Source organism: Streptomyces sp. NPDC012835 (genome assembly GCF_042900885.1).
Classification (GTDB): Bacteria; Actinomycetota; Actinomycetes; order Streptomycetales; family Streptomycetaceae; genus Streptomyces.
Genome location: NZ_JBIBBW010000006.1, coordinates 113,990 through 167,974, shown reverse-complemented (window position 1 = coordinate 167,974; position 53,985 = coordinate 113,990). Strand labels below are relative to the sequence as shown.

General features: G+C 70.8%; 56 protein-coding genes, 2 pseudogenes and 1 riboswitch (2 of these 59 only partly in view). Of the genes and pseudogenes, 33 read left to right on the top strand and 25 right to left on the bottom strand.

All coding sequences use genetic code 11. The features are described 5' to 3' along the window. On the top strand, window positions 1–227 hold the final stretch of the coding sequence (locus tag ACFY6S_RS24280) for an amino acid ABC transporter permease (protein ID WP_388815116.1). Its footprint begins 712 nt before the window's first position; 227 of the gene's 939 nt are visible here — the last part of the coding sequence; its start codon lies off the left edge, out of view; the stop codon is at window positions 225–227. Continuing rightward, window positions 224–985 carry an amino acid ABC transporter ATP-binding protein gene (locus ACFY6S_RS24275; protein ID WP_388815118.1) on the top strand — a complete coding sequence of 254 codons (762 nt, stop codon included), beginning with the start codon at window positions 224–226 and terminating at the stop codon, window positions 983–985. The genes ACFY6S_RS24280 and ACFY6S_RS24275 overlap by 4 nt, the downstream gene beginning before the upstream one ends. A gap of 131 nt (window positions 986–1,116) precedes the next feature. Here ACFY6S_RS24275 and ACFY6S_RS24270 read toward each other — a convergent pair whose 3' ends face one another. Then, window positions 1,117–1,932, bottom strand: coding sequence for a class I SAM-dependent methyltransferase (locus ACFY6S_RS24270; protein ID WP_388815120.1), 816 nt, complete (start codon window positions 1,930–1,932; stop codon window positions 1,117–1,119). A gap of 91 nt (window positions 1,933–2,023) precedes the next feature. Here ACFY6S_RS24270 and ACFY6S_RS24265 point away from each other — a divergent pair, with 91 nt between their 5' ends. Then, complete coding sequence (locus ACFY6S_RS24265; protein WP_388815122.1) at window positions 2,024–2,653, top strand: CGNR zinc finger domain-containing protein; 630 nt, start codon at window positions 2,024–2,026, stop codon at window positions 2,651–2,653. Here ACFY6S_RS24265 and sodX read toward each other — a convergent pair. Further along, window positions 2,557–2,973: a nickel-type superoxide dismutase maturation protease gene (gene sodX, locus ACFY6S_RS24260; RefSeq protein ID WP_388815124.1), complete on the bottom strand. Its 417-nt coding sequence runs from the start codon at window positions 2,971–2,973 to the stop codon at window positions 2,557–2,559. The genes ACFY6S_RS24265 and sodX overlap by 97 nt on opposite strands. A gap of 150 nt (window positions 2,974–3,123) precedes the next feature. Between sodX and sodN the strand changes: the two genes are divergently transcribed. Continuing rightward, entirely contained in the window at window positions 3,124–3,519 is a 396-nt protein-coding gene (sodN, locus tag ACFY6S_RS24255; RefSeq protein ID WP_329063580.1) for a superoxide dismutase, Ni, read from the top strand. Here the strand turns inward: sodN and ACFY6S_RS24250 are convergent. Then, entirely contained in the window at window positions 3,471–4,016 is a 546-nt protein-coding gene (locus ACFY6S_RS24250) for a tyrosine-type recombinase/integrase (protein ID WP_388815127.1), read from the bottom strand. The genes sodN and ACFY6S_RS24250 overlap by 49 nt on opposite strands. A 103-nt stretch (window positions 4,017–4,119) precedes the next feature. Here ACFY6S_RS24250 and ACFY6S_RS24245 point away from each other — a divergent pair. After that, window positions 4,120–4,356: pseudogene (locus ACFY6S_RS24245) on the top strand (hypothetical protein); the annotation flags it as partial. 564 nt (window positions 4,357–4,920) lie between these two features. Then, a complete protein-coding gene (locus tag ACFY6S_RS24240; RefSeq protein WP_387560135.1) occupies window positions 4,921–5,460 on the top strand; it encodes an NUDIX hydrolase in 540 nt (179 codons plus the stop codon). 3 nt (window positions 5,461–5,463) lie between these two features. On the opposite strand, the gene ACFY6S_RS24235 is transcribed toward ACFY6S_RS24240, so the two are convergent. Continuing rightward, window positions 5,464–6,051, bottom strand: coding sequence for a hypothetical protein (locus tag ACFY6S_RS24235; RefSeq protein WP_388815129.1), 588 nt, complete (start codon window positions 6,049–6,051; stop codon window positions 5,464–5,466). Window positions 6,052–6,821: 770 nt separating this feature from the next. On the opposite strand from ACFY6S_RS24235, the gene ACFY6S_RS24230 reads away from it, so the two are divergent. The 3 genes from ACFY6S_RS24230 (at window position 6,822) to ACFY6S_RS24220 (ending at window position 8,632) form a co-directional block, all read left to right on the top strand. Further along, entirely contained in the window at window positions 6,822–7,457 is a 636-nt protein-coding gene (locus tag ACFY6S_RS24230) for an HAD family hydrolase (protein ID WP_388815131.1), read from the top strand. Between the two features lie 84 nt (window positions 7,458–7,541). Continuing rightward, window positions 7,542–8,081: a helix-turn-helix domain-containing protein gene (locus ACFY6S_RS24225; RefSeq protein ID WP_388815133.1), complete on the top strand. Its 540-nt coding sequence runs from the start codon at window positions 7,542–7,544 to the stop codon at window positions 8,079–8,081. Next, window positions 8,039–8,632, top strand: a complete 594-nt coding sequence (locus tag ACFY6S_RS24220) for a hypothetical protein (protein ID WP_388815135.1) — start codon at window positions 8,039–8,041, stop codon at window positions 8,630–8,632. Before ACFY6S_RS24225 ends, ACFY6S_RS24220 begins: the two co-directional genes overlap by 43 nt. Window positions 8,633–9,206: 574 nt before the next feature. Here ACFY6S_RS24220 and ACFY6S_RS24215 read toward each other — a convergent pair. The 3 genes from ACFY6S_RS24215 to ACFY6S_RS24205 all read right to left on the bottom strand — a co-directional run bounded on the left by ACFY6S_RS24215 (window position 9,207) and on the right by ACFY6S_RS24205 (window position 11,893). Then, complete coding sequence (locus ACFY6S_RS24215) at window positions 9,207–9,977, bottom strand: metallophosphoesterase family protein (RefSeq protein ID WP_388815137.1); 771 nt, start codon at window positions 9,975–9,977, stop codon at window positions 9,207–9,209. A gap of 134 nt (window positions 9,978–10,111) precedes the next feature. After that, window positions 10,112–10,519, bottom strand: coding sequence for a RidA family protein (locus ACFY6S_RS24210; RefSeq protein ID WP_388815139.1), 408 nt, complete (start codon window positions 10,517–10,519; stop codon window positions 10,112–10,114). Window positions 10,520–10,804: 285 nt separating this feature from the next. Next, window positions 10,805–11,893, bottom strand: a complete 1,089-nt coding sequence (locus ACFY6S_RS24205) for a LysR family transcriptional regulator (protein WP_388815141.1) — start codon at window positions 11,891–11,893, stop codon at window positions 10,805–10,807. A 207-nt stretch (window positions 11,894–12,100) separates the two neighbouring features. On the opposite strand from ACFY6S_RS24205, the gene snpA reads away from it, so the two are divergent. Together snpA and ACFY6S_RS24195 are read left to right on the top strand one after the other, a co-directional pair. Beyond that, window positions 12,101–12,772 (top strand): snapalysin, encoded by a 672-nt coding sequence (snpA, locus tag ACFY6S_RS24200; protein WP_388815143.1) that lies wholly within the window; start codon window positions 12,101–12,103, stop codon window positions 12,770–12,772. 276 nt (window positions 12,773–13,048) lie between these two features. Continuing rightward, entirely contained in the window at window positions 13,049–13,732 is a 684-nt protein-coding gene (locus ACFY6S_RS24195; protein WP_388815145.1) for a hypothetical protein, read from the top strand. Between the two features lie 100 nt (window positions 13,733–13,832). Here ACFY6S_RS24195 and ACFY6S_RS24190 read toward each other — a convergent pair whose 3' ends face one another. From ACFY6S_RS24190 to ACFY6S_RS24175, 4 genes are all read right to left on the bottom strand, one after another. Then, window positions 13,833–14,279, bottom strand: coding sequence for a DUF6304 family protein (locus tag ACFY6S_RS24190; RefSeq protein ID WP_388815147.1), 447 nt, complete (start codon window positions 14,277–14,279; stop codon window positions 13,833–13,835). A gap of 129 nt (window positions 14,280–14,408) precedes the next feature. Then, complete coding sequence (locus ACFY6S_RS24185) at window positions 14,409–14,753, bottom strand: hypothetical protein (RefSeq protein ID WP_388815149.1); 345 nt, start codon at window positions 14,751–14,753, stop codon at window positions 14,409–14,411. A 165-nt stretch (window positions 14,754–14,918) separates the two neighbouring features. Then, window positions 14,919–15,965 (bottom strand): family 2 encapsulin nanocompartment cargo protein polyprenyl transferase, encoded by a 1,047-nt coding sequence (locus ACFY6S_RS24180; protein WP_388817861.1) that lies wholly within the window; start codon window positions 15,963–15,965, stop codon window positions 14,919–14,921. A gap of 88 nt (window positions 15,966–16,053) precedes the next feature. Continuing rightward, a complete protein-coding gene (locus ACFY6S_RS24175) occupies window positions 16,054–17,460 on the bottom strand; it encodes a family 2B encapsulin nanocompartment shell protein (RefSeq protein ID WP_388815151.1) in 1,407 nt (468 codons plus the stop codon). Window positions 17,461–17,696: 236 nt separating this feature from the next. Here ACFY6S_RS24175 and ACFY6S_RS24170 point away from each other — a divergent pair, with 236 nt between their 5' ends. Beyond that, window positions 17,697–18,287 (top strand): N-acetylmuramoyl-L-alanine amidase, encoded by a 591-nt coding sequence (locus ACFY6S_RS24170; RefSeq protein ID WP_388815153.1) that lies wholly within the window; start codon window positions 17,697–17,699, stop codon window positions 18,285–18,287. Between the two features lie 200 nt (window positions 18,288–18,487). Next, window positions 18,488–19,417: a 1-aminocyclopropane-1-carboxylate deaminase/D-cysteine desulfhydrase gene (locus ACFY6S_RS24165; RefSeq protein ID WP_388815155.1), complete on the top strand. Its 930-nt coding sequence runs from the start codon at window positions 18,488–18,490 to the stop codon at window positions 19,415–19,417. 30 nt (window positions 19,418–19,447) lie between these two features. Here ACFY6S_RS24165 and ACFY6S_RS24160 read toward each other — a convergent pair whose 3' ends face one another. Beyond that, window positions 19,448–21,049, bottom strand: a complete 1,602-nt coding sequence (locus tag ACFY6S_RS24160) for a Na+/H+ antiporter (RefSeq protein WP_388815157.1) — start codon at window positions 21,047–21,049, stop codon at window positions 19,448–19,450. 70 nt (window positions 21,050–21,119) lie between these two features. Between ACFY6S_RS24160 and ACFY6S_RS24155 the strand changes: the two genes are divergently transcribed. The 3 genes from ACFY6S_RS24155 (at window position 21,120) to ACFY6S_RS24145 (ending at window position 23,020) form a co-directional block, all read left to right on the top strand. Next, window positions 21,120–21,380: a UBP-type zinc finger domain-containing protein gene (locus ACFY6S_RS24155; protein WP_388815159.1), complete on the top strand. Its 261-nt coding sequence runs from the start codon at window positions 21,120–21,122 to the stop codon at window positions 21,378–21,380. Window positions 21,381–21,623: 243 nt separating this feature from the next. Further along, window positions 21,624–22,037: an anti-sigma regulatory factor gene (locus tag ACFY6S_RS24150; protein WP_114622250.1), complete on the top strand. Its 414-nt coding sequence runs from the start codon at window positions 21,624–21,626 to the stop codon at window positions 22,035–22,037. A gap of 35 nt (window positions 22,038–22,072) precedes the next feature. Then, on the top strand, window positions 22,073–23,020 hold the full coding sequence (locus ACFY6S_RS24145; RefSeq protein ID WP_388817864.1) for an RNA polymerase sigma factor SigF: 948 nt from the start codon (window positions 22,073–22,075) through the stop codon (window positions 23,018–23,020). A 158-nt stretch (window positions 23,021–23,178) separates the two neighbouring features. Here the strand turns inward: ACFY6S_RS24145 and ACFY6S_RS24140 are convergent, their stop codons facing one another. Continuing rightward, window positions 23,179–23,622, bottom strand: a complete 444-nt coding sequence (locus ACFY6S_RS24140) for a hypothetical protein (RefSeq protein ID WP_388817867.1) — start codon at window positions 23,620–23,622, stop codon at window positions 23,179–23,181. Window positions 23,623–23,784: 162 nt separating this feature from the next. On the opposite strand from ACFY6S_RS24140, the gene ACFY6S_RS24135 reads away from it, so the two are divergent. Together ACFY6S_RS24135 and ACFY6S_RS24130 are read left to right on the top strand one after the other, a co-directional pair. Beyond that, window positions 23,785–24,753: a diacylglycerol/lipid kinase family protein gene (locus ACFY6S_RS24135; RefSeq protein WP_388815161.1), complete on the top strand. Its 969-nt coding sequence runs from the start codon at window positions 23,785–23,787 to the stop codon at window positions 24,751–24,753. 318 nt (window positions 24,754–25,071) lie between these two features. After that, window positions 25,072–25,329, top strand: coding sequence for a WhiB family transcriptional regulator (locus tag ACFY6S_RS24130; RefSeq protein WP_004937597.1), 258 nt, complete (start codon window positions 25,072–25,074; stop codon window positions 25,327–25,329). Between the two features lie 249 nt (window positions 25,330–25,578). Here ACFY6S_RS24130 and ACFY6S_RS24125 read toward each other — a convergent pair whose 3' ends face one another. Both ACFY6S_RS24125 and ACFY6S_RS24120 read right to left on the bottom strand, forming a co-directional pair. Then, on the bottom strand, window positions 25,579–27,063 hold the full coding sequence (locus tag ACFY6S_RS24125; RefSeq protein WP_388817870.1) for a sensor histidine kinase: 1,485 nt from the start codon (window positions 27,061–27,063) through the stop codon (window positions 25,579–25,581). 340 nt (window positions 27,064–27,403) lie between these two features. Continuing rightward, a complete protein-coding gene (locus ACFY6S_RS24120; RefSeq protein WP_388815163.1) occupies window positions 27,404–28,495 on the bottom strand; it encodes an SIS domain-containing protein in 1,092 nt (363 codons plus the stop codon). Window positions 28,496–28,694: 199 nt separating this feature from the next. Between ACFY6S_RS24120 and nagB the strand changes: the two genes are divergently transcribed. Beyond that, window positions 28,695–29,477 carry a glucosamine-6-phosphate deaminase gene (nagB, locus tag ACFY6S_RS24115; protein ID WP_388815165.1) on the top strand — a complete coding sequence of 261 codons (783 nt, stop codon included), beginning with the start codon at window positions 28,695–28,697 and terminating at the stop codon, window positions 29,475–29,477. 72 nt (window positions 29,478–29,549) lie between these two features. Here nagB and ACFY6S_RS24110 read toward each other — a convergent pair whose 3' ends face one another. From ACFY6S_RS24110 to ACFY6S_RS24095, 4 genes are all read right to left on the bottom strand, one after another. Beyond that, complete coding sequence (locus ACFY6S_RS24110; protein ID WP_388815167.1) at window positions 29,550–31,079, bottom strand: glycoside hydrolase family 3 protein; 1,530 nt, start codon at window positions 31,077–31,079, stop codon at window positions 29,550–29,552. Window positions 31,080–31,086: 7 nt separating this feature from the next. Further along, window positions 31,087–31,944, bottom strand: coding sequence for a carbohydrate ABC transporter permease (locus tag ACFY6S_RS24105; protein ID WP_388815169.1), 858 nt, complete (start codon window positions 31,942–31,944; stop codon window positions 31,087–31,089). Next, complete coding sequence (locus ACFY6S_RS24100) at window positions 31,941–32,948, bottom strand: carbohydrate ABC transporter permease (protein WP_388815171.1); 1,008 nt, start codon at window positions 32,946–32,948, stop codon at window positions 31,941–31,943. The genes ACFY6S_RS24105 and ACFY6S_RS24100 overlap by 4 nt, the downstream gene beginning before the upstream one ends. A 162-nt stretch (window positions 32,949–33,110) precedes the next feature. After that, entirely contained in the window at window positions 33,111–34,409 is a 1,299-nt protein-coding gene (locus ACFY6S_RS24095; protein ID WP_388815173.1) for an extracellular solute-binding protein, read from the bottom strand. Between the two features lie 301 nt (window positions 34,410–34,710). Between ACFY6S_RS24095 and ACFY6S_RS24090 the strand changes: the two genes are divergently transcribed. The 5 genes from ACFY6S_RS24090 to ACFY6S_RS24070 all read left to right on the top strand — a co-directional run bounded on the left by ACFY6S_RS24090 (window position 34,711) and on the right by ACFY6S_RS24070 (window position 41,944). Further along, a complete protein-coding gene (locus tag ACFY6S_RS24090; RefSeq protein ID WP_388817872.1) occupies window positions 34,711–35,475 on the top strand; it encodes a GntR family transcriptional regulator in 765 nt (254 codons plus the stop codon). A 135-nt stretch (window positions 35,476–35,610) separates the two neighbouring features. Next, window positions 35,611–37,821, top strand: a complete 2,211-nt coding sequence (locus tag ACFY6S_RS24085; RefSeq protein ID WP_388815175.1) for a carbon starvation CstA family protein — start codon at window positions 35,611–35,613, stop codon at window positions 37,819–37,821. After that, window positions 37,818–38,036 carry a YbdD/YjiX family protein gene (locus ACFY6S_RS24080; RefSeq protein ID WP_388815177.1) on the top strand — a complete coding sequence of 73 codons (219 nt, stop codon included), beginning with the start codon at window positions 37,818–37,820 and terminating at the stop codon, window positions 38,034–38,036. The genes ACFY6S_RS24085 and ACFY6S_RS24080 overlap by 4 nt, the downstream gene beginning before the upstream one ends. A gap of 140 nt (window positions 38,037–38,176) precedes the next feature. Beyond that, window positions 38,177–38,321, top strand: a riboswitch (cobalamin riboswitch). 156 nt (window positions 38,322–38,477) lie between these two features. Beyond that, on the top strand, window positions 38,478–40,889 hold the full coding sequence (locus ACFY6S_RS24075) for a ribonucleoside-diphosphate reductase subunit alpha (protein WP_388815179.1): 2,412 nt from the start codon (window positions 38,478–38,480) through the stop codon (window positions 40,887–40,889). Next, on the top strand, window positions 40,889–41,944 hold the full coding sequence (locus ACFY6S_RS24070) for a ribonucleotide-diphosphate reductase subunit beta (RefSeq protein ID WP_388815181.1): 1,056 nt from the start codon (window positions 40,889–40,891) through the stop codon (window positions 41,942–41,944). Before ACFY6S_RS24075 ends, ACFY6S_RS24070 begins: the two co-directional genes overlap by 1 nt. Before the next feature lie 72 nt (window positions 41,945–42,016). Here the strand turns inward: ACFY6S_RS24070 and ACFY6S_RS24065 are convergent, their stop codons facing one another. Then, window positions 42,017–42,514, bottom strand: a complete 498-nt coding sequence (locus ACFY6S_RS24065; RefSeq protein WP_388815183.1) for an ATP-binding protein — start codon at window positions 42,512–42,514, stop codon at window positions 42,017–42,019. Between the two features lie 176 nt (window positions 42,515–42,690). Between ACFY6S_RS24065 and ACFY6S_RS24060 the strand changes: the two genes are divergently transcribed. Continuing rightward, on the top strand, window positions 42,691–43,530 hold the full coding sequence (locus tag ACFY6S_RS24060; RefSeq protein WP_388815185.1) for a Scr1 family TA system antitoxin-like transcriptional regulator: 840 nt from the start codon (window positions 42,691–42,693) through the stop codon (window positions 43,528–43,530). After that, window positions 43,527–43,787 (top strand): DUF397 domain-containing protein, encoded by a 261-nt coding sequence (locus ACFY6S_RS24055; protein WP_388815187.1) that lies wholly within the window; start codon window positions 43,527–43,529, stop codon window positions 43,785–43,787. The genes ACFY6S_RS24060 and ACFY6S_RS24055 overlap by 4 nt, the downstream gene beginning before the upstream one ends. A 121-nt stretch (window positions 43,788–43,908) precedes the next feature. On the opposite strand, the gene ACFY6S_RS24050 is transcribed toward ACFY6S_RS24055, so the two are convergent. Continuing rightward, window positions 43,909–44,976: an alkene reductase gene (locus ACFY6S_RS24050; RefSeq protein WP_388815189.1), complete on the bottom strand. Its 1,068-nt coding sequence runs from the start codon at window positions 44,974–44,976 to the stop codon at window positions 43,909–43,911. A 292-nt stretch (window positions 44,977–45,268) separates the two neighbouring features. Here ACFY6S_RS24050 and ACFY6S_RS24045 point away from each other — a divergent pair, with 292 nt between their 5' ends. Further along, window positions 45,269–45,841, top strand: coding sequence for a helix-turn-helix domain-containing protein (locus ACFY6S_RS24045; protein WP_388815191.1), 573 nt, complete (start codon window positions 45,269–45,271; stop codon window positions 45,839–45,841). 236 nt (window positions 45,842–46,077) lie between these two features. On the opposite strand, the gene ACFY6S_RS24040 is transcribed toward ACFY6S_RS24045, so the two are convergent. Beyond that, window positions 46,078–46,431 (bottom strand): PRC-barrel domain-containing protein, encoded by a 354-nt coding sequence (locus ACFY6S_RS24040; RefSeq protein ID WP_388815193.1) that lies wholly within the window; start codon window positions 46,429–46,431, stop codon window positions 46,078–46,080. Window positions 46,432–46,743: 312 nt separating this feature from the next. Further along, complete coding sequence (locus tag ACFY6S_RS24035; protein ID WP_388815195.1) at window positions 46,744–46,914, bottom strand: hydrophobic protein; 171 nt, start codon at window positions 46,912–46,914, stop codon at window positions 46,744–46,746. Window positions 46,915–47,101: 187 nt separating this feature from the next. On the opposite strand from ACFY6S_RS24035, the gene ACFY6S_RS24030 reads away from it, so the two are divergent. Together ACFY6S_RS24030 and ACFY6S_RS24025 are read left to right on the top strand one after the other, a co-directional pair. Continuing rightward, window positions 47,102–47,278, top strand: a complete 177-nt coding sequence (locus ACFY6S_RS24030) for a CsbD family protein (protein ID WP_388815197.1) — start codon at window positions 47,102–47,104, stop codon at window positions 47,276–47,278. A 186-nt stretch (window positions 47,279–47,464) separates the two neighbouring features. Beyond that, window positions 47,465–47,740: pseudogene (locus ACFY6S_RS24025) on the top strand (DUF2809 domain-containing protein); the annotation flags it as partial. Between the two features lie 22 nt (window positions 47,741–47,762). Here the strand turns inward: ACFY6S_RS24025 and ACFY6S_RS24020 are convergent. Beyond that, complete coding sequence (locus ACFY6S_RS24020) at window positions 47,763–47,975, bottom strand: hypothetical protein (RefSeq protein WP_388818088.1); 213 nt, start codon at window positions 47,973–47,975, stop codon at window positions 47,763–47,765. An 81-nt stretch (window positions 47,976–48,056) separates the two neighbouring features. Between ACFY6S_RS24020 and ACFY6S_RS24015 the strand changes: the two genes are divergently transcribed. After that, window positions 48,057–49,022, top strand: a complete 966-nt coding sequence (locus tag ACFY6S_RS24015; protein ID WP_388815199.1) for a helix-turn-helix domain-containing protein — start codon at window positions 48,057–48,059, stop codon at window positions 49,020–49,022. A gap of 39 nt (window positions 49,023–49,061) precedes the next feature. Here ACFY6S_RS24015 and ACFY6S_RS24010 read toward each other — a convergent pair whose 3' ends face one another. Next, window positions 49,062–50,540: a hypothetical protein gene (locus tag ACFY6S_RS24010; RefSeq protein ID WP_388815201.1), complete on the bottom strand. Its 1,479-nt coding sequence runs from the start codon at window positions 50,538–50,540 to the stop codon at window positions 49,062–49,064. A gap of 128 nt (window positions 50,541–50,668) precedes the next feature. Here ACFY6S_RS24010 and ACFY6S_RS24005 point away from each other — a divergent pair, with 128 nt between their 5' ends. The 3 genes in view from ACFY6S_RS24005 to ACFY6S_RS23995 are tightly spaced (at most 57 nt apart) and all read left to right on the top strand, a layout consistent with a single transcriptional unit that may run on beyond the window. Continuing rightward, window positions 50,669–51,349 (top strand): response regulator transcription factor, encoded by a 681-nt coding sequence (locus ACFY6S_RS24005; protein WP_388815203.1) that lies wholly within the window; start codon window positions 50,669–50,671, stop codon window positions 51,347–51,349. Beyond that, window positions 51,336–52,892: a sensor histidine kinase gene (locus tag ACFY6S_RS24000; protein WP_388815205.1), complete on the top strand. Its 1,557-nt coding sequence runs from the start codon at window positions 51,336–51,338 to the stop codon at window positions 52,890–52,892. Before ACFY6S_RS24005 ends, ACFY6S_RS24000 begins: the two co-directional genes overlap by 14 nt. Window positions 52,893–52,949: 57 nt before the next feature. Next, a protein-coding gene (locus tag ACFY6S_RS23995; RefSeq protein ID WP_388815207.1) for a transglycosylase domain-containing protein crosses the window boundary here: on the top strand, window positions 52,950–53,985 show its 5' end (the start). The gene runs 1,112 nt beyond the window's last position; the window shows 1,036 of its 2,148 coding nt (coding positions 1–1,036); the start codon lies at window positions 52,950–52,952; its stop codon lies off the right edge, out of view.

Below are 53,985 nucleotides of genomic sequence, written 5' to 3'. Positions count from 1 at the left end.
TGCTGCGGTACGCCCAGGACATCGGGCAGTCCTCCGGCGCCCCGGTGGAGATGCTCTTCCTCGCGGCCGCCTGGTACCTGGTCATGACCTCGGTGCTCTCGGTCGGCCAGTACTACCTGGAGCGGCATTACGCGCGCGGTTCCAGCCGGAGTCTCCCGCAGACCCCGCTCCAGCGTGTCCGCGCGAATCTGCTGTCCCTCGGCCGGCCCAAGGGAGGCATGGCATGACCGCGATGGTGAAGGCCGAGGGCGTCCACAAGTCCTTCGGCGCCGCCCACATCCTCAAGGGCATCGACCTGGAGGTTGCGCCGCGTGAGGTGTTCTGCCTGATCGGCCCGTCCGGCTCCGGCAAGTCGACCTTCCTGCGCTGCATCAACCACCTGGAGAAGATCAACTCCGGCCGGCTCTCGGTCGACGGCGAGCTGGTCGGCTACCGGCAGCGGGGCGACAAGCTGTACGAGCTGAAGGACAGCGAGGTCGCCAGGAAGCGCCGGGACATCGGCATGGTCTTCCAGCGCTTCAACCTCTTTCCGCACATGACGGCGATCGAGAACGTCATGGAGGCGCCGGTCCAGGTGCGCGGCGAGGCCAAGGCCGTGGCCAGGGCCCGCGCCGAACGGCTGCTGGACCGGGTGGGGCTGGCCGACAAGGCCGGCAACTACCCCTCGCAGCTCTCCGGCGGCCAGCAGCAGCGCGTGGCCATCGCCCGCGCGCTGGCGATGGAGCCGAAGCTGATGCTCTTCGACGAGCCGACCTCGGCGCTCGACCCGGAGCTGGTGGGCGATGTGCTGGACGTGATGCGCGGTCTGGCCGAGGAAGGCATGACCATGATCGTCGTCACCCACGAGATGGGCTTCGCACGCGAGGTCGGCGACGCGCTGGTCTTCATGGACGACGGCGTGGTGGTCGAGTCGGGCCATCCCCGGGACGTGCTGACCGACCCGCAGCACGACCGTACGAAGTCGTTCCTGTCCAAGGTGCTGTGACCGCGGGTCCCGCCAGGGGCCTCGCGACGGGGCGGCGCCCCGCCACGGGGCCCACGGAAGACTCGGTGGGCGGCGGTACGGTCCCGGCCGTACCGCCGCCCCTCCGCACCTTCCCCCGCCCCTGGCAGCGCCTACTTCAGGGCGAGGACGAGCGAGTCGGAGGGCGAGGACCAGACGCTCCGCGCCTCCGCGAAACCGGCCGCGCGCAGCGCCCGTACATGCCAGTCCAGGGACGGCGTGTCGCCCTCGGCGTGCTCGCCGTAGATCCTGAACCGCTCGGCGGCCGGTCCGGCGAGCACCGGGTCCTTGCCCACCAGCTCCCACCATCCGGCCCAGTCGACGGCGCCCGCCGCCTTGGCGCGGTCCATGGCCGCGTGCCGGTGGGCCCGTTCGGCGGCGTTGATCCGGGGCGTGGAGTCGTCGCGCATATGGTCGGCGTTCATGAAGACGCCTCCGTCCGCGACGACCCCGCCGAGCTGCCCGTACAGCGCGGCGAGCGGTTCCTCGTGGAGCCAGTGCAGGGCGGTGGCGGTCAGAACGGCGTCGTACGAGCGGTGCGGCAGCAGCTCCGTCCACGCCGGGTCCTTGAGGTCGGCGGTCACGAGGGTGACGCGGTCGTCGCCGTCGAAGCAGCCGTGGGCGATGGCCAGCAGCGCGGGGTCGAGGTCCACACCGGTGCTGGTGGCGCGGGGGAAGCGGCGCAGCAGCCGGTCGGTGATGCTGCCCGTACCGCAGGCCAGGTCCAGCACCCGGGGCGCGGGGCCGACGAGGGCCTCCACCATGTCCAGCATGATCCGGAAGCGGTCCTCGCGGTCCGGCAGGTACCACTCCTGCTGGCGGTCCCAGCTGTCCTGCCAGGCGCGCCAGTCGGGAGAGGCCCCGGCGCCGGCCTCCGCCGCTGCCCCCGCACCGGCCTCCACGTCGATTCCCGTCCTCGGCTCCGCCATGGAATCCCGCCTCCGTAATACCCTATAAGCAATACCGGTCATTACCGCTCACGACGAACCCGACCCTAGACCGCTTCCGTAAGGACTACAAGTGGAACTGGCCTCTTACTCGGACTATGCCGTACGTCTGGTCAACACCGAGGAACCGGCCCGCGGCACGGACACCCTGACCTCGGTCGACACCGTCCGCTCCCTCTTCGGCCCCAGCTCCCAGGCGGCCCGCCGCGCCACCGAAGCGGACGTCACGCGCTTCCGCTCGGTACGGTCCCGGCTGCGCGCGGTCTTCACCGCCGCCGACTCGGGCGAGGCCACTCTGGCGGTGGACATGCTGAACTCCCTGCTGCTGGAGTTCCCCGTCAGCCCGCAGATCTCGGGCCACGACTTCCTGGACGACGAGGGCCACCCGCGCTGGCACCTGCACCTCGCTGACCACCCGTCCAACGCGACGGCCGGCTACGCGGCGACGGCGGCGATGGGGCTCGCGTTCCACCTCACGGAGTACGGGGTGGACCGGCTCGGCCTGTGCCAGGCGGCGCCGTGCCGCAACGCGTACCTCGACACCTCAACCAACCGCTCGCGCCGCTACTGCTCGGACCGCTGCGCGACCCGTGCCAACGTCGCCGCCTACCGGGCCCGCAAACGCCTGGAGACCGAGCGCTCCGCCGTCACCGGCCGCAGCGAGGACACCAGCCAGGAGACCACCGCCCCGGGCCGCCGCTGATCCCCCAGCGGCCGGTAGCGCGCCCTGACCCGCCCCAGCAGAAGTTCCTCGGGGACCGCCCCGAACACCCGGCTGTCCCCCTCGGCGCCCGGATTGTCCCCGAGCACCCACCATCCGCCGTCGCGTCGCTCGATCAGCCGCTTCACGATGAGCAGATCCTGCTGCAACGGGTGCCGCAGCACCGCCACGTCGCCCGGCCGCACGGCGGCGCGGTAGTGCACGAGGAGCTGATCACCGTGTCTGAGCGTGGGATACATGGAGGGACCCCGCACCTCGGCGATCCCCAGCCGCGCTCCCGGCTCCCGCCCGTCCTCCGTCATCCGCCACCTCCCGCTCCCACGGTACGGGGCGCCGTAGGTCCCGTACCGGCCCCGTACTTTTGTCCTAAGCCCCAGGGGGCACACGCGAAAAGACTCTTCTCACGGAGTAATGTCCCACCTGAGAAGACGATCACGAGGAAGGACAGCTCCATGCTTTCCCGCCTGTTTGCCCCCAAGGTCAAGGTCAGCGCCCACTGCGACCTCCCCTGCGGCGTGTACGACCCGGCCCAGGCCCGCATCGAGGCCGAGTCGGTGAAGGCCGTCCAGGAGAAGATGCAGGGCAACGACGACGCCCACTTCCAGGCGCGCGCCACCGTCATCAAGGAGCAGCGCGCCGAGCTGGCCAAGCACCACGTCTCGGTGCTCTGGAGCGACTACTTCAAGCCGCCGCACTTCGAGAAGTACCCGGAGCTGCACCAGCTGGTCAACGACACCCTGAAGGCGCTGTCGACCGCCAAGGGCTCCACGGACCCGGCGACGGGCCAGAAGGCGCTCGACTACATCGCCCAGATCGACAAGATCTTCTGGGAGACCAAGAAGGCTTGAGCCCTACCGGGCGGTCCGGCCGGCGCTCCGCCGGCCGTATCGCCCACCGATCCGCACCCGGCCCGCAGGCCGCCGAGAACGGCGTCCATCACGGACCGGGTGCGGTCTTCTTCTCCCGGCCACAGGTGCGCGTAGATCCGCAGCGCGATGACGGCGGACGCGTGGCCGAGGACCATCTGCACCTGCTTGACGCTCGCCCCGCCCGCGATGAGCGCGGAGGCGTAGAAGTGCCGCAGGTCGTGGGTCACCATGTGTGGCAGCTCGACGGGCTTGCGGCCCTCACGCTCGGCCGCCTCCTTCTCCTCTGCTTGGAGCGCCCTACGGGCGCAGTTCCACTCGGTCTTCCAGCGGCGGTAGTTGAGCGGCTCCCCCTCCTCCATCGTGAACAGCCACTCCGCGGAGGGACGCGCGGCGAGGTGTCCGAGGAGCGCGTCGGTGACGACCTCCCCGACCGGAACGGTCCGACGTGACTTCGCGGTCTTCGGCGGGCCGGCCACCGATGCTCCGCACCGGAGCACGCGCGATTCGCGACCTGTCAAGGTCAGTGCCCCGACGACCGCGTCGGGCAGCGCAGGCGATCCTGCTCCAGGCGGACCAGAAATCCAAGATTGCGGCGGGACGGCAGGCGAAGGCAGCGCGCTGCTGGACGACCTCCGCACGGCGATCGGTCGGTACGTCGTACTGCCGAGCGACGAGGTCCTGACCGCCGTCACCCGCTGGGTCGCGGCCTCCCACATCCAGCCTGGCCTCCAGCACGCACCACGGCTGCCGGTCGTCGGACCGACCAAGGGGTGCGGCAAGTCCCGTCTCCTGGACGTTCTCTACGAGACCGTCCACCTGGCCCTCGCCGCCGCCCACTGGCACGAGCAGCGCGATCACCACCAGCAGGCAGCCGCCGCCCAGCAGGCCCACGCCCGCCTCCTAAGCACCTACGAGGCACAGGCTGCACCCATCCTGTCCGAACTAATCCGTCGTACCCCGCCCACCGAAACCGTCGCGCGCTACGAAGGCGTCCTGCGGGCGGCTCTCCCCGCCCAAAGTCGACCGGATCCTGGCCGACCCCGCGTGGCCTGCTCTGACCACCGCCTTGCGCCGCGCAGAGGCTGGCAGCCACTCGCCAGCTTTTGTTATCACCGCAGCCGCTGAAGGACGTGAACTCGACACCGCCGAACACCCTGCGCAGGTACTGATCTGGCGGCTCGATAACGCGTCCAGCCGACGACTCGCAGCCGCAAGGGCAAGCAGCACAATGGCTATAGGGCCGAGCACCTCAACGGTCATGCCTGCTGACTTCAAAACTCCTCCCTCTCGTCGGCGTGGGCGATGATGCGCCAACCTGGCGGACGGATTCTCGTCAAAGTGACATGCTGGATACTTCACTGACACAAGGGAGTTGGGCTCATGCAGTGGACCGTCCATGGCGAGCGGCAGATCTACAACAACCCATGGGTGAACCTCTGGCTTGTGGACGTCCAGCAGCCTGACGGCCGGCGGTGGGAACACCATGTGGTCCGGATGCGGCACCTGGCCGTAGCGGCCGTGGTCGACGACCAGAAGCGCGTGCTGATGATGTGGCGGCACCGGTTCATCACCGACACCTGGGGCTGGGAGCTTCCGATGGGCCTCATCGAGGCCGACGAGACCCCGGAACAGGCTGCTGCCCGCGAGGCCGAGGAGGAGACCGGCTGGCGAGTGAAGGGCGTCAAGCCGCTCGTGTACGCGCAACCAGCGAACGGCATCACGGATTCCGAACACTTCGTCTTTCGTGCCGAGCCCGCCTCGTATGCGGGCCCACCGACCGAATTGAACGAGTCAGACCGAATCGAGTGGGTTCCGATCTCGGAGATCAGGAGCATGATCGACCGTCGCGAGATCGTCAGCAGTGGCAGCCTGGTCGGTCTGCTGTATCTGCTGCTGGACGAGGCGACCGGCGGCTCGTAAGGGTCAGCCGAGGGCCTCACGCATGCGTAGCTCGAAGGCGAGGACGGGGGCTTCGCGTGCGTAGGGCAGCATTCGGCGGTGAAGTTCTTGGACGTGGCCGCTCACTCGTGGCGAGTCAATGGCTGCGGCGAGGTCGAGGGCGAGGCCGGCGCTGGTGCATGCCTCGTCGAGTTTGCCCAGCTGGAGCTGGGCGCTGGCCAGCCAGTATGCGTGGAAGGCCCGGCCTCGCTGTTGGTCGGTATTTTCTCGACGTAAGCCCTCAGTGATGAGGGGTTCGGCGCGGGCTGGTTCGCCGAGGCGCGCGTAGGCGATGCCGGTGTCGACGAGGAGTTTCGTCTCGTCGAAGTACTGGACCCAGTCAGGCGCCTCGGCTTCGTGTCCGCGTGAGCGTTCGTACTGGTCACGGGAGCGATCCACGGCCTGGTGGCAAGCCTGGGCGTCTCGAAGGGCGGCATGGGCGAACGCTTCACGCAAGTGCAGCATCGACATGACGAGCGGCTGTTCGCCGGCGGCGCGGGCCGCGTCCTGGGCACGGCATGCAAGGGCCACGGCATCGTTCGGGTTGCCGTCGTAGGTGGCCAGAAGGCTCATGCAGGACAGCCTGCGGATGGATCGACCGTGGCACAGTCTCCCGCACCTTGATCTCGTGCTCCTGCGAAAGAGGGCTCGGCGGCCACAATCGCCGGGCCCTCTTTCGTGCCGCAGGATCCCGCAGAGATCAACTGGGAGATTTCTGGGAGATCGGCTTCTGACAGTCCTTCCCGGACTTCTCCCACCGCCGCTGGAGCGCCCGCGCGAATCGTCCTACCTCGCACGGACGGAAAGACCGTTGGACGGTCACGGCTCTCCATCACCTTCCACAGGAGATCGCCCGGGGCGGGCGGGGCAATGAGCGTGCGGCGCGATCCGTACTGCGGCGGCTTCAGCGTTCACCCGCCCTTCTTCCGGCAGTCGCCCTGCCACTCCACCCGCACATGCTGGTCCCACGGATCGCGGTCAGGACCCACCCAGCAGAACTCCCGACCCGGGGCGGCGATTTCGCCGATCCTCATCCCCCACCGGGGCTTGATGCGAGCCTGCCACCGGCTCCGATGGGTGTCCTCGCCGGAGTCGTCCACCCCGATGGTCTCGACCCACGTGGTCCACCACGCACCTACCGTGGCCCGACCTCAGCGCGGGTCGATGTAGACCTTCCGCTCGATGTCCGTCGCCTGCGCCTGCTCCTTACCGGCGGAGCGCTCCGTGGTGAACCGCTGCCCGTGTCGTCCCTGCCGGCGGAACCGTACGAGCCGTCGGCAGCTTGTACTTGAGCGTCAGTGGAACCTCCTCTTCGCCGTGACCCTCGGCCTAGGCTTTGCCACATGATTCGTGCAGTGGTCTTCGATGTCGGCGAGACGCTGGTCCGGGACGACCGGTACTGGATGTCCTGGGCGGACTGGCTCGACGTTCCCCGGCACACGGTCGCCGCTCTCGTCGGCGCCGTCGTCGCCCAGGGCCGGGACAACGCGGACGCCCTCCGTCTCATCCGCCCCGACATCGACATCGCGGCCGAGTACGCGGCCCGCGAGGCGGCGGGTCGCGGCGAGCAGCTCGATGAGTCGGACCTGTACCCGGACGTTCGGCCCGCACTCGCCGACCTGCGGGAGCGCGGGGTTCGCGTCGTGATCGCGGGCAACCAGAGCATCAAGGCCGGCGAACTGCTGCGTGGCCTGGATTTGCCCGCCGACTTCATCGCGACTTCCGGAGAGTGGGGCGTCGCGAAGCCCGCGCGCGAGTTCTTCGACCGCGTGCTGGGCGCCGCCGGTACACCGTCGTACGAGACGCTGTACGTCGGCGACCACCCGGCGAACGACGTCGGCCCGGCGCGCGCGGCCGGACTGCTCACCGCGCACCTGCGTCGCGGCCCTTGGGGGTACTTCTGGGCCGACGGCCCGGAGGCCGCGGCGGCCGACTGGCGGATCAACGGCCTGCGCCAACTGCTGGACATCGTGGGCTGACTCGCAGGGGTTCGCCGGCGGCGCTCTCGGCACCGGGCGTCGCTCGCGCGGGTACGGTGCGAGCAGCCGTCCCGAGAAGCACGTATGGTCCCCGCCGACCGTCCGCACACCGACTGCCGCATCGCCACCTGCCGCCGGGTACGCCGTATGAAGCAGGCCGACCTCGCGCGGGTCTCGGGCGTCTCGCTCGCGATGATCCGGGGCATCGAACGCGGTGTCCGCACCCCGAGCGACCGCACTCTCGACGCGCTCGCCGACGCGCTCGGCACCGATCCCTCCCGCCTGGTGACAGGCGGCCCGGTCCGTATGTCCGAGCGCGCACAGGCCGCGCTGCCCGCGCTGTCGGTCTCCATCGCCGGGTACGACGTCGGCGCCGAGGGGCGGCCGGGCCGACCCCTCGATGTGCTGGACACCGAGATGGCCATCGCCGAGGGCAGGCGCCTGGCGGCCCAGTACAGCCGCCTGGCCGCCGGGGCGCCGGAGCTGATCGGGGCCTGCTGCACGCCGTACACACGGCGGACGGGGAAGGGCGCGTGCGGGCGGTCCGCCTGCTGGTGCGGGCTGCTCGCTCGGCCGGCGCGGTGGCGTACAAGGCCGCGCAGCACGACCTGTCCGCGTGGATGATCGACGTGATGCTGTGGGCGAGCGCCCAATCCGAAGACCCGCTCCTCGCGGCGACTGCGGCGTACGTCCGGACGGAGGTGTTCCTCGCCGCGCGATCGTACGCGCTCGGGCTGCGCGCGCTGGAGGCCGCCATCGACGCGTGCCCCAGCCCTGTCGACACGGCAGGTGCCGCCCCGCTCGGCGCGCTCCACATGCGCGCGGCCGTCGTCGCGGGACGGGCCAAGGACGTTGACGCGGCGGACATGCACATCGCGGAGGCCGGCACGCTCGCTGAACAGGTCCGCGAAGAGGTCTGTTCAGGCACCGCGTTCGGGCCGGATTCGGTTCGTATCCACGAGGTGAGCCTCGCCGTGAGCCTGGATGGTGACCACAACGCCCGCGCGCTCGCCATCGCCCGCGAGTGGGCGCCGCCGACCTCGATGCCGCGCGAGCGCCGGTCCGGCTTCTACGTCGAACTGGCCCGCGCCCAACTGCGTACCGGCCGGCGACAGACGGCCTTCGAGTCGCCGGCCGCCGCCCGGTCGATCGCGCCTGCGGACCGATCGTCCTGATCCCCGAGAAGCCGAAGCCGCAGCCCGAATCGAAGCACGAGCAGGCTGCTGCGCCCCGAAGGAAGGCGCGTCATGGAGTGGATCGATCCGGAGTACGCGGACCTGGTGGAGGCCATGAAGCGGGCCGAAGCCGACGACGCTGAGGAGCCCATGCGCTGGTTCCTCATTCCAGTGGAGGACTGACACACCCCCGCGTCAGCGGGACCGGACGCCCCGGCCGTGCGGTGGCCGGGGCGCCCATCACTACCGCCCCGGCCGGAACTCCTCCCTCACCAGGTCGGACAGCGGGACGCCGAGCGCGTACGAGAGGCGCGGGAGATGTGTGACGTTCGGGACCCGGGCCCCGGTTTCGTACCGGGTGGATCGACCGACGCTCCCTGTCGAGAGCGTGGGCGAGGGGTTCCTGTCACGCGGTCGGCACTGCCCCGGGCCGCCCGGCCGGCGCTCCGCCGGCCGTATCGCCCACCGATCCGCACCCGGCCCGCAGGCCGCCGAAGCATGGCGACCGTGGCGGTCCGGGTGCGGTCCTTTCGTCCGGGGGCGCGGCGGTCCTGGACGATCGGGTGCCCCGGGGTCAGTCCGTGTCCGCCCGTCCGTCGCGCGGTCCGAAGGCGTCCAGGGCGTCGGCGTCGCTCGCGCGGGCGTGGAGGAAGTAGTCGGCCCACTCCTCGATGTCCGGATAGCCGGACGCCTCTGTGAGCGCGGCGATCGCCGCGTCGGTGTCGAAGGCGGTGACCCGCAGTTCGACCCCCGGGCCGAGCATGGCCCAGTGGGCGCCAGGGCGGCCGTACGGCATGCCGACGCTGCCGGGGTTGACGACCTGACGGCCGTGGGCGAGGCGTACGAAGGGCATGTGCGTGTGGCCGCACACGACCGTACGGATGTCGTCGCCGAGCCCCTCGAAGACCTCGGCCCAGCGTGCGAGCCGGGAGTCCACCAGGACGACCTCCTCGTCGTCGCGCGGGGTCGCGTGGCAAAAAAGCACCTGTCCCAGCCCCGCGATCCGCAGATACCGGGTGCCCGGCAGCCCGGCCAGCAGCGCCACCTGTTCGTCGCGGAGCTGGCCGGCCGCCCAGGTCGCGATGGCGTCCGGGACGGTGGGGATGTGGCCGGCGCGCAGTTCGACGAGTTCGCGGTCGGCGTTCCCGCTGATCAGTACGGCCCGCTCGCCCAGCGACGCCAGCCGGTCGAGCACCTCGACCGGCTGCGGGCCCGCCGCGATGTCGCCGGTGACCGGGATCCGGTCCGCGGCGGCGACGTCGGGTTCCGCGAGCACCGCCTCCAGGGCGGGAAGGACCCCGTGGATGTCGGAGAGAACGGCGACCCGGCCCGGTGATGTCGGCATACACCCCATACTCCTTCGTTCCTTCCCGTCGCGCCTCAGTCCGTCGCGCCTCAGTCCGTCGCGCTTCGTCCCCGTCCCGCCCCAGGCCGTCCCGTGACACACCTTCCACTCCCCCTCACCGGCGCTCCGGGACGTCAGCCCTCCGCCGGGACCTCCGCCACCGCCGTGATCTCGACCAGCTGGCCGGTGTAGCCCAGACAGGCCACCCCGAGCAGCGTGGACGTGTGCGGGCCCAGGCTCAGGCCGCCCGCGCGGACCACTTCCCAGACCCGGCTGAGGTCGGCCGGGTCGCTCGTCGCCACGTACACCGTGGTCGCCACGACATTGCCCGGCCCGCACCCGACGGCCCGTAGCGCGTCCGCCAGATTGGCGAGCACCTGCTCGGTCTGGGCGACGAAGTCGTCGGCGCCCACGAGCTTGCCGTCCCCGTCCAGCGGAACGGACCCGGCCAGGAAGGCCAGGCGCCGGCCCGGCTCGACGACCGCCGCGTGGGCGTAGTCCGGCGGGGGGAACAGACCGGGGACGGTCATACGGTGCGCCATCTCATCGCTCCTCAAGGCTGCTTATCCGGTCATACGGTCGTGAGCCGCCGCTCGCTCAGTCGCCCCGGCCGGGACAGGGGGCCGGACGGCCGCGACCGGCGCCATCGGGAACATGAGGGTGGTCGCCTCGGTCACCCCGGAGCGCCGCGCGATCGCCCAGCAGAGCCCGTATCTGCCGAAGGCGGGGAGCACGGTGGGCACGGCGAGCGCCCACCGGAACGCCGGGCGCGCGGGCGGCGGCAGGGGCTACGGCGGTGGCGGTGGCCCCTGTCGGCCGGACCTCGCTCAGGCCGCCGGGGCGTGCAGCAGCGGGCTTTTGTGGAGGGCCAGCCAGCGGCGGTAGCCCTCCGCCCGCAGCGCCGCCTCCCGGTAGGCCGCCTCCAGATCGGCGAACACCCCCGCGTGCGCGCCCTCTCCAGCAGCCCCAGCGGCCCCCGCAACCCCGACGCCCACCGCGCCCTCCTCGCCCCCGGCGCCCCGCGCCGGCTCCGCTTCCTCCGCCGCCCGCGCCTCGACGGCCGCGTAGCCGTAGCCGTACCCCCCGCCGTCCGGCCGTGTGAACAGCAGCAGCCGTACCGCGAGCGGATCGTCCCGCAGCGGCCTGATCACCATGTCGTCGCGCGGCGCCGAGGTCGGCTGACAAGGGGCCACCGCCTCGCCGACCGCGATCAGCGAGGCGGCGGTGACGTAATCGCCGTGCAGTACGGGCGGATTGAGCCCCGCCTCGCCCAACACCCGGCGCAGGCCGTCCCATTCGCCGTCCACGGTCGGGTCGACCATCCAGCGGTCCCCGGCCAGGTCCGCGAGGTCCACCACCGGCATGGCGGCGGCGGGATGGTCCCTGGCCAGGGAGACGAACTGCGGTTCGCGCTCCACCAGCACCCGGCCGACCAGCCCCTCGGGCACGGCCAGCGGGCAGCCCTCGACCTCGTGCACGAAGGCCACATCGAGGTGGTCGCTCGCGACCATCCGCAGCAGCGCGCCCGCCGAGACGTCCATCCGGAGCGTGATGTCCGTGCCCGGCAGCCGGTGCCTGAGCCGGCGCAGCCAGCCCACCAGGGCGCGGCTCGCGGTCGAGCCGATCCGCAGCCGGGGGCCGGCGCCGCGGTCGGCCGCCGCGCGCGCCTCGGTGACCAGGGCGGCCATGCCGGAGACGAGTGGGCGCGCCCGGCTCAGCACCGTACGTCCCAGCGGGGTGGGGCGGCAGCCGGTGCGTTCACGGGAGAACAGCTCGGCTCCCAGGGAGTTCTCGATCCGCCGCAGCTGGGTCGTCAGGGACGGCTGGCTCATCCCCAGCTGCCGGGCCGCCTTGTGCAGACTGCCGGCGTCGGCAATGGCACACAGGGCCCGCAGATGCCTTACCTCCAGCTCCATGCCCCGAAGAGTAGAGCGGCCTTCTCAGCCACACCAGATGGCCAAAGCGCTCCAATGTGCGCCGCATTCGAAGAAATACGGCCAGGGTGATGCGCTGGTGTTATCGGTCATTGACATCATCCGCACAGGGGCGGACTCATCGAGACTCTGCGGTACCGAACGCGCCTCATCGGACGCGTTCTCACCGGATGAGCAGGAGCCCCCCACATGACACACCAGAAGTCGGTGATTTCCGCGATCGCCGGAATTGGTCTGGCATTCGTCACGGCGGTCGGCGTCGCGCCCGCCGCCCACGCCACCGACACGGCCGCCGCCCCCACCGGCGACCTCGCCCACTCCGCCTCGTACGCGGGCTACGAAGGCTCGAAGGCGGAGGCCGCGGGCAACAAGGCGTTCTTCGAAGCGGTCCTGAAGTCGGTCGCCGAGAAGCGCGCGGCGAACCCCGGCATCCAGGCCGTCACCGTCGTCTACAACGCCTCGGCGGCGCCCACCTTCGCCAGCCAGATAGCCGCCAGCGCCTCGATCTGGAACAGCGCCGTCACCAATGTGAAGCTCCAGTCCGGCAGCAATGCCGACTTCACCTACCGCGAGGGCAACGACTCGCGCGGCTCGTACGCGAGCACCAACGGCCACGGCCAGGGATACGTCTTCCTGGACTACGCCCAGAACCAGCAGTACAACTCGACCCGGGTCACGGCCCATGAGACCGGGCACGTGCTCGGCCTGCCGGACCACTACTCGGGGCCGTGCAGTGAGCTGATGTCGGGCGGCGGACCGGGCACCTCCTGCACCAACTCCCAGCCCAACGCGGCCGAGCGCTCCCGGGTCAACGCCCTGTGGGCGAACGGCCTCGCGGCGGCCATGGCCAAGGTGTCCTGACCCACCGTCCGGCCCGCCCGGAACACACCCGCGTACGGAACACACCGACGTAGGGGAGACACGGGTACGCGGACGCCGCCGGGTAAGGACACACCCGCCACCCGCGGAACACACGCACGCACGGAACGCACGCGCGCACAGAGCACACGCACGTACAGAGCACATGCACGTACAGAGCACACGCGTACGGAGCACTCGCGTACGCGACCAGAAGGGGCGCCCCCGAAATTTCCTCGGGTGCGCCCCTTCCCTTGTCCCCCTTGGTAACGTCGATCGGTGGACTTCCGTACGGAGATCGGCGCCTCGCCCCGGCGCGATCTCGACCGCGGTATCGAGGGCGAGTTCGAGACCCATCTGACGGTACGCGCCGAGCGGCGGGACCGGGGGGCGTCGCTCGGCGACTGGGCCGCCGCCCACGGCCTGCGGCTCAGCCGTACCGTGCTGGACCGGGGCCGCACCCCGTCCCGCCCGACGCTCACCCTGCGCGGCTCCGGCAGCCTGGCCGAACAGCGCCGCGCCACCGAGCGGTGCGTCCAGCGCCTGGCGGAGGCCGGGTTCACCGTGGTCAGGACCAAGCTGGTGGCGGCGCCCTGGAACGACGGCGTACCGCAGGACGACACCGAGGCCGCGGCGCTTCCCGCGCACTGCCGCTTCGAGCACCGCGTCACACTGCGGCTGGCGATCCCCTACCACGCGGGCCGGCTGACCGCCCTCGTCGAGGAACACCGCGCCCATGTCTCCCGCGATGCCCGCCGTGTGCTGCCGGGCGGGGTGCAGGAGCGCGTGGTGACCCAGCACATCGCCGGTGCGGGCCGGCTGTCGGCGCGGGCCCGGCTGGGGACACTGCTCGACGCGTTGGCCGGGGCGGGGTTCCGACCAGCCGACGTACACGAGGAGTTCGTGCTGTACGACGACAACCCGGCGGCGGACGGCGGCTGGGTGGAGGAGTCGGTGGAATAGCGCGAGGTCGGCGCTCTCTCCTCCCCGGCCGGAGGAGGAGAGAGCGGGTGAGGGCGCGAGAAGGCACCGGGGGCCGGGTTTCAGGGCCGTCGGACGGCCGTCAGGAGGAGGCCCCCGCCAAGGGGCGTTCGGCCAGCTCGGTGTCCGCGGGCAGCTGACTCCGGATGTGGCCGAGCGCCTCCTCGAAGTCGCCCCCGGCGATCCCCGACGCGTAGGCCGCCCCCCGGCAGTGCAGGGTGAGACTCAGCTCCGCCCGTCCGACCGGACCCTCGTCGTCCTGCTCGCCCAGGGCGAGCAGGCAGCTGAGAGTGGCCTGTTCGACCGTGCCACCCGCGCTGACCGCGAGGGGGATGTCCCACTCCATGACGCAGGACGACAGCGCCTCGCCCGCCCCGACCGCTTCCAGTGCGGCGAAATCCGCCCCTTCGTACTCCACTCCCCTGATCTCCGTACGCACCTGCTGTCCACCCGCGGTGAGGGTGATCGGTTCCGCCCCCTGGCGGTCCCGGTACCAACCCGCCCATGAATCCGTCGACTCCGCTGTCATGGCAGCGGACTGTAGCGGTAGCGATGACGCCATCGGCGCACGGGGCACCGGTTCATGACGGGACGTCACCTTGCGCCGGGCCCCTACGCCCGTACCCGGCCCGCACCCGGCCCGCACGTGGGTCAACGCTCAGACAGCGCCCGGAGAGTGCTCGGGGAGTGCTCGGGGAATGCGCGGAGAGTGCTCGATCAGCGCCCGGCCCGGACCGCGGCCCTGGTGCGCCGGGGAGACCGCGACCATCAGCCGGTACTCGTGGGGCCGCTCCTCGGGGTGCGCCGCGCCGGTGAGGTCCACCCGGCCCTCGGCGAGCGCGGCATCCGCGAACACCCCGAGGAACAGGCCGTTCACCTTGCGGCGGTGCTCGTCGTCGGGGAGGACCCACGTGGACACCGGGGCGTCGTAGAAGGCTTCTTCGCACAGCCTCACCAGCGTCGCCCGGTCGTCCTCGCCCGCCCGTCTGATGCGCACACCCATCTGCCGGACGTCCCCGCGGTGGTCAACTCTGCGTGTCCATGCTTGAGTTGGGCCGCCGGTACGGGGTCCGACCGGGCAGGGACCGGCCACTCAGCGCGGGGACCGCTCAACGCGGGGACCGCTCGGCGCGGGGACGCTCCGGGCGGCTCCTCCGGGGACGTCCTCTCAGCGGGTGCGGCGCGTGACGAACTCCGCCAGGGCCAGCAGGTCGCCCGCCGCCGTGAGGTCGGGAATGGCGCGGGACAGCTGATGGACCGCGCGGGACATCCGGTCGGCGGCCTGGAGCTGCGCCCATTCCCGCCCGCCGGCCCGCTCGACGGCCGCCGCCGCGCGGGCCACCGCTCCGGGCTCGTCCAGCGGCCCCCGGTACAGCTCGGCCAGTTCCTCGGCCGCCGGGGTGCCGGAGGCCAGGGCGGCGACCACCGGCAGGGACTTCTTGTGCGCGGCCAGATCGGCGCCCGCCGGTTTGCCCGTGTGGTCGGGGTCCCCCCAGATGCCCATCAGGTCGTCGATGAGCTGGAAGGCGAGCCCGGCCTCACGGCCGAAGACGTTCACCGCCTCCACCCGCTCCGGCTCCGCGCCCGCGTACAGGGCGCCGAGGGCACACGAAGCACCCAGCAGCGCCCCCGTCTTGGCGGTCGCCATGGCGACGCACTCGTCCAGCGAGACCTCGCTCGGGTCCCGTCCCTCGAAGGCGCAGTCCGTCTGCTGGCCCGCGCACAGCTCGATGACACAGGTCGCGAGCGCCGCCGAGGCCGGGCCGGAGGCGGGGTGCGGGTCCTCGGCGAGCAGCCGCAGGGCGAGCGCCATCATGGCGTCTCCCGCGATGATGGCGTCGGAGGTGCCGAAGACCGTCCAGGCGGTGGCGCGATGGCGCCGGGTCGGGTCCTCGTCGATCACATCGTCGTGGAGCAGGGTGAAGTTGTGGGCCAGTTCGACGGCGACGGCGGCCGGTACGGCGGCCACGGGGTCTCCGCCGAGCGCGCGGGCCGCGGCGAGCACGAGCGCGGGCCTGATCGCCTTGCCCGCCCGTCCGGCGCCCGGTGACGGGGTGCCGTCGGCGTGGTCCCAGCCGAAGTGGTACCGCGCCACGCGCCGTATCTCTCCGGGCAGCGAGTCGACGGCGGAGCGTAGTTCAGGATCGACAGCGGTGCGGGTGCGCTCCAGGAGAGCCACGGCCTCGTGACTCTCGGGGGCATCCGTGCTGGTCAGGGTCACGGTCACTTCCTCGTACGGCGGGGGACGTGGGGACGGGCTCCGGGTGGGCCGGCGACGGGCCGGCCCACCCGGAGCGGTCACCTCAGCTCCAGCGGCCCACTTCGACGTTCTCCAGCACCCCGAGGGCGTCCGGCACCAGAATCGCCGCGGAGTAGTAGGCCGTGACCAGGTACGAGATGATCGCCTGCTCGTCGATGCCCATGAAGCGGACCGACAGGCTCGGCTCGATCTCGTCCGGGATACCGCTCTGCTGGAGCCCGATGACCCCCTGCTCGGCCTCGCCCGTACGCATACAGATGATCGAGGTCGTCCGCGCGTCCGAGATCGGGATCTTGTTGGAGGGGAAGATCGGCACCCCGCGCCAGGCGGGCACGTGGTGGCCGGCGATCTCCACGGTGTCGGGGTAGAGCCCGCGCTTGCTGCACTCGCGGCCGAACGCGGCGATGGCGCGCGGGTGCGCCAGGAAGAGCTTCGAGCCGCGGCGGCGCGAGAGCAGTTCGTCCATGTCGTCCGGGGTGGGCGCGCCGTCGTGCGGCTGAAGGCGCTGGCCGTAGTCGCAGTTGTTGAGCAGCCCGAACTCGCGGTGGTTGATCAGCTCGTGTTCCTGGCGCTCGCGCAGCGCCTCGACCGTGAGCCGCAACTGCTGCTCGGTCTGGTTCATCGGCTGGTTGTAGAGGTCGGCGACCCTGCTGTGGACCTTCAGCACGGTCTGCGCGACGCTCAGTTCGTACTCGCGGGGCGCTCCTTCGTAGTCCACGAACGTGTGGGGCACGACCGCTTCGCCGACATGTCCCGCGGACAGGTCGATGGCGGCCTCGCCGTACTTGTTGGTCCGCTGTGCCGGAATGGAGGCGAACGACTCCAGATGGCCGCGCAGCGAGTCCTCGCGCTCGGCGAGGTTCAGCACGTCGCGCCGGGTCAGCACCAGTACGGTGCACGCCGTGACCGCGCGTGCCGTGTAGTCCCAGGTGGCCTCCCCATCCACCAGGGCCTGCTCGCCGAAGTACGCGCCGTCGGCGAGCACCGCGAGCTCCGCCTCGTCCCCGTAGGGACCCGTGCCCAGCTTCTGCACCCGGCCGTGGGCCAGCAGAAAGACCTCGTCCGCCGTGTCCCCGGAGGTGGCCAGGACCTGGCCGGCCTCGAACTCGCGCTGCTCGCAGCGGCGCGCCAGCTCGGCGAGGACCTCCTCGTCGCCGTACTCGCGCAGCGCGGGCAGTTCGCCCAGCTCGGCGGGGATGACCGCGACCCGGTCGGCGGTCTGCACGAACGTCACGCGCCCGTCCCCGACGGCGTAGCTGAGCCGGCGGTTCACCCGGTACGTACCGCCCTGCACCTGGACCCACGGCAGCATCCGCAGCAGCCACCGCGAGGTGATCTCCTGCATCTGCGGCGCCGACTTGGTGGTGGTCGCCAGGTTCCGCGCGGCGTCCGTCCCCAGACTCTGCTGGGGCGGTGTGTGCGCCGTGCGGACCTCGTCAGCAACCGACATGAAAACTGCCCCCTCGTAGTTCTGATCATGATTCGACCTGCGTGCAGAATGGTTCCATCACCTGGCGTAGGCGCGCCATTACACAAACGAGTGGGACTGGAACCCCTGAAACTGGGAACAACACGCGGAAGTTCATCCCCACGGCCCAACGTGACGGCACAGCGCGAGCGCCCGGGTCACCAGACTCCGGAGCGGCGGCCCCGCACGGACCGGCTCATGACCGGAAGGAGGCGGCCATGGCCCCACCCATGTCCGCGACCGATTTCCTCAACGCCCTGCGGGACGAGGGGCTCACCGTCGTCCAGGTCGGTGACTGGCGCACGCACAACCGCGACGGGAAGGGGCCCTGGGGCCCGGTCCACGGCGTGATGATCCACCACACCGTCACCAAGGGCACGGCCGCCACCGTGCGGTTGTGCAGAGACGGTCACGCGGACCTGCCGGGGCCGCTGTGCCACGGCGTCATCGCCAAGGACGGCACGGTGCACCTGGTGGGCTACGGCCGGGCCAACCACGCCGGCCTCGGCGACGGCGACGTGCTGCGGGCGGTGATCGCGGAGAAGCGCCTGCCCTCGGTCGACGAGGCCGACACGGACGGGAACAGCGCGTTCTACGGCTTCGAGTGCGAGAACCTCGGCGACGGCGAGGACCCGTGGCCAGACGCCCAACTGGCCGCGATCGAGAAGGCCGCCGCCGCCGTCTGCCGCCACCACGGGTGGGGCGAGGGCTCGGTGATCGGACACCTGGAGTGGCAGCCGGGCAAGGTCGACCCCAAGGGCTTCACCATGGACGACATGCGCGAGCGCGTCCGTGACCGGCTGAAGTGAGCCCGGCCGGGTGACCTCGGGGCCGCCCGGACCGCCGAGCGCCCGGACCGCCGAGCGGCCCGGCCGCCGGGCGGCCAGCGGACCACCACCGGACCGCTCGCTGTCCGAGCCGGGCCGCTCGCTGTCCGAGCCAGGCCGCCCGCTGTCCGAGCCAGGCCGCTCGCTGCCCGAGCCGGGCCGCCCGGGCCGACAATGGGCCCATGACCTTGCCCGGAGCGCCCGACCTCACCGCCCTGCGACCGCGGCTCCCGTCGCCGCTGCGGGCGGCCGAGGACGAGCGCTTCGCCCGGCACGGCGTACGGCTGCTGCTCAAGCGCGACGATCTGATCCACCCGGAGGTGCCCGGCAACAAGTGGCGCAAACTGGCGCCCAATCTGCGGGCGGCGGCGGACGCGGGCCGGCGCACACTGCTGACGTTCGGCGGGGCGTACTCCAACCATCTGCGCGCGACGGCCGCCGCCGGGCGGCTGCTGGGCTTCGCCACCGTCGGTGTCGTACGCGGGGACGAACTGGCCGGCCGCCCGCTGAACCCCTCGCTCGCCCGGTGCGCGGCGGACGGGATGCGGCTGGTCTTCGTCGACCGCACCGCCTACCGGCACGCGGCGGAGCCCGCCCGGGTCGCCGCGCTGGTCACCGGCGCGGGGCTCGACCCGGATTCCGTTTACGTCCTTCCCGAGGGCGGCAGCAACGCGCTCGCCGTACACGGCTGCGTGGACCTCGGCCGGGAGCTGCGCGGCGCCGCCGGGACGGTGGCCGTCGCCTGCGGGACCGGCGGAACCCTGGCGGGCCTTGCCGCCGGGCTGGAGGCCGGGCAGCGGGCCATCGGCTTCCCGGTGCTGCGCGGTGGCTTCCTGGACGCCGCGACCCGGGATCTCCAGCGCGCGGCGCACACCGCTCCCGTCGCCGGGTGGCGGCTGGAGGACCGGTTCCACTTCGGTGGCTTCGCGCGCGTCCCGGCCGAACTGGAAGCCTTCGCCGCGGACTTCGAGGCGCGGCACGGGCTGGCGGTGGAACGTCTCTACGTCGCCAAAATGCTGTACGGCCTGACAACGCTGGTGGCGGAGGGGGCCTTCCCGCCGGGGACGGCCGTCGCCGCCGTGATCACCGGCGTCCCGGAGCCCACCGCGTAGCCCGGCGGGGCAGGTCCGGCCCCCGTGGCCTCAGTCGGCCTCGCTCTCCCGGTACGCCGCCGCCTCCTCCAGGTCCAGCCGGCGCAGCAGTGTCCGCAGCATCTCGTCGTCGATCCGCCGCCGGTCCCGCAGCTCCACGAAGACCGTGCGCTCGGCCTCGATCATCTCCCGCGACAGCCGCCGGTAGGTCTCGTCGGCGGACTCCCCCGTGACCTCGTTGACGGCTCCCAGCCGCTCCCAGACCGAGTTGCGGCGGCGCTCCAGCACCGTGCGCAGCCGGTCGGCCAGGGGCTGCGGCAGCGCGTTGCGCTCGTCGGCGAGCAGTTCGTCGAGCCGCCGCTCGGCCGCCGTGGACGCCTCGCTCTGCGCCTGGGCCTCGGCCAGGGTCTCGGCCTGCCGGTCGCGGCCCCGCACCTTCAGCAGCCGGATCAGCGGGGGCAGGGTGAGCCCCTGGACGACCAGGGTGCCGATGACCGTCGCGAAGGTCAGGAACAGGACGAGGTTGCGGCCGGGGAACGGTTTTCCGTCACTCAGCGTCAGCGGGATGGAGAACGCGATGGCCATGGACACCACCCCGCGCATCCCGGCCCAGCCGACGATCAGCGGGGCGGTCCAGTTGGTGTCGGGCTCGCGCTCCCTGATCCGGGCGGACAGCGTGCGGGGCAGGAAGGTGGCCGGGTAGACCCAGACGAAGCGGACCACGACCACCGCCACGAAGATCCCGAGCGCGTACAGCAGCGCCTCCCCGACCCCGTACTCCCCGAGCCCTCGCAGGACGACGGGCAGTTGCAGCCCGATCAGCGCGAAGACCGCCGACTCCAGGACGAAGGCGACCATCTTCCACACCGCCGCCTCCTGGAGCCGGGTCGCGAAGTCGACCTGCCAGGAGCGGTGGCCCAGGTAGAGGGCGACCACCACGACGGCCAGCACCCCGGAGGCGCCGACCTGTTCGGCCGCCGCGTAGGCGACGAACGGGATGAGCAGCGACAGGGTGTTCTGGAGCAGCGCCTCGGTCAGATGCGTGCGCAGCCAGTGCAGCGGCACCATCAGCACCAGTCCGACCCCGACGCCGCCGACCGAGGCCAGCGCGAACTCCGCGACCCCCGCGCCCCAGCTCGCCCCGGTGCCGACGGCAGCCGCCAGCGCCACCTTGAACGCGGTGATGGCGGTCGCGTCGTTGAGCAGCGACTCGCCCTGGAGGATGGTGGTGATCCGGCTCGGCAGCCCGAGCCGGCGGGCGATAGCCGTGGCCGCCACCGCGTCCGGCGGCGCGACGACCGCGCCGAGGACCAGCGCGGTGGTCAGCGGCAGACCGGGCACCATCAGCTGGACCAGCCAGCCGACGGCCAGGGTGGCGAACAGGACGTAACCGACCGAGAGCAGCGCCACCGGTCTCAGATTCGCCCGCAGGTCCAGGTACGAGCTGTCGACCGCCGCCGTGTAGAGCAGGGGCGGCAGGAGCAGCGGCAGCACGACGTGCGGATCGAGGGTGTACTCGGGTACGCCGGGGATGTACGCGGCGATGAGCCCGGCGGCCACCAGCAGCAGCGGCGCCGCCACCGGTGTCCTGCGGGCCACGCCCGCGATCGCGGCGCTGCCCGCCACCAGCGCGATCAGCGGCAACACGTCCATGCGCACTCCATCCCACCCGCCTCGCACGCCCACCCGGCCTCAGCCGGGCGCGCGTCGTAACCTGGCAATCATGAGCGAGTGTGCGCATGTCGCGGAACTGCCGCGCCCCGAGCCGGCCCCCAGGAGCGACACCTGCCTCGCCTGCCTGGCGTCCGGCAGCCATCCGGTGCAGCTGCGGCTGTGTCTCGCGTGCGGGGAGGTCGGGTGCTGCGACTCGTCCCCGTACCGGCACGCCACCGAGCACTTCGAGCGGACGGGACACCCGGTGATGCGGAGCTTCGAGCCGGGGGAGAGCTGGCGGTGGTGCTTCGTGGACGGTTCGATCGTGTGACGGTTGGGTACGTCAACCCTCCGCCGGTTCTTCATAATTGAGGGCCGCACACCTCTAGCGACTTTCCGTGGTCATATGTTTACCATGAGTGACGGATGCCGGAGGGGGGTACCGGCGACACGATGTCGTGGATCGCGATAGCGTCGCCACTCCAGACCGGCTACGTAACGACACGTACCGCGAGGCTCCTGGACTTTCCCCGTCCCGGAGCCCTGAAGAGCTTGTGCCACCTTGGAGGTGAGGGTGTCCCAGATCGCAGGCGAGCCCGGGACCCAGGACTTCGTGGAAGTCCGGCTGCCCGCTGCGGGTGCCTACCTGTCTGTGCTGCGTACGGCCACGGCCGGCCTCGCGGCGCGTTTGGACTTCACCCTCGACGAGATCGAGGACCTCCGCATCGCGGTGGACGAAGCCTGCGCGATCCTGCTTCAGCAGGCCGTGCCCGGCTCCGTCCTCAGTTGCGTGTTCCGTCTCGTCGAGGACTCACTCGAAGTGATCGTCTCGGCCCCCACCACGGACGGACGCGCGCCGGAGCGCGACACCTTCGCCTGGACGGTGCTCTCCGCGCTGGCCGGCAAGGTCGACTCGACGGTCGCCGAGGACCGTACGGTCACCATCAGCCTGTACAAACAGCGCGGCGCGGGACCCGGGCCGGCGTGACGAACGGGGACGGTCCGGTGCGTGACGAGGGGCGCATCCCACAGGAACCGCGGGGAGGGCACGAGGCTCCGGCGGAGCCGGTGCGCTCCCCCGCGGGCATCCCTGAGCAGCAGGCCCGTCCCCACCCGGAGGACGGGCGCCCGGATGACGGAAGTGACGGCCAGACGGCCGCGGCGGAGCAGGCGCAGGCAGAGCGGGCGGCCTTTATGAGCGAGCAGCACCACGATCCACATGACCGCAGCGGGGCGCGGGCGATGTTCATCGCGCTGGGCCAACTGCCCGACGGCTCGCCGGAGAAGGCGGATCTGCGCAATCAGCTGGTGCGGATGCACCTTCCGCTGGTGGAGCATCTCGCCCGGCGCTTCCGCAACCGCGGGGAGCCGCTGGACGATCTGACCCAGGTCGCGACCATCGGCCTGATCAAATCGGTGGACCGTTTCGACCCGGAGCGCGGTGTCGAGTTCTCGACGTACGCGACCCCGACGGTCGTCGGGGAGATCAAGCGGCACTTCCGGGACAAGGGCTGGGCGGTACGGGTGCCGCGCCGCCTCCAGGAGCTGCGGCTCTCCCTGACGACGGCGACCGCCGAGCTGTCGCAGCAGCACGGCCGCTCCCCCACGGTCCACGAGTTGGCGGAACGGTTGGGCATCTCGGAGGAAGAGGTGCTGGAGGGCCTGGAGTCGGCCAACGCGTACTCCACGCTCTCGCTCGACGTCCCGGACACGGACGACGAGTCGCCCGCGGTGGCGGACACGCTGGGCTCGGAGGACGAGGCGCTGGAGGGCGTCGAGTACCGCGAATCCCTGAAGCCGCTGCTGGAGGATCTGCCGCCCCGCGAGAAGCGCATCCTGCTGCTCCGGTTCTTCGGCAACATGACCCAGTCGCAGATCGCGCAGGAGGTCGGCATCTCCCAGATGCACGTCTCCCGGCTGCTGGCGCGCACGCTGGCGCAGTTGCGCGAGCGGCTGCTGGTGGAGGAGTAGACGCGACGGCACGGCGCCCGCCGGGGCGCTGTCAGGACCGGGTACGGATAGCCGTACGGACCGGGCGGAGATACGGGTACGGGTGCCGGTTACGGCGCGGTCACGCGCACCCGGTACCGGCGGGGCGGCCGTGCGGGCCGCCGTCCGCCCTCGCTTCGCTACGCGTCCCGCGCCGGGCCGCCGATGCCCAGGGCCTCGGTGGTCGCCGGGTTGAGGATCAGGACCAGCCCCGTCACGGCGACGGCGGCGAGCGCGATACCCGCCGGGATCAGCCCGCCCGGCGAGGTCAGCAGGGTGTAGGCCACCGGCAGCGCCATGATCTGCGTGATCATCGCGGGCCCCCGGCTCCAGCTCCGGCGCAGCAGCAGCCCCCGGGCGGCGAGCAGCGGGATCACCCCGAGCGCGATCAGGGTGACGCCGCCCATCTCCGCCTGCTCCGGGCTGTCGGGCCGCCCGAGCAACCCCATCACCAGCAGGTACACCCCGCCGGCGATCAGCGCCAGCGCTTCGAGCCCGCAGACGGCCGCGGCGGCGGTCAGCCGTCCGGGTCGAGGGGCGCCCCCGGCCGGGGGCGGCGCGGGTTCGGTCGTGGGGCCGGTCACGGGGTCGGTGCCCTTGTCGCTGCTGCTCACCCTTGCAGGGTAACGGCCCGGTGCGCGGTCGAGAGTGGATCATGCCCGTGGCCGCCGAGGTCGCCGCCGGGACGGCGGGCGCCCGCCGTCCCGAGGGCGACCTCGCGGCGGCAGGCCGGTAATCTGCTCGGCATGCGCGCACTCCTCGTGGTCAACCCGGCAGCCACCACCACCAGTGCCCGCACCCGTGACGTACTCATTCACGCGCTGGCCAGCGAGATGAAGCTGGAGGCGGTGACCACGGAGTACCGGGGTCACGCCCGCGACCTGGGCAGGCGCGCCGCCGACTCCGACGACATCGAGCTGGTCGTCGCGCTCGGCGGGGACGGCACGGTCAACGAGGTCGTCAACGGCCTGCTGCACAACGGCCCCGATCCGGACCGGCTGCCGCGCCTCGCGGTGGTCCCCGGCGGCTCGACGAATGTCTTCGCCCGCGCGCTCGGACTGCCCAATGACGCGGTGGAGGCGACCGGCGCGATTCTGGACGCGCTCGCTCTGCGGAGCGAACGTACGGTCGGTCTGGGACTGGCGGCCGGAACGCCGGGCACGGACGACGAATCGGTGCCGTCGCGCTGGTTCACGTTCTGCGCGGGATTCGGATTCGACGCGGGAGTGATCGGCCGGGTCGAACAGCAGCGGGAACGCGGGAAACGTTCCACGCACGCTCTCTATGTGCGCCAAGTGGTAAGGCAGTTCCTGGAGGAGCCCCACCGCCGGCATGGCGTGATCACCCTGGAACGCCCCGGTGAGGATCCGGTGGAGGATCTCGTCGTCTCCATAATCTGCAATACCGCTCCCTGGACCTATCTGGGGAATCGCCCGGTGTACGCGTCCCCCACGGCGTCCTTCGACTCGGCGCTCGATGTGCTCGGGCTGACCCGGATGTCGACGCCCACGGCCGCCAGATATGCCACCCAATTGCTGACTTCGACCCCCGACCGGGGCCCCCAGGGGCGGCATGCGGTGTCGCTGCACGACCTCACCGACTTCACCTTGCATTCCAAGGCGCCCCTCCCCTTTCAGATGGACGGCGACCATCTGGGAGTGCGTACGAGCGTGACGTTCACAGGCGTACGCCGTGCACTGCGTGTGATTGTGTGAGTGGAAGCGGCGAAAGTCCTTTCACTCGAACGTTTAGGCTGGCATCCACCCCATGGAAGTACGGCTGTGACCTAGTCGACACCGAGGAATCCAAAAAAACTTTCCAGAAGGGGTTGTATCCGCAGCCGAGGTTTGCGAATCTCTACATGGCGATCGGGACGGCCCGCAACACCGGCCTCCCTGAGAGCCAGAACCCCTCCTCGAACACAAGGACCACACCGGTTTCACTGGCGGTCGGCCCTTCCCTTGTCGAGGGATTCGTGAAAGCGTTCACATTCACAAGCAACATGTACGTCATACACAAGAGAGGTAGCAGCCATGGACTGGCGTCACAACGCCGTTTGCCGCGAGGAAGACCCCGAGCTGTTCTTCCCCATCGGCAACACCGGTCCTGCGCTGCTGCAGATCGAGGAAGCCAAGGCCGTCTGCCGTCGCTGCCCCGTCATGGAGCAGTGTCTGCAGTGGGCGCTCGAGTCCGGTCAGGACTCGGGTGTTTGGGGTGGCCTCAGTGAGGACGAGCGCCGCGCCATGAAGCGCCGTGCCGCTCGCAACCGGGCGCGTAACGCGACCGCCTGAAGCCCCCTGCCACGAGCCTTGGACGGCGGAGCGTACAGCGTGTACGCATAGCCCCGCCCCCGAAACGCAGCGCGCAGTACCCCCCGATGCGCATCGCAGTGTGAGCTTCGAACCGAGCCCCGGACCGTCATCACGGTCCGGGGCTCGCTGCTGTCCTCGTACGGGTGACACCGCGCCCTGCGCGCGAGCGGGCCGGCGGACACGGCCGAAGCGGGGCGGCGGATATCGCCGATCGCCTTGCGGACCAGGCTATTTGTGCGGCTTCACCGGGATGTCCAGCATCACCCGGGTGCCGTGTCCCGGCGCCGGGACCATGTCGAAGGTGCCGCCCAGCTCGCCCTCCACCAGGGTCCTGACGATCTGGAGCCCCAGGTTGCCGCCGCGCTGCGGGTCGAATCCCTCGGGCAGCCCGCGCCCGTCGTCCTGGACGGTGATCATCAGCCGGGGGTCGGTGCGGGTCCGGCCGGCCCCCGCGTCGCCGCCGCGCACCGCCGACACGTCGACCGTGCCCCGCTCCCCCGGAGCGAAGGCGTGCTCCAGCGCGTTCTGGAGGATCTCGGTGAGCACCATCGAGAGCGGCGTGGCCACCTCGGCGTCGAGAATGCCGAACCGCCCCGTGCGGCGGCAGACGACCTGGCCCGGTGCGATCTCGGAGACCATCGCCAGCACCCGGTCGGCGATCTCGTCGAACTCCACCCGCTCATCCAGATTCTGAGACAACGTCTCATGGACGATGGCGATGGAACCGACGCGCCGGACGGCCTCGTTGAGCGCCTCCCTGCCGCGCTCCGAATCCATCCGCCTGGCCTGGAGGCGCAGCAGGGCCGCGACGGTCTGGAGGTTGTTCTTCACCCGGTGGTGGATCTCCCGGATGGTGGCGTCCTTCGTTATCAACTCACGCTCGCGGCGCCGGAGTTCCGTCACGTCCCGGAGCAGCACCAGGGAGCCGATCCGGGTCCCCTTGGGCTTGAGCGGAATGGTGCGCAGCTGGATGACGCCGTCGCCGCCCTCGACCTCGGCCTCGCGGGGCGCGTAGCCGCTGGCGAGTTTGACCAGGGCTTCGTCCACCGGGCCGCGGGCGGGGGCCAGTTCGTCGGTGGTCCTGCCGAGATGGTGTCCCACCAGGTCGGACGCGAGTCCCAGTCGGTGATACGCGGAGAGGGCGTTGGGGCTCGCGTACTGGACGATGCCGTCGGCGTCCAGCCGGATCAGCCCGTCGCCGGCGCGCGGGGAGGCGTCCATGTCGACCTGCTGGCCGGGGAACGGGAAGGAGCCCGCCGCGATCATCTGGGCCAGGTCCGAGGCGGACTGGAGATAGGTCAGCTCCAGCCGGCTCGGGGTGCGCACCGTGAGGAGGTTGGTGTTGCGCGCGATGACGCCGAGGACCCGCCCGTCGCGGCGTACGGGGATGGACTCGACCCGTACGGGCACCTCCTCGCGCCACTCGGGGTCGCCCTCGCGCACGATCCGGCCCTCGTCGAGCGCCGCGTCGAGCAGGGGCCGCCGGCCGCGCGGCACGAGGTGGCCGACCATGTCGTCCTGGTAGGAGGTGGGGCCGGTGTTGGGCCGCATCTGGGCGACGGACACATAGCGGGTGCCGTCGCGGGTGGGGACCCAGAGCACGAGGTCGGCGAAGGAGAGGTCGGAGAGCAGCTGCCACTCCGAGACCAGCAGATGCAGCCACTCCAGGTCGGATTCACCGAGGGCTGTGTGCTGGCGTACGAGGTCGTTCATGGAGGGCACACCCGCGAGCGTACCCGTGGCCGGCGGTTTCGCGGGGACCGAGGTCTGGCCCGCGCGGGCCCGGGGAATTAGGCTCGTGGTACGCATGGACAGCGGAGAATGGTCTAGTCCACAATGACATCAAAGCCTCCGCCCTCCCCGCACAGGAGGGTGGACCGGGGTTCCGGGCGCTCTCTGCCCTGACTGCGACGGGACCCCTTCCACGGCCGCGCGGGACCGCACACCCGCGGGCCGGAACATTCGGGGCTGCGGTGCCCGACGGGCTGAGGGTCCTGTCGCGGCGCCGCGGCCCACGGGTGTACGCACCCTCAGGGCCGGCGCGGCCGGCCGTTCAGCGGGATTCCGGCGTCTTGGCCATGGCGCGCGGTACATCGGGATCGTGGCCCCGCGCCAGGGCGAGTTCGTAGGTCAGCAGGTGCATCGGCAGGATCTCCAGGATGGGCTGGAGCCGCTCCGGCACGCCTCCCGTGGGCAGGACGAAGCCCGCCGAGCCCCTGGCCGCCTCCGCCTCCGGGCCCACCACGAGGAGATCCGCGCCCCGGCCGCGCAGCCGGTCGAGCGCCGGGCGCAGCGCTTCACCGCCCTTGCCGTCGGGGACGATCGCGACCACGGCGGAGGTGTCGCCGATCATCGCGAGCGGGCCGTGCAGCAGATCCGCGCCCGAGAAGGAGAGGGCCGGCAGGTAGCAGGTCTCCATCAGCTTCAGCGCCGTCTCCTGGGCGGTCGGATAGCCGTAGCCGCGCGAGGTGACGACCAGCCGCTCGGCGAACCGGTAGCGGGCGGCGAGCGTACGCACCTCGTCGCGGCGTGCCACGATCCGCTCCGCCAGCTCGGGCAGCAGCGCCAGCGCCGGGCCCTCGTCGTGGTCGCCCCGCTCGCCGCCGCCGAGGGCCGCCACGAAGAGATACAGGGAGAGCAGCGAGGCGCTGTACGACTTGGTGGCAGGCAGCGCCCGTTCGGGGCCCGCCAGCACGTCGATGTGGAACTCCGAGACGGCGGCCAGCGAGGAGTCCGGGTTGTTGGTCACCGCGAGAGTGATCGCCCCCGCTTCCCTGGCCGCCCAGGTCGAGGCGACCAGATCGGGCGAACCGCCCCATTGGCTGACCGCGACGAACAGCACACCGGTGAGGTCGGGGCGGGCGCCGTACGCCGTCGTCGTGGACATGGAGGCCATGCCGCAGGGCAGCCCGCGCCGGATCTCCAGCAGGTATTTGGCGTAGAGCGCCGCGTGGTCGGAGGTGCCGCGGGCGCAGAGCAGCGCGAAGCGCGGGTTCCTGGCCGCGATCACCGCCGCGACCTCACGGATCCGGGGGGTGCCGTCCTGGAGGACGCGCCGGAACACGGCGGGCTGCTCCAGCACCTCGGCGGACATCAGCCGGCCCGGCCGCTCGACGGGCCCGTCCTGCGCATACCCGGCAGCCATCTCCGACGCCTCCCAGTCGCTGATTCCCCAGTCGACCACGGTCCGCCGGGACCCCGCCACCGGGCCGGGGGCCTGCCGGGTGACCTCCGGCCGGGCGGCGGAAGGCCGCTCGCGGGGCCCGCCCCTCTGCTAGAATTGGTCTATACCACAAGGATGGTACGCGTGAGTCATCCTCAGACCCAGATCGGCAGGTCCCCGCGTGGAAGTTGTCATCGTCAAGGACGCCGCGGCCGGCGGCGCGCTCATCGCGGACAGCATCGCCGCACTGCTGCGCCGCAAGCCCGACGCCCTGCTCGGGGTGGCGACCGGATCGACCCCCCTGCCCGTCTACCAGGCGCTGACCGCGCTGGTCAGGGCCGGTTCCGTGGAGGTGTCGCGGGCCCGGATCGCGCAGCTGGACGAGTACGTGGGGCTGCCCGCCGGCCACCCGGAGTCCTACCGCTCGGTGGTGCTGCGCGAGGTGGTCGAGCCGCTGGGCCTGGACGAGGCGTCCTTCCTCGGACCCGACGGCGGCGCCCCGGACGTCCAGGCGGCGTGCGAGGCGTACGACCGCGCGCTGGCCGAGGCCGGCGGGGTGGACCTCCAGCTGCTCGGCATAGGCACGGACGGCCACATAGGCTTCAACGAGCCCTGCTCCTCGCTCGCCTCCCGGACCCGGATCAAGACGCTGACCCGGCAGACCCGCGAGGACAACGCCCGCTTCTTCGACAGCCCCGAGGAGGTCCCGCACCACGTCATCACCCAGGGCATAGGGACCATCCTGGAGGCCCGCCACCTGGTGCTGCTGGCCACCGGCGAGGGCAAGGCGGAGGCCGTGGCGCAGGCCGTCGAGGGTCCCGTCGCCGCGCTGGTGCCCGCCTCCGCGCTCCAACTGCACGCGCACGCCACGGTGGTGGCGGACGAGGCGGCCGCCTCGCGGCTGAAGCTCGCCGACTACTTCCGCGCGACGTTCGCCGCGAAGCCCGACTGGCAGGGCATCTGAGCCGCGGCTCCCCCGCGTACGACACTGCCGGGCCGCCCCTCGCGGGGTGGCCCGGCAGTGTCGTACGGTCCGTCAGACGCGGCCGGCGATGATCTCCGCCGCCGCCCGGCCGCACACCCGCGCCGCGCCGTGGGTGGCGATGTGCGGCGCTCCCACGGGCTCCGCCTCGTTGACGCCCATCTCCACGACGACCGTGTCGGGCCGCGCCGCCACCAGGGCTTCCAGCGCCCGGGCCATCCAGGGGTGGCGGTGGGCGTCGCGCACGACGGCGACGACCGTACGGTCCGCCGCGTCGGCGAGCACCGCGGCGGCCGTTCCGTCCGTCCGCGTCCCCGCGTCCGCCGGGGCGCTGTAGGTGCCGGAGCGGGTGCCGGGCAGCAGCCGCTCCAGCTCCGGAGCGACGCCCCACGGGGTCTCGTCGCCGACGGCGATGTTCGCGACGGAGGTGAAGGCGGCGACGTACGGCGCCCGGGTGAGCGGCCCGCCCGTCCCGGTCACCCGTACGGCGCGGCGGGCCGCGAGCAGGCCGATCGGGGTGCCGGGCGCGGTCCCCTCCTGTGTGTCCGCGCCCGGCCCCGAAGCCCCCCTGGCCCGGCGCGTCCAGTCGGCGAGTCCGCGCATCCGCGCGGCGGCGTCGGCCAGCCGCTCCTCGGACAGCTCGCCCGCCCGCACCGCCGCCACCAGGGCGTCGCGCAGCTGGAGCATGATGTCCTCGTCCGCCAGACCGCCGCCGATGCAGATGGCGTCGGCGCCCGCCGCGATCGCGAGGACGGTGCCGCGCTCGACTCCGTACGCCGAGGCGATGGCCGCCATCTCGATGCCGTCGGTGATGATCGGCCCCTGGAAGCCCAGCTCCTCGCGCAGCAGACCGGTCAGGATCCGCCGGCTGAGCGTCGCCGGGCGGTCGGGGTCGAGCGCGGGCAGCAGGATGTGCGCGCTCATCACCGACTGGGAGCCCGCCTCGATCGCCGCGCGGAAGGGCAGCAGGTCACGGGCGTGCAGGGTGTCCAGGTCCACGTCGATCCGGGGGACCGCGAGATGCGAGTCCACGGCGGTGTCGCCGTGCCCGGGGAAGTGCTTCGTGCAGGCGGCGACCCCGACGCTCTGGAGCCCCTCGACATACGCGGCGGTGTGCCGGGCCACCAGTTCGGGCCGCACGCCGAAGGACCGTACGCCGATGACCGGGTTGTCGCGGTTGGAGTTCACGTCGGCGGACGGCGCCCAGTTGAGGTTGACCCCGCACGCGGCGAGCCGGCGGCCCAGCTCCCGGGCCACGTTCCGGGTGAGTTCCGGGTCGTCGACGACGCCCAGGGCGTAGTTCCCCGGGAAGGAGGAGCCCTGGCGTACCTCCAGACGGGTGACGTCGCCGCCCTCCTCGTCGATCGCGACGAGGACGTCGTCCCGCTCCCGGCGCAGCCGCTCGGTGAGCGCGGCGAGCTGCTCGGGCGAGTCGACGTTGCGGCCGAACAGCCCGACGGAGGACAGGCCCTCGCCGAGCCGCCGCAGCAGCCAGTCGGGGGCGGTGGTGCCGTGGAATCCGGGCTGGAGGACGGCGAGTGCGTCGGAGGTGAGCGTGTCCGTACCGGATACGAGTGTCGTCATCGCTGTCCTAACCCTTCACTGCACCGGAGGTGAGACCGGTTGCCATGTACTTCTGCACCAGGAGGAAGAAGGCGACCACCGGAATGGCGATCAGAGTGGAGGCGGCCATCAGGGCTCCGTAGTCGACGCCGCGCGAGGTGGTGAAGTTCATCAGCCACACGTTGAGCGTGTATTTGTCGTTGTCCTGGAGAAGCACATACGCGAGCAGGTACTCGTTCCACGCCGTGATCAGCGAGAAGATCGCCGCGGCGGCCAGGCCCGGGGCGAGCAGCGGGAAGGTGACCCGCCAGAAGGCGCCCATCCGGCCGCAGCCGTCCACCATCGCGGACTCCTCCAGCTCCTGCGGGATGTTGATGACGAAGCCGCGGATCATCCAGGTCGCGAAGGGCAGCGTCGACACCAGGTAGATGACGATGACGCCCCAGTACTCGTTCAGCCCGCCCAGGTCGTTGAGCTGGATGTAGATGGGGATGAGCATCGCGGTCGGCGGGAGCAGCTGCACGACCAGCAGCACGATCATGAAGAACTTGCGGCCGCGGAAGCGGAACCGGCCGATGGCGAAGGCGGCGATGGTGGCCAGCAGCATGCCGCCGATGACGGCGACACCGCAGATGATCAGGCTGGACTGGATGGCCGTGCCGAAGTTCGGCTGGTTCATGGCCCGCTGGAAGTTCTCGAACGTGAACGAGGAGGGCCACAGGGTCTGGTCGTAGCTGCGGATCTCGACGTTGGGCCGCAGCGAGCTGATGAGCAGCCAGTAGACCGGGAAGGCCATGACGACGAACACGCCGAGGCCCAGGAGGTTGTAGACGAGCCGGTTCTTCTTGCGGTCCGGGCGGAGGGTCCCCGGGGTGGAGGCGCTCATTCGACCTCTCCGATCTTGAGCAGCTGGCGCAGGTAGTACACGGCGACGCCGGAGAGCAGCAGGACGGTGATGAGGGAGATGGCCGCGCCCTGGCTGAACGAGTTGGACTCGAACGCCTTCTCGAACGAGTAGATGCCGAGGAGGGAGTACTCGGGCTCGGGCTTGTTGCCCCGGATCAGGAAGACCTGGCCGAAGACGTTGAAGTCCCAGAGCACGGACAGGGTGCCCACCATCTGGAAGACCGGCTTGATGACCGGCCAGGTCACGTACCGGAAGATCCCGGTGACGCCGGCGCCGTCGAGGGCGGCCGCCTCCTCCAGCTCCCGGGGGACCTGGGTGAGCGCCGCGTAGAGGGTGACGGCCACGAAGGGGATGGCGCCCCAGACGACGACGGCCCCGATGATGACGAAGCCCTGCTTCGGGTCGAGGAACCAGTTGTGGCCCTGGGCGTCCACGCCGAGGTACTTGGTCAGCACCATGTTGAGGACGCCGTAGTCGGAGTCGGCGAACCACCGGAAGATGGAGGTCGCCACCAGCAGCGGCATCGACCACGCGGCGACGAGGGCGGCGGTGAGCAGCAGCCGTACCCAGGTGTCCATGCGCTGCATCAGCATGGCGATACCGAGGCCGGCGGCCATGGTGACCGTCACACAGGCGACCATGAAGACGACGGTCCGCAGCACGACGGCCCAGAACTCGCCGTCGCCGAGGATGTTGGTGAACTGTTCGAAGCCCACCCAGGGAGCGGCCTGCCCGCTCCACAGCTCCCGTCTGCCGACGTCCTGGAAGGACATGATGACGGTCTTCACGAGCGGCCAGACGAAGACGGCGGCGATCGCGACGAACGCGGGGGCTATCAGCAGGTAGGGCAGCAGCGCGCCGGCCTTGCGCCGCGCGCGCGGCGGCGACTGCGACGGCCGGGGGGAGCCGGGGCCGCCGGTCCCTTCGGGGACCCGCGCGACGGCTACCGGCGGGTCGGCTGCTTTCATCTCGGCGGCACTCACGTGTGCTGGCCTTCCGTTCGGACCTGGTACCGGAGGACGGGAGGCGGCGGAGCCCTGGCCCGGTACGGACCTCGGGCCCCGCCCCCTCCCGCGGACGATCAACGGCGTCGGACCCTCACGCGCGCGGCGCGGGCGCGAGGGGCTGCGACGGGTGCCGTCGGATCAGGACTCCTCGTTGATCATCTTGTTGATCTCCGCGTCGGCCGCCTTCGTGGCGTCGGCCACCGACTTGCCCTTGATGATGTCGAGCAGCATCACCTCAAGGGTTTCCTTCTTCTCGATGGCGGTCCAGCCCGGGGCGATCGGGGTGAACCACGCGTCGGGAACGGCGTTGGCGATGGGCGCCGTCTCCGGGTTGGACTTCAGCGGCTCCAGCTGCTTGGTGTTGTTCGGCAGGATGTTCTTGGAGGCGAGCACCTCCTGCGACTTGCCGCTGGTGAAGGCCGCGATCCACTCCTCGCCCAGGTCCTGGATCTTCGACTTGGAGATCGTGGCGAGGTCCGAGCCGCCGATGAAGGACGGCAGGGCCTTGCCGTCGGGGCCGGGCATACCGGCGGTGCCGATCTTGTCCTTCAGCTTCGGGTTGCCGTTCTGGGCCGGGTCGACGACGCTGCCGGACTCCCAGCCGTTGCCGTAGAGAAGCGCGGTCTTCTCGTTGGCCATGACGTTGGCGTGGTCCGCCTCGTCCTTGGTCTTGTCGCCGTGGTTGTACTTCTTCACCAGGTCGACGAAGTGCTGGATGCCCTTCTGGGCCTCCGGGGTGGAGAGAGCGGACTTCCACTCCTTGGCACCCTCGTCGTACTCGGCTATGCGCCCGCCGTAGGCGGCCACGTACGACATGGCGGCGTACCAGTAACGGCCCGGCAGGTAGAGGGGCGAGAACGCCTTGTCCTTGCCGTACTTCGCCTGGACCTTGTCGAGCGCCTTGGTCAGGTCGGCCTCGGTGGCGGGCAGTTCGTCGGAGCCCGTACCGGCCTTGAACATGTCCTTGTTGTAGATCGCCACGCGCGCGCCGGCGTAGTAGGGCACGCAGTACTGCTTGCCCTCGAAGGAGCAGGTGTCCTTCAGACCCCCGATCCAGGTGTCCGAGTTCTCGTACTTCTTCGGGTCGATCTCACCGAGAGCGCCGTTGAGGATGTACGTCATGGTCTCGGTGTTGCCCAGCTCGACGACGTCGGGGAACTTGTCACCGGAGAGCGCGGCGTCGAGCTTCTTGGCCTTGTCGGCCCACTGCTGGTAATTGACGTTGACCTTGACGTTCGGGTACTTCTCCTTGAACTGCGCGTTGACATCCTTGACCAGTTCCGGCCAAGTGCTCTGGGCGTCGGACATCAGCCAGACGGTCAGCGTCTCCTTACGGTCCTTCGGATCCTTCGACGCCGAGCTGTCGTCCGATCCACATGCCGCTACGCTGACCAACATGCCCGCGACGCCGACCGCCGCGATGAGCTTGCGCTTCACGCCATCCTCCTCAAGGGATGCTGCAACCCCCCTGCCCGCCGCGAAGACCGCGAAGACTCAAGCCAAGTACTGACAAGTACCGCTGGGGCCGGGACCTGATCTTTAATGGTTTAGACCAGTACCGGGAGCTTGGCCTAGACCTTTAGGGGTGTCAAGGGTGTATAAGAAGGGCAGTCGCGTCCGTTATCGGACCGACACATGAAGGAGGGCGACACCCCGTGGCCGGACCGTGCCACCATGTGAGCCGCGACAGACGGAGGAGCCGGTGACGGCAGCAGCGCAGGAGTCGGGAAGGCAGGCCATGGCCACGGGCGGGGGCGGTAGCGAGACCGAGGGCGGCGCTCCCACCCGCACCGCGCGCGTACCCAAGTACTACCGGCTGAAGCGGCACTTGCTCGACATCACGGGCACCCTGCCGCCCGGCACGCCCGTACCCCCCGAACGCACCCTGGCCGCCGAGTTCGACACCTCGCGCACCACGGTGCGCCAGGCCCTCCAGGAGCTGGTGGTCGAAGGGCGGCTGGAGCGCATCCAGGGCAAGGGCACCTTCGTGGCGAAGCCCAAGGTGTCGCAGGCCCTCCAGCTCACCTCGTACACCGAGGACATGCGGGCGCAGGGCCTGGAGCCGACCTCGCAACTGCTGGAGATCGGCTACGTCACCGCCGACGACACGCTCGCCGGACTGCTCGACATCACCACCGGCGGACGCGTGCTGCGCATCGAGCGGCTGCGGCTGGCCAGCGGCGAGCCGATGGCCATCGAGACCACGCACCTGTCGGCGAAGAAGTTCCCCGCGCTGCGCCGCTCGCTCGTCAAGTACACCTCGCTCTACACGGCGTTGGCCGAGGTGTACGGCGTCCATCTGGCCGAGGCCGAGGAGACCATCGAGACCTCCCTGGCCAACCCCCGTGAGGCCGGACTGCTCGGTACGGACGTCGGCCTGCCCATGCTGATGCTCTCGCGCCACTCGCTGGACGGGGCGGGCGAGCCGGTGGAGTGGGTGCGGTCGGTCTACCGCGGCGACCGCTACAAGTTCGTGGCCCGGCTGAAGCGCCCGGCGCGCTGACCGGCGAAACGGTCACCAACTCCGCCCCGAATCCACACTTTCCGTACCGATGTACGGACGGGGGGTGACGGCGGCCGATCCTCTGGCTTAGTTTTCCTGCGTGTTCAGCAGGTGACCAGTGAGGGGACCACTCGCATGCCAGAGCCCGCACCGACCGACACCGCACCCGGATCCGCTCCGGGCGCGGGCCCGAAGCCCACCCCCAGATCCCTCCTTGTCTGGGTGCTGGTGGCCCTGGTGGGCGCGGCGGGCTGGGGGGTGCTCGCCCTCTCCCGCGGCGAGGAGGTGTCGGCCGCCTGGATGCTGGCCGCCGCCCTGGGGTCGTATGCGATCGCCTACCGCTTCTACTCGCGCTTCATCGCCAACCGGGTGCTCCGGGTCGACAGGACCCGGGCCACCCCGGCCGAACGGCTCGACAACGGCGTCGACTTCCACCCCACCGACCGGCGGGTGCTGTTCGGCCACCACTTCGCCGCCATCGCGGGCGCCGGGCCGCTGGTCGGTCCCGTACTCGCGGCACAGATGGGGTATCTGCCCGGCACCATCTGGATCGTGGCGGGCGTGATCTTCGCCGGCGCCGTCCAGGACATGGTGACGCTCTTCTTCTCCACCCGCCGCGACGGCCGGTCGCTCGGCCAGATCGCCCGGGACGAGATCGGCCCGTTCGGCGGGGCCGCCGCGCTGGTCGCGGTCTTCATGATCATGATCATTCTGCTGGCCGTGCTGGCGCTGGTCATCGTCAACGCGCTGGCCCACTCGCCGTGGGGCGTCTTCTCCATCGCCATGACCATCCCGATCGCCCTCTTCATGGGCGTGTACCTGCGGGTGCTGCGGCCCGGCCGGGTCTCCGAGGTCTCGGTCATCGGCGTGGCGCTGCTGCTGCTCGCCATCGTGTCGGGCGGCTGGGTCGCGGAGTCCTCCCTCGCCGACACCTTCACGCTGGAGGCGAGCACACTCGTCATCTGGATGATCGCGTACGGCTTCCTCGCCTCCGTGCTCCCGGTGTGGATGCTGCTGGCGCCGCGCGACTATCTGTCCACGTTCATGAAGGTCGGCACGATCGTGCTGCTCGCGCTCGGCGTGGTCATCGCGCTGCCGACGCTGAAGATGGACGCGGTGACCGAGTTCGCGAGCCGCGGGGACGGGCCGGTCTTCGCCGGGTCGATGTTCCCGTTCGTCTTCATCACCATCGCGTGCGGCGCGCTCTCCGGGTTCCACTCCCTGATCTCCTCGGGCACCACCCCGAAGATGGTCCAGAAGGAGACCCAGATCCGGATGATCGGCTACGGCGCGATGCTGACCGAGTCGTTCGTCGCGATCATGGCGATGATCACGGCCTGTGTCATCGACCCGGGCCTGTACTTCGCGGTCAACTCCCCGGCCGGGGTCATCGGCGGTACGGTCGAGTCGGCGTCGCAGGCGGTCGCCCAGCTCGGCTTCAGCATCTCGCCCGACCAACTCGCCCAGGCGGCCAAGGACGTCGAGGAGACCAGTCTGCTGTCGCGGACCGGCGGCGCCCCGACCTTCGCCCTCGGCATGTCGGAGATCTTCTCGTCCGTCGTCGGCGGTGCCACGATGAAGGCGTTCTGGTACCACTTCGCGATCATGTTCGAGGCGCTGTTCATTCTCACGACGGTGGACGCGGGCACCCGTGTCGGGCGCTTCATGCTCCAGGACATGCTCGGCAATGTGTACAAGCCGATGCGCCAGGTCAGCTGGAAGCCGGGCGTCTGGTTCGCCAGCGCGGTGGTGGTCGGCGGCTGGGGCTACTTCCTGTGGGTCGGCGTCCATGACCCGCTGGGCGGCATCAACCAGCTGTTCCCGCTGTTCGGCATCGCCAACCAGCTGCTGGCGGCGGTGGCCCTCGCCGTCTGCACCACGCTGCTGGTCAAGTCCGGCCGGCTGAAATGGGCCTGGGTGACCGGCGTACCGCTCGCCTGGGACGCCGCCGTCACGCTCACGGCGAGCTGGCAGAAGATCTTCTCCGGCGACCCCAAGGTGGGCTTCTTCACCCAGCGCGACGTGTACCGGTCGGCCATCGACCGGGGCGAGGTGCTGCCGCCCGCCAAGACCATGGACGACATGCACACGGTCGTGACCAACTCCACGGTGGACGGGGTCCTGTCGGCCCTCTTCGCGCTGCTGATCCTCGTGGTCATCGCGGACGCCGCACGGGTCTGCCTCACGGCGATCCGCGCGCCGGAGAGCGTGAAGCTGTCGGAGACGCCGTACGTCAGGTCCCGGATCGTCGCCCCGGCGGGGATGATCCCCACCCCGGAGGAGAAGGCCGAGCTGGCGGACGCCGAGGCGAAGGCGGGCGCGGGAGCGGGAAGCGGCGTCTCATGACGGCGACCGGGACCGTGGCCGCCAGGGCGCGGCACCTCGCCGGCCGCGTCCGCTGGTACGTCCGTGAGCTGACCGGCGAGTCGACGTACGACCGGTACGTCGCCCACGCCGCCGCCCACGACCCGGGAGGGCCCGTCATGAGCCGCCGGGCCTTCGAACGCAGCCGCACGGACGCCCGCGAGGCCGACCCGCGCGAGGGCTTCCGCTGCTGCTGAGCGGGCCGGACCCGCACCGCGTGGCTGCCGGGCGCCCAGGGGCCGCCGGGCCTCCCTCACGGGGGCACGGCGGCCCTTCCCTTGTGCCGAGGGCGGTCACCGAAGCGAGCCACGACACAACATCTGGGGGGTGATATCGCAGCCGCCCCCCAGATGTATGCTCGACCTCGCTGTCGACGCAGGGGAATCCGGTGCGAATCCGGAACTGTCCCGCAACGGTGTGCGTTGGCGTGATTTGTCACGCCCGCGTAAGTCCGGGTACCTGCCGACGGTACGTCCGGCTCGACCCGATCCGGACGTTCAGACGTCCGGGCCTCGCGGTTGGGCCGGTGGACGCCGCACGGAGTGGGTAGCGCCCGGAACCCGGGCCGCGGACCCCTGCGCGCGGCCGCTCCCCGTTCCCCTCCGCCGGCCCAGAGCCGAGCGAGGGAGAGCATCACCGTGACCATCGCGCCAGCCGATCCGGTCTCAGCCGTTACGGAAACCGCCGAGCCGACGGCCGACGGACCCGGCACCGCGTTGCTGCGGACCCTGACGGACCTGACCGCCGATCTGCCCGACACCGACCCGGGCCGGGTCGCCGCCGCCGCGCTGCGGGGCCGCAACGCCCGCTCGGACGAGGCCGAGTTGCGGGAGCTGGCCACCGAGGCGGCGGCCGGGCTGATCTCCGAGGACCCGGCGTACTCCCGGCTCGCGGCCAGGCTGCTCACCCGTACGATCGCGGACGAGGCGGCCGGCCAGGGCGCCCTGTCGTTCTCCGCGTCCGTCGCCGTCGGCAGCCGCGAGGGCCTGATCGCGGACCGCACGGCCGCCTTCGTCGCGCTCCACGCGGCCCGGCTCGACGCGATGATCGACCCCGCCGCCGACGACCGCTTCGGCTACTTCGGGCTGCGGACGCTCTACAGCCGCTATCTGCTCCGGCACCCGATCACCCGCCAGGTCATCGAGACCCCCCAGCACTTCATGGCGCGCGTCGCCGCCGGGCTCGCGGAGGACGAGAGCGACCGGGCGGCGGACGAGGTCGGGCGGCTCTACACGCTGATGAGCCGGCTCGAATACCTCCCCTCCTCCCCCACCCTCTTCAACTCCGGCACCCGCCACCCGCAGATGTCCTCCTGCTATCTGCTGGACTCCCCGCTGGACGAGCTGGACTCCATCTACGACCGCTACCACCAGGTGGCGCGCCTCTCGAAGCACGCGGGGGGCATCGGGCTCTCGTACTCCCGTATCCGCTCGCGCGGTTCGCTGATCCGGGGGACGAACGGCCACTCCAACGGCATCGTCCCGTTCCTGCGCACGCTCGACTCCTCGGTCGCGGCCGTCAACCAGGGCGGCCGGCGCAAGGGCGCGGCCTGCGTCTACCTGGAGACCTGGCACGCGGACCTGGAGGAGTTCCTGGAGCTGCGCGACAACACGGGCGAGGAGGCCCGGCGCACGCACAACCTGAACCTCGCCCACTGGATCCCGGACGAGTTCATGCGCCGGGTCGAGTCCGACGGCGACTGGTCGCTGTTCTCGCCGGCCGACGTGCCGGAGCTGGTGGACCTGTGGGGCGACGAGTTCGACGCCGCGTACCGCAAGGCCGAGGCGGACGGCCTGGCCCGCAGGTCCCTTCCGGCGCGCGAGCTGTACGGCCGGATGATGCGCACCCTCGCCCAGACCGGCAACGGCTGGATGACCTTCAAGGACGCGTCGAACCGTACGGCCAACCAGACCGCCGAGCCCGGCCACACCGTGCACAGCTCCAACCTGTGCACGGAGATCCTCGAAGTCACGGACGACGGCGAGACGGCCGTCTGCAACCTGGGGTCGATCAACCTCGGCGCCTTCGTGCTGGAGTCGGGCGAGATCGACTGGGAGCGGCTGGACGAGACCGTCCGCACGGCCGTCACCTTCCTCGACCGCGTCGTGGACATCAACTTCTACCCGACCGAGCAGGCGGGCCGCTCCAACGCGAAGTGGCGCCCGGTGGGCCTGGGCGCGATGGGCCTCCAGGACGTCTTCTTCAAGAAGCGGCTGCCCTTCGACTCCCCCGAGGCCGCCGCCCTCTCGACGCGCATCGCCGAGCGGATCATGCTCGCCGCCTACGAGGCGTCCTGCGACCTCGCCGAGCGCAGCGGCCCGCTGCCCGCCTGGTCCAGGACGCGCGCCGCGCGCGGGGTCCTGCACCCCGACCACTACGACGTGGAGCTGACCTGGCCGGAGCGCTGGGACGCGCTGCGCGCGCGGATCGCCACCACCGGCATGCGCAACTCGCTGCTGCTGGCCATCGCCCCGACGGCGACCATCGCCTCGATCGCCGGCGTGTACGAGTGCATCGAGCCGCAGGTCTCCAACCTCTTCAAGCGCGAGACGCTGTCGGGCGAGTTCCTCCAGGTCAACTCGTACCTGGTGGACGAGTTGAAGCGGCTCGGCGTCTGGGACGCGCAGACCCGCGAGGCGCTGCGCGAGTCCAGCGGCTCGGTGGCCGGGTTCGGCTGGGTCCCGGCGGAGGTGCGGGAGCTGTTCCGTACGGCCTGGGAGATCCCGCAGCGCGGCCTGATCGACATGGCCGCCGCGCGGACACCGTTCCTGGACCAGAGCCAGTCGCTGAACCTGTTCCTGGAGACGCCGACCATCGGGAAGCTCAGCTCGATGTACGCGTACGCCTGGAAGAAGGGGCTCAAGACGACGTACTACCTGCGCTCGCGCCCGGCGACGAGGATCGCGCGCGCGGCGGGATCGCAGCAGGCGTCGCAGACGTCACCGACGTCACGGCCGGAGCCCACCCCCGTACCCGCGCAGGCGGCTTCGGTCGACGACGCCATCGCCTGCTCCCTGGAAAACCCCGAGTCCTGCGAGGCATGCCAGTAATGACGACCACCGAGACGACACAGACCGCGAAGGCCGAGAAGGCCGAGAAGGCTGAGAAGAACCTGCTGGACCCGGGCTTCGAACTGACCCTGCGGCCCATGCGCTACCCGGACTTCTACGAGCGCTACCGCGACGCCATCAAGAACACCTGGACGGTGGAGGAGGTCGACCTCCACTCGGACGTCGCCGACCTCGCCAAGCTCTCCCCCGGTGAGCAGCACATGATCGGCCGGCTGGTCGCGTTCTTCGCGACGGGGGACTCGATCGTGTCGAACAACCTGGTGCTGACGCTCTACAAGCACATCAACTCCCCGGAGGCGCGGCTGTACCTGTCGCGTCAGCTCTTCGAGGAGGCCGTGCACGTCCAGTTCTATCTGACGCTGCTGGACACCTACCTCCCCGACCCGGACGACCGCGCGGCGGCCTTCGACGCGGTGGAGGAGATCCCGTCGATCCGCGAGAAGGCGCAGTTCTGCTTCAAGTGGATGGACTCGGTCGAGAAGATCGAGCGCCTGGAGTCGAAGGCGGACCGGCGCCGCTTCCTGCTCAACCTGATCTGCTTCGCGGCGTGCATCGAGGGGCTGTTCTTCTACGGCGCCTTCGCGTACGTCTACTGGTTCCGCTCGCGCGGCCTGCTGCACGGCCTCGCCACGGGGACCAACTGGGTGTTCCGTGACGAGACGATGCACATGAACTTCGCCTTCGAGGTCGTGGACACCGTACGCAAGGAGGAGCCGGACCTCTTCGACGACGCACTCCAGCAGCAGGTCACGGACATGCTGAAGGAGGCCGTCGAGGCGGAACTCCAGTTCGGCCGCGACCTGTGCGGCGAGGGCCTGCCGGGCATGAACACGGAGTCCATGCGCGAGTACCTGGAGTGCGTGGCGGACCAGCGGCTCCAGCGGCTGGGCTTCCCACCGGTGTACGGGTCCTCGAACCCGTTCTCGTTCATGGAGCTTCAGGGCGTGCAGGAGCTGACGAACTTCTTCGAGCGCCGCCCGTCGGCGTACCAGGTGGCGGTCGAGGGCACGGTCGGCTTCGACGACGACTTCTAGCAGCCGCGAGGCTGTAGGGCGGTAGAGCTGTAGGGGCCGGGGTACGGGGGGAACGCTCCCCGTACCCCGGCCTCACGCGTGGTACCCGATCTCCGCCCAGACCAGCTTGGTGTACGCGTCACGCACCGCCCACCCCCACCGGTCGGCGTAGGCGGCGACCAGCAGCAGCCCGCGCCCGCCGGTGGAGTCGACGGGTGGCGGGGGCGAGATGCCGGGCGCGCGCGGCAGCCGGTCGGGCCGGGTGTCGATGACCTCGACCCGTACCAGCTCCGCCGCGAGGGTCATCCGCACCTCGAAGTCCCGGCCGGGGGTGCGCCCATGGGTGACGGCGTTGGCGGCCAGCTCGGCGACGACGGCGGTGACCACGGCCGATGCGGCGGTGGAGTGGGAGATGCCCCACTTGTCGAGCTGCTGCGCGGCGAGCAACCGGGCGAGACGGGCGCCGCGATGGCTGGAACTGAGCCTGATCCGGGAGGGCGGGAGCAGGGGCGAGAGGGGCGGCGGGGAGGCGAGCGCGGTGGGGACGGCGGGGCCCGTGGAGACGGCGGCGGGAGGAGTTTCCGATTCCATAGGGTGACCGTCTCGTCACGCGGCTACCCTGACCAGGGAGGACGGCCGTACCTGACGGCCGTGTACGGGTCGGGGCGGTTTTTGTACGGGTCACGATCCGTGACAGTCCCGGCGGGTCGGGCGTTGCCCGATGGAAGGTATTCGTATATCAGCACACACGCTGGAGTGTGAGGCATATGGGAACCAGCCGCGCGAAGAAGCAACGGGCACAGAACGACGACAGGCCGGGGATCTGGGTCGGCTACGGCAAGCTGGTCAAGCTGCACCGGGAACGAGCCGGGCTGACCCAGGAGCAACTGGCCGAAGCGACGGGCTACTCGGCGGAACTGGTCGCCTCCGTCGAGCAGGGCCGGAGGCCGGCGAAGTCGGCGTTCACGGACGCGGCGGAGGTGAAGCTGAACGCGGGTGGCACGTTGGCGGTGTTGCAGGACGATGTGGATCTGGCGAAGCTCCCGGCGTTCTTCTACAACTTCGCGGTGATCGAGACGGACGCGGTGAGCAGGTACGACTTCGAGCCGCTCCTCGTCCCTGGACTCCTCCAGACGGAAGAGTACGCACGGGCGCTGTTCTCGCGGCACTGCCCGGTGCTCACCGAGGAGATCATCGAGCAGCACGTGGAAGCCAGGCTCAGCCGACAGAAGCTGCTGACCCGCACACCTGCGGTGGAACTGTGCTTCATCATCATGGAATCAGCGCTGGCGGCGATGGTAGGTGATGCCGGTGCGATGAAGAGGCAGCTTCAACACCTGCTGACCCAGGGGGCGCTGCCCAACGTCGAGATCCAAGTCATGCCGACAGCTCACGGCTTCCACCTGGGGCTGAACGGTCCTATGGTCGTCATGGAGACTGCGGAGCACCGGCACGTCGCCTACATCGAGTCCCAAGGGTCCGGGCTGGTGATCACCAATCCGGCACGGGTCAGCACCTTCGGACTGCGCTATGGCAAGCTGCGCACGCAGGCTCTGAACAGCAGTGAGTCCGCACGTCTTATCCAGCGCATGGCAGGAGAAGCATGAGTACGGAGCAGGTGGAGACCGCCACCGCCCAACTGTCCTGGTTCAAGAGCAGCTACACCGGATCGGACGGCGGCAACTGCGTAGAAGTGGGGTGGTTCAAGAGCAGTTACAGCGGCTCGGGCGGCGGCGACTGCCTGGAAGTGGCGGTCGCCCCCACCACCATCCACATTCGCGACTCCAAGCGGGCACAGGGCCCCGCCCTCCAGGTCCCCGCCCCCGCCTGGACAGACTTCGTCGCCTTCGCCGGACGGCCGTAACGCCTGGGGGTTCGGCCGAACGGTGGCGCCGGGGGTGCCAGGCGGGGAAGGGCGGTCGAGTCGAGTACGAGCGATCCGTCCAGGGAGGCGAGGGTGACTTCGTTGGCCCCCCGGGCCCTCGTCACATGGACGGGTAGTCGGTGTAACCGCGGTGGTCGCCGCCGTAGAACGTGTTCGCGTCGGGCTGGTTCAGGGGTGCCTTGGTCTGCCAGCGCTCCACGAGGTCGGGGTTCGCGATGAAGGCGCGGCCGACAGCGACGAGGTCGGCCTGGCCGTTGTCGAGGAGGGCTTGGGCGATGGCGGCGTCGGTGACCGGGTCCCAGCCGTTGCTGACGATGCGAGGGCCGGCGAAGCGGTGGGAGAGGTCTTCGATGAGGGGCGTGGTGGGGTCTCCGATGGTGTGCAGGTAGGCCAGGCCCATGGCGGAGAGGGCGTCCACGAGCGTGCGGTAGGTGGCGGCGGTGTCGTCCGCGTTGTCCTCGATGGCGCCGTGGAGGTTGATGGCGGGTGAGACGCGGATGCCGACGCGTTCGCTGCCGATGGCGTCGGAGACGGCCTGGGCGACCTCGATGACGAAGCGGGCGCGTGCCTCGGGGGTGCCGCCGTAGGAGTCGGTGCGCTGGTTGGTGTTGGGGGCGAGGAACTGGTGGAGCAGGTAGCCGTTGGCGGCGTGCAGCTCGATGCCGTCGAGTCCGGCGTCGACGGCGGCCCGTGCGGCGTGGACGTACTCGCCGATGACGGTGGGGATTTCGTCGGTGCCCAGTGCGCGGGGGATGGGGTGGGGCCGGCCGCCGGCGGCCGTGAACATCTCGCCGGGTGCGGCGATGGCGCTGGGGGCGACGGTTTCGGCGTGGTGCTTGTTGTCGGGGTGCGAGATGCGTCCTGCGTGCATGATCTGCGCGACGATGCGCCCGCCGTGCTGGTGGACGGCGTCGGCGACAGTGCGCCAGGCGGCGGCCTGGGCGGGGGTGTGCAGGCCGGGTGAGTTCATGTACCCCTGGCCCACGGTGCTGGGCTGCACGCCTTCGGTGATGATCAGCCCCGCGGTGGCTCGCTGGCCGTAGTAGGTGGCCATGAGGTCGGTCGGTACGCCGTCGGGGGTGGCGCGGTTGCGGGTCATGGGGGCCATGACGATGCGGTTGTTCAGTGTCCACTTGCCGACGGTCACCGGCTCGAAGAGGTCTGCCATGGGGTATCTCCTGGAAAGAATGGGGCTGCCCGCGTCGTGACAAGGGCCGGGCCGGGTGCGGTGGGCTTTCAGCTGCGGCGGACGGCGACGACGGTGTCGGTCACGGTTGCTGTCCGAGCGTCCGGGGCCCTCCCGGCGGTGCGAGCGGGGGTAGGCATCGGCAGCTCTCCTGGGCGATGAGGGGCGGGATTGTCTCGGTGACCCACGAGGTGTGTGGCTCACGACGCCAGGAGAGTGCGCCCAGGTCCCGAGAAGTTGCAATCCTTCATGCCGGTTCAGCAAGCTGTGGTGCATGGACGAATTCGAGAACGTGCTGGCCGGCGTCGGACCCCGGCTGCGGGGCCTGCGCCGCCGGCACGCCATCACGCTGGCCGCGCTGGCCGAACTCACCGGGATCTCGGAAAGCACGCTCTCCCGTCTGGAGAGCGGAGGCCGCAAACCCAACCTGGAGCTCCTGCTCCCCCTGGCCCGTGCCTACAACGTCCCGCTCGACGAGCTGGTCGGCGCTCCGGAGACGGGCGATCCCCGCCTGCATCTGCGCCCCGTCACGCGCGACGGCATGACGTACGTACCGCTGACCCGTAGGCCGGGCAGCATGCACGCGCACAAACTCGTCATCAGCCCCACGGCCGGCGAGCCCGAGCTGCGGACGCACGAGGGCTATGAATGGATCTACGTCCTCAACGGCAGGTTCCGCCTTCACCTCGGCGACCGCGTCCTGGTCATGGCGCCGGGGGAAGTCGCGGAATTCGACACCCACGTCCCGCACCGGCTGGGCCCCGACAACGATCAGCCGGTGGAGCTGCTGGTCATCTTCGGCAAGCAGGGCGAACGCGCCCACCTACGGGCCCGCCCCGCCCCCTGACGCCGCCCCACCGCCCCCGGCGGCCCGGCGCCTCCCGGCACCTCCCGGCAGCTCGTCCACCAGGCCCGCTCCTCTTGCCGAACCGGCAAGGGCCAGCCGGCCGCCGGTCGTCCCCGACAACATCCCGCACGCTGTGCTCCGCCGCCGCGCGGACGGCGGGACGGCCATGCCAAAGGGGTGGGGGCCGGCCGGAGAGTCTCCGGTCGGCCCCCACCCCTTTGGCGTGACGCATGACGTCAGGGGCGGCGGTGGCGGCCGTAGTAGCCGCCGACCTGCTCGTGGTACCCGGCGTCGCCCACGTGCTTGTCCTTGTCGAACTCCGGGGAGCCCTTGATCTGGTCCTTGGTGAGGTCGACGAAGATCTTGCGCTCGCCCTGGTCGACGGTGCGTACGGTGCCGGCCGGCAGGAGCACGTGCTTGCCGAAGATCCAGACACCGGTGTCGACCACGAGGTACGAGGAGGCGACGTCGTCCGAGTGCTTGTCGACCTTGCCGATACTGCCATCGGTGGCCTCGACCTTGTAGCCGATCAGGTCGGTGCCCGTGGTGTGGCCGGCGGTCGGCTGATAGCCCCAGATGTTGTCACTCATAAAACGACTCCTTCATCGAATTTCCCACCCCACGAAGAGGACTGTGGAGCCGGATCGGCGTCCCCGGAAATCCGGCGACGCGTTCTCAGAACACCGCCTGCCCCGCATACGGGCCGCCACACACATTCGCTTGGAGGGCCCGGGGAAATGGCTAATAACCGCAGGCTGCCGCGCGCGGTCCCGTCGCTTCCGGCACCTCGCGCGCCCCGGACCCGCTCGCCCGCCGCCCGAGTGGACGACCACGTACGGGTGGGCCGCGACGAAGGAAATCGTCACGGCCCACCCGCAGGTCAGAACGTATGTGCGGCCCCACTACCAGCGGTACCAACGGCCTCGCTTGCCGCCGGTCGCCGCCGGGCGGATGACGAAGCCGAGCAGCCACACCACCAGCACGATGACGGCGAGCCACCACAGGGCCTTAAGCGCGAAACCGGCACCGAAGAGGATCAGAGCGAGCAGGAGAACAAGAATGATGGGAAACATATTTATCAACCTCCGACCCATCGTGTGCCCCGCCGCCGAGGCTCCACTCCTGCTGGATCTTATTTATTTTTTACCGCGCCCCGAGGCCGCCATAATTTCCCTGCGGCAACTGTGCGGGGTTTGAGCGCGGGATGAGCGGTGAGACGGGGGACGACACTGTTTTCGAGCACGACAGGGTGTGATGGATATGACTGCCGACGAGAAGGCCGAGGCCAAGGGCGAGCAGACCAAGGGCAAGGTCAAGAAGACGGTCGGAGGCGCTGTGGGCAACGAGTCCATGGAGGCCGAGGGGCGCGCCGAGGAGGCGAAGGGTGACCTGCGGCAGGCCAAGGAGAAGGCCAAGGACGCCTTCAAGCCCAAGTAACCCCCCGGCGCGCGTCCCCCGCGCACACGCGCCTCCGCGCGTACACGTCCCCGTACGTACGCGTCCCGCACTGATCCCGGCGGCCACTTCCCCAGGCCGCCGGGATCAGTGCGTACCGGCGCCCGGGATCAGTGCGTACCGGCGCCCGGGATCAGCTCCGTACCGCCCGGACCGTAGGCTGCCGCGATGGGGGATTCCGGGCGTACGCGCCTCGTCGCGGCCATCGCCGTTCCGCTGACCGTCGCAGCCGGGCTCGGGCTGCGGGCCGTGGGGAGCGGGGAGGTGGCCAAGTACGGCGGGACCGCGCTCTATACGGCGCTGGTCTACACGCTCATCACACTGGCGCGCCCCCGCCTGCGGCCATTCGCCGCAGCCACGGGGGCGCTCGCGTTCAGCTGGGCCGTCGAGCTGTCGCAGCTGACGGGGGTGCCTGCCGAGTGGGCCGGGCGCAGTGTGGTGGCCCGGCTCGTCCTCGGGTCGACGTTCAATGCGCCTGACCTGTTGTGGTACGCCGCAGGCGCGGGTTCCTGCTGGGCCATCCATACGTCGCTGCGACGGCTCGCTCCGGCTGCGCGGGCCGCTCCGCCCGGCGCAACTGCCGGTCGATCGCCAGGTCCTTGAAGTGCCAGTACAGCGGCGCGGCGGCCAGCAGGGCAAAGAGGGAGATAAGGGCGAGAACTGTCTGGAAAGTGTCCATGTCCCTACTGTCCCGCTCCCGCGCCACGGAAAGCAGTGGCAGGACTGTCATCAACCCACGAATTACTGCCACACTGACGGCATGCTGAGGAATGTGGTCGCCGTACTGCTCGACGGAGTGCATCCCTTCGAACTGGGCGTGGTCTGCGAGGTGTTCGGACATGACCGCACCGAAGAGGGCGTGCCCCTGATCGACTTCGCCGTCGCCTCGGCCGAGGGGCCGGTGCTCCGCACCCACGCCGGCTTCACGATCGGCGCGACACACGGACTCGACCGGCTGGAAGAGGCCGACCTGATCGCGGTGCCGTCGGGCGACACGTACATGAACCGTGATTTCCCGCCCGAGCTGCTGGCAGCGCTCTGCCGCGCCGTCGACCGGGGCGCGCGCGTGCTCAGCGTCTGCTCGGGGGTGTTCGCGCTCGGCGCCGCCGGACTGCTGGACGGGCGGCGGTGCGCCGGGCACTGGCGGCACGCCGCGGAGCTGGCACGCGCCTTTCCGCTGGCGGTCATCGAGCCGGACATGCTGTACGTGGACGAGGGGCCGGTGATCACCTCGGCCGGCACGGCGGCGGGGATCGACGCCTGCCTCCATCTCGTACGCAAGGAGTACGGCACCGAGGTCGCCAACGCCATCGCGCGCCGGATGGTGATCCCGCCGCACCGCGACGGCGGCCAGGCGCAGTACGTCAAGCACCCGCTGCCCAGGAGCCGCTGCGACACGGTGGGCGAGGTGCTCACCTGGATGGAACGGCATCTGGACAGCGAGGTGACCGTCGAGGAGCTGGCGGCGCGCGCCCATATGTCGCCGCGCACCTTCGCCCGCCGCTTCCAGCAGGAGACGGGGACCACTCCGTACCGCTGGATGCTCCGTCAACGGGTGCTGCTGGCGCAGGAGTTGCTGGAGGCCACCGACGAGACGGTGGACAGCGTGGCCAGCCGGTCCGGGTTCGGTACGGCGGCGGGGCTGCGCCACCACTTCCTGCGGGCGCTCGGGACGACACCGCACGCCTACCGCCGTACCTTCCGGGGGCCCTCGCAGGTGGCGTGAGGCGCACCGGCGGTGCGGCCCGGCGCCGGGCCGCACCGGCTACGGGGCCGGGGCGCGGTCCCGGACGTAGACGGTGACGCGCGCCCCGTCGACGCGGGTTGTTCCGTACTCGCGGAAGTGGCGCCGCAGGGTGCTTGTCTTCGCTTCCTCCCGCGGGTCGGCCGGCGAGTGCGCGCTCGCCGCGCGGACCGCGACGATCCGGTCGAACTCCAGCATGCGGGCCGCGATATCCCGGGCGGGAAGCTCGACACCCGCCAGGGTGTTCGACGAAACGGGGTCCTGCGCCAGGGCGAGATCCGTCAGGAAACGGGTGTCCTCGGGGTTGGCCGCGGTCAGGATCCGGTGCCGGCCGGAGAGATAGAGCAGCCCGTCGCCGGGACGGCCTTCCTCGCGTACGGCGGCGCCGATGGCGGTGACGTCATCGCTCCGGCTCTGGGGCGTCCGCAGCGACAGGCTCGGCGGGACGAGCGCGGCCAGTACGGCGACCGCCGCGATCCATGTGTTGCGGGACGACCGCTGCCGCCGGTGGAAGTGATCCATCCAGGCGCCCAGCAGCAGGGCGATCCCGATATTGCTGTAGAGCACATACCGGTCGACGAAGAGGGGCTTGACCAGTGAGGCGATCAGCAGCAGAAGGCCCGGAAGCACCACGATCGGCACGGCCAGCACGGGGAGCCGCACGGGTCCCCTCGCCTCCAGGGGCGCGAAGGCACACGCCACGCCCACGACCGCCACGGCCAGCAGACCGGGAAGCCGTACGGGTCCGCTGATCCAGGACACCTGCTCCGACTGCCCCGCGCTACGGATCACCAGGGGCAGCAGCCCGGCCACGACGCCGGCGGCGGTCACACTCCACGCCTTCAGCACCGCTCGTGGAACACGGGAGACGACCAGCGTGACCCCGTGTGCGACCAGGGCGAGAACCGCGAACTCATGGAGCAGACAGGCCGCCAGCATGGTGGCGCCGTAGACCGCCCACCGCCACCGGGCGCGATGCGGGACGCCGACCACGAGCGCGTAGGTGGCCCAGGTGACCAGGGCGCAGACCATGGCGTACGAGCGGCCCTCCTGCGCGTACTTCTGCACCTGGGGAAGGAGCGGAAACACCAGCCCGGCCAGCAGCCCGGCGCGGGGGCCCGCCAGGCGCAGCCCCAGCAGCCCGACTCCGCTCGCCGCCACGGCCGTCGCCAGCACGGACGGCAGGCGCAACGTCAGCAGCCCTGCGCCGAAGAGACCGAAGACCTCGTGCATCACGGCGTAGTGGAGGACATGGACCAGATCGACGTGCTGGGCGGTGCGCCATATCTGTGCGAGGTCGCGGTGCGCGAGCTGATAGGTGACGGACTCGTCCCCCCACATGGTGTCCTTCCTGCGGATGCCCCAGAGCCCCAGAGCGATGGCCAGCGACAGGGGCGCGACGACGACCACGGCCCGGGACGGGACCGGTGTTCTTCGAGGGGCGGGTACGGGAGGGGGAACCGTCCTGGCCACGGCGGGGCCACGTTCGGCAACGGACATCGGCGACAGGGCCTTTCAGCGGCGGCGAAGACGTTCCGCCAGCGTGCCCGGACCTCGTTGACCGGTCGCTGACCCAACCTGACCGGACGATCAGGAAGGCGGGCCGGCGCTGTGCGAGGCTGCACCGCATGCGCATCCTGGTGATCGAGGACGAGGTGGACCTGGCCCACACCCTGCACACCGGTCTGACCGCCGAGGGCTACAGCGTCGACCTCGCCCATGACGGCCGGCAGGGGCTGTGGATGGCCAGGACCGGCGAATACGCCCTGGTCGTACTGGACTTGATGCTGCCCGGACTCAACGGCTACAAGGTCTGCGCCCAGCTGCGCCGGGAGGGCAACGCGACGCCCATCCTGGTCCTCACCGCCAAGGACGGGGAGTGGGACCAGGCAGAGGCACTGGACACGGGGGCCGATGACTACCTGGCCAAGCCCTTCTCCTACATGGTGCTCGTCGCACGGCTGCGGGCCCTGGCCAGGCGGGCCGCCACGGTCGCCCCGCCCGTCCTCGCCGTGGGCGACCTCTCGTTGGACGTCGCCGGCCGGGTCTGCCGCCGGGCCGGGGCCCGGGTGGAACTCACCCCCCGGGAGTTCGCCGTGCTGGAGCTGCTGGCCCGCCGGGCGGGCCAGGCGGTCTCCAAAGCGGATCTGCTCTACCACGCGTGGCCCGACGAGGCGCACGATCCCAATCTGGTGGAGGCGCGCGTCAGCGCCCTCCGCAAGAAGATCGACGCCGCTTTCCACCGACGGTCCCTACAGACCGTACGGGGCACCGGCTACCGGCTGGTGGACGACCGTGAACGCGACTGAGCCGCGACGCCGCTGGTGGCCGCGTTCGGTACGGGCCCGCACGGCCCTGGCCGCCGCCTCGGCCGCCGCCGTCATTCTGGCCGGCATCGGCTGGTGGCTGCACCACGACGTGTACCGCCGGAGCACGCAGATCGCCGAGGACCAGGCCAAGGACCAACTCTGGTCTCTGTGCGCGCAGTTGGAGCAGGGTGTCGTTCCCGACCCCACAAGCGTCGTACCGTACGAGGTCGTCGCGACCGGCCGACGCACCGCTGTCGCCTCCGGCGGGGCCCTGAGCCGCGCCTATCCCGACACCCACCACGTGATGCCCGCCCCGCCGACGGCCGAAGAGAGCGCGGAAACAACGACCGTCCGCCTGCCCGTGAACCCCGGCTACGACCCCCATGACCCACTCGACATGGCCGGCGGGACCCATCAGGTCATCACCGCCGACATCGATCCCGACAGACTCGGCCGCGAGGAGGCCGCCGCTCTGGGCGTCGCCCCCGACGCCACGCTGCGGGTCTATGTGGTGGTGCTCCCGTACACGGCCGAGGCGATCACCAGGACCACCGACCGACTGCTGCTGCGGGCCGGGCTCATCGGCCTCGTACTGATCGCCGCCGCCGCCTACTTCGCCGTCCGCGTCGCGCTGCGACCGGTCGAAGCCATCCGCGTCCTCACCGCCTCGGTCACCGCGAGCGACCCGCGCGAGCGCGTCACCGTCCCCGCCACGGGACACGAGATCAGCGCGCTGGCCACCACCATCAACACCACCCTCCAGCGCCTCGACAACGCCGCCGCCCAGCAGCGCCGCTTCGTCGCGGACGCCGCCCACGAACTGCGCAGCCCCCTCACCACCCTGCTGGCCAGCCTGGAAGTCGCGCTCGCCTACCCGGAACGCACCGACTGGCCCGCCGCGGCCACCACCGCCGCACGGCAGACCCGGCGCCTCCACGCACTCGCCGAAGACCTGCTGCTCCTCGCCCGCCTCGACACCCGGGCCCCGGCGGTCCGCACCGACACCGTCGACCTGACGGCCCTCGCCTCCCGGATGACCGAGCAATACCCGCTCACCGAACGGCCGTTGACCCTCGTCTGCGACAGCACCACCCCCGCACACGCACACGGAAACCCCGACGACTACGAACGGCTGCTGCGCAACCTCATCGACAACGCCGCCCGCCACGCCGCACACCGCGTCCGGATCACCGTCCGGAACGAGGACGCCCGGGTCGTCCTCACCGTGCACGACGACGGGCCGGGCGTGCCCGCCGAGGACGCCGAGCGCGTCTTCGAACGCTTCGTACGGCTCGACGACGCCCGCTCCCGCGACCACGGCGGCACCGGCCTCGGCCTCGCCATCGCCCGCGACCTGGCCCACCGCCACCGAGGCACCCTCACCCTCACCCCCCGCACCCTCGGAGCATGCTTCGAACTCCGCCTTCCCCGAGCCCCCGACCCGGCCGGGGAACAGCGCGCTTCACCGCGGTCGCGCACGAGCGTCCCGACCGGGACCGACCGTTCCGAGGGTGACAACTCCGGCCGCGTACCGGATCATTGAACGCGTACTCCCTCACCTACGTACCGCTCTCATGACCGAGGAGAGAGGTCCGCGCCGATGAAGCCGCCCCGCCCACCCCACGCGCGCCGTACCGCACTGTCCGCCGCCGCCCGGCCCCACCCCGGCGCGGCCACCGGCACGGGCCTTCCCGGCGGCGGCGGACGGCGCGTCGACTTCCCCCGGGCGGGCCGGCGGGGCTGGCGGCGCTGGGTGCCCTCCTGGCGGCTCCTGGCGGGATCGGCCCTGCTCTGCTGCGGCGCGCTCGCCGGCCTGTTCGCCCTCGTCTACGCGAACACCGAGATACCCGCCGAGCACGACGTGGCCCGCCGCCAGGCCACCGTCTACTACTGGGCCGACGGAACGCGCATGGTCAGCGTCGGCGAGGTGAACCGGCAGGAGGTGCCGCTCGCGCAGATCCCCCTCTCCGTGCAGCGCGCCGTGATCGCCGCCGAGAACGCCGGCTTCTACACGGACTCGGGCGTCTCGTACCGGGGCATCGCCCGCGCCGGGCTCAACATGGTCAAGGGCCAGCCGGTCCAGGGCGGTTCGACCATCACCCAGCAGTACGTGAAGAACGCCTACCTCAGCCAGGACCAGACGCTGAGCAGGAAGACCAAGGAGTTCTTCCTCGCCCTGAAGATCAGCACGCAGCGCTCGAAGGCGGAGATCCTGGAGGGCTATCTCAACACCAGCTGGTTCGGGCGGGACGCGTACGGCATCCAGGCCGCCTCCCAGGCGTACTACGGCGTTTCGGCGAAGGATCTGAATCCCGGTCAGGCCGCCCTGCTCACCGCCATCCTGAAAGGCGCCGACACCCTCGACCCGTCGCTCAGCCCCTCCCACCACGAACGGGCCGAACGGCGCTGGAACTACATCCTGGACCGCCAGGTCGAGACAGGCGTGATGAGCGCCGCCGAGCGGGCCCGCTACACGGTGTTCCCCGAGCCGAAGCAGCCGGTGAAGCCCAACAGCCAGGCCGGGCAGATCGGTTACCTCGTCGACATCGCCAACAAGTACCTCAAGAACCGCTCCGACCTCACCGACCAGGACCTCGCCGACGGAGGGCTGCGCGTCTTCACCACGTTCGAGAAGG

What these genes read in the sequence shown, in the direction of transcription:
- ACFY6S_RS24275 (WP_388815118.1), top strand. Translation starts at nt 224, where the DNA reads ATGACCGCGATGGTGAAGGCCGAGGGCGTCCACAAGTCCTTCGGCGCC.
- ACFY6S_RS24270 (WP_388815120.1), bottom strand. Translation starts at nt 1,932, where the DNA reads ATGGCGGAGCCGAGGACGGGAATCGACGTGGAGGCCGGTGCGGGGGCA.
- sodX (WP_388815124.1), bottom strand. Translation starts at nt 2,973, where the DNA reads ATGACGGAGGACGGGCGGGAGCCGGGAGCGCGGCTGGGGATCGCCGAG.
- sodN (WP_329063580.1), top strand. Translation starts at nt 3,124, where the DNA reads ATGCTTTCCCGCCTGTTTGCCCCCAAGGTCAAGGTCAGCGCCCACTGC.
- ACFY6S_RS24240 (WP_387560135.1), top strand. Translation starts at nt 4,921, where the DNA reads ATGCAGTGGACCGTCCATGGCGAGCGGCAGATCTACAACAACCCATGG.
- ACFY6S_RS24235 (WP_388815129.1), bottom strand. Translation starts at nt 6,051, where the DNA reads ATGAGCCTTCTGGCCACCTACGACGGCAACCCGAACGATGCCGTGGCC.
- ACFY6S_RS24230 (WP_388815131.1), top strand. Translation starts at nt 6,822, where the DNA reads ATGATTCGTGCAGTGGTCTTCGATGTCGGCGAGACGCTGGTCCGGGAC.
- ACFY6S_RS24225 (WP_388815133.1), top strand. Translation starts at nt 7,542, where the DNA reads ATGGTCCCCGCCGACCGTCCGCACACCGACTGCCGCATCGCCACCTGC.
- ACFY6S_RS24215 (WP_388815137.1), bottom strand. Translation starts at nt 9,977, where the DNA reads ATGCCGACATCACCGGGCCGGGTCGCCGTTCTCTCCGACATCCACGGG.
- ACFY6S_RS24210 (WP_388815139.1), bottom strand. Translation starts at nt 10,519, where the DNA reads ATGGCGCACCGTATGACCGTCCCCGGTCTGTTCCCCCCGCCGGACTAC.
- ACFY6S_RS24205 (WP_388815141.1), bottom strand. Translation starts at nt 11,893, where the DNA reads ATGGAGCTGGAGGTAAGGCATCTGCGGGCCCTGTGTGCCATTGCCGAC.
- snpA (WP_388815143.1), top strand. Translation starts at nt 12,101, where the DNA reads ATGACACACCAGAAGTCGGTGATTTCCGCGATCGCCGGAATTGGTCTG.
- ACFY6S_RS24190 (WP_388815147.1), bottom strand. Translation starts at nt 14,279, where the DNA reads ATGACAGCGGAGTCGACGGATTCATGGGCGGGTTGGTACCGGGACCGC.
- ACFY6S_RS24185 (WP_388815149.1), bottom strand. Translation starts at nt 14,753, where the DNA reads ATGGGTGTGCGCATCAGACGGGCGGGCGAGGACGACCGGGCGACGCTG.
- ACFY6S_RS24175 (WP_388815151.1), bottom strand. Translation starts at nt 17,460, where the DNA reads ATGTCGGTTGCTGACGAGGTCCGCACGGCGCACACACCGCCCCAGCAG.
- ACFY6S_RS24170 (WP_388815153.1), top strand. Translation starts at nt 17,697, where the DNA reads ATGGCCCCACCCATGTCCGCGACCGATTTCCTCAACGCCCTGCGGGAC.
- ACFY6S_RS24165 (WP_388815155.1), top strand. Translation starts at nt 18,488, where the DNA reads ATGACCTTGCCCGGAGCGCCCGACCTCACCGCCCTGCGACCGCGGCTC.
- ACFY6S_RS24160 (WP_388815157.1), bottom strand. Translation starts at nt 21,049, where the DNA reads ATGGACGTGTTGCCGCTGATCGCGCTGGTGGCGGGCAGCGCCGCGATC.
- ACFY6S_RS24155 (WP_388815159.1), top strand. Translation starts at nt 21,120, where the DNA reads ATGAGCGAGTGTGCGCATGTCGCGGAACTGCCGCGCCCCGAGCCGGCC.
- ACFY6S_RS24135 (WP_388815161.1), top strand. Translation starts at nt 23,785, where the DNA reads ATGCGCGCACTCCTCGTGGTCAACCCGGCAGCCACCACCACCAGTGCC.
- ACFY6S_RS24130 (WP_004937597.1), top strand. Translation starts at nt 25,072, where the DNA reads ATGGACTGGCGTCACAACGCCGTTTGCCGCGAGGAAGACCCCGAGCTG.
- ACFY6S_RS24125 (WP_388817870.1), bottom strand. Translation starts at nt 27,063, where the DNA reads ATGAACGACCTCGTACGCCAGCACACAGCCCTCGGTGAATCCGACCTG.
- ACFY6S_RS24120 (WP_388815163.1), bottom strand. Translation starts at nt 28,495, where the DNA reads ATGGCTGCCGGGTATGCGCAGGACGGGCCCGTCGAGCGGCCGGGCCGG.
- ACFY6S_RS24110 (WP_388815167.1), bottom strand. Translation starts at nt 31,079, where the DNA reads ATGACGACACTCGTATCCGGTACGGACACGCTCACCTCCGACGCACTC.
- ACFY6S_RS24105 (WP_388815169.1), bottom strand. Translation starts at nt 31,944, where the DNA reads ATGAGCGCCTCCACCCCGGGGACCCTCCGCCCGGACCGCAAGAAGAAC.
- ACFY6S_RS24090 (WP_388817872.1), top strand. Translation starts at nt 34,711, where the DNA reads ATGGCCACGGGCGGGGGCGGTAGCGAGACCGAGGGCGGCGCTCCCACC.
- ACFY6S_RS24085 (WP_388815175.1), top strand. Translation starts at nt 35,611, where the DNA reads ATGCCAGAGCCCGCACCGACCGACACCGCACCCGGATCCGCTCCGGGC.
- ACFY6S_RS24080 (WP_388815177.1), top strand. Translation starts at nt 37,818, where the DNA reads ATGACGGCGACCGGGACCGTGGCCGCCAGGGCGCGGCACCTCGCCGGC.
- ACFY6S_RS24070 (WP_388815181.1), top strand. Translation starts at nt 40,889, where the DNA reads ATGACGACCACCGAGACGACACAGACCGCGAAGGCCGAGAAGGCCGAG.
- ACFY6S_RS24065 (WP_388815183.1), bottom strand. Translation starts at nt 42,514, where the DNA reads ATGGAATCGGAAACTCCTCCCGCCGCCGTCTCCACGGGCCCCGCCGTC.
- ACFY6S_RS24060 (WP_388815185.1), top strand. Translation starts at nt 42,691, where the DNA reads ATGGGAACCAGCCGCGCGAAGAAGCAACGGGCACAGAACGACGACAGG.
- ACFY6S_RS24055 (WP_388815187.1), top strand. Translation starts at nt 43,527, where the DNA reads ATGAGTACGGAGCAGGTGGAGACCGCCACCGCCCAACTGTCCTGGTTC.
- ACFY6S_RS24050 (WP_388815189.1), bottom strand. Translation starts at nt 44,976, where the DNA reads ATGGCAGACCTCTTCGAGCCGGTGACCGTCGGCAAGTGGACACTGAAC.
- ACFY6S_RS24045 (WP_388815191.1), top strand. Translation starts at nt 45,269, where the DNA reads ATGGACGAATTCGAGAACGTGCTGGCCGGCGTCGGACCCCGGCTGCGG.
- ACFY6S_RS24040 (WP_388815193.1), bottom strand. Translation starts at nt 46,431, where the DNA reads ATGAGTGACAACATCTGGGGCTATCAGCCGACCGCCGGCCACACCACG.
- ACFY6S_RS24035 (WP_388815195.1), bottom strand. Translation starts at nt 46,914, where the DNA reads ATGTTTCCCATCATTCTTGTTCTCCTGCTCGCTCTGATCCTCTTCGGT.
- ACFY6S_RS24030 (WP_388815197.1), top strand. Translation starts at nt 47,102, where the DNA reads ATGACTGCCGACGAGAAGGCCGAGGCCAAGGGCGAGCAGACCAAGGGC.
- ACFY6S_RS24020 (WP_388818088.1), bottom strand. Translation starts at nt 47,975, where the DNA reads ATGGACACTTTCCAGACAGTTCTCGCCCTTATCTCCCTCTTTGCCCTG.
- ACFY6S_RS24015 (WP_388815199.1), top strand. Translation starts at nt 48,057, where the DNA reads ATGCTGAGGAATGTGGTCGCCGTACTGCTCGACGGAGTGCATCCCTTC.
- ACFY6S_RS24010 (WP_388815201.1), bottom strand. Translation starts at nt 50,540, where the DNA reads ATGTCCGTTGCCGAACGTGGCCCCGCCGTGGCCAGGACGGTTCCCCCT.
- ACFY6S_RS24005 (WP_388815203.1), top strand. Translation starts at nt 50,669, where the DNA reads ATGCGCATCCTGGTGATCGAGGACGAGGTGGACCTGGCCCACACCCTG.